The sequence below is a fragment of the Paraburkholderia xenovorans LB400 genome (assembly GCF_000013645.1).
GTDB classification, from domain to species: domain Bacteria; phylum Pseudomonadota; class Gammaproteobacteria; order Burkholderiales; family Burkholderiaceae; genus Paraburkholderia; species Paraburkholderia xenovorans.
Map to the genome: position 1 here is coordinate 3387637 of NC_007951.1, position 57671 is coordinate 3445307.

Here is a 57671-nt window from a genome sequence, read left to right on the forward strand (position 1 = left end):
GATGCTGGTGGGCTGCGACTGGCGCACGGCAATGTAGCCACCCGTTTTCGTATCGAAAGTAATGCCCTCAATACCGACGTTGGCAACCGTTGTGCCTAATTTGACGGACTGTACGTCTGCTCTGCGCAGTGTTCCGCCTGGAACGTAAGTGAACAGATCGACTTGACGAAGCCTCTCTTCCACCAGCACGAACTTGCCGCCGCCGACATAGGTGATGCCTTCCGTGTCCTCGAAGTCGCCGGCATTGAGCGTCATGGAATCGATAACGTGACCATCGCTCTTTGCAACCTGCACGACTGAGGTCGCGCCGTCTCCAACGACAAACAGCGAATCGGTATCCTTGTCATAGGTCACGCCGGACGCCTCTGCGTTCAGCAGATTGGTGCCGCTCGTAGCGAACTGCAGCGGGAACATGGCCGTCTGCGTGTAGCTATTCAGGTCATAGGTGCTTTGCGGATCGGCAAATGCAAGCGCAGGAATTTTGCTATCTACTGCAGGCACAGTGGTATTGCTGCCACTGTTATTGGCAGTGCTGCTGCCAATATCGCCCCCGCCACATGCAGTAAGACCGGCTGCGAGAATCGCAGAAATTAAGAGTTTTATTTTCACGGTACGGTAAGAAATTGAAAGGTTAGCAAGAATTCGCGACCATATCGGGCTTGTATTGCATCTTCATGACCGACGAAACCGTACGAAAGAAGTCTCGGCCAGAAATAGCCGATATCTTTGGTTTGGCGCTCGCCTCTGTCCGACCCGAGATGCTTTTTTGCGACCGATTTTTTTCAGGTTTCCCAACGACCGATTTCAAGCGCAAAGACTATAAAGACTGCTTGACGACGTCCAGGACGTGGCAAAGCCACAGCACGCGTTATAGGCTGTGAGTCCATCGACCCGTTGACGCGGGTCATGGCTCTTTCTGTCAGGTCGGCCAGCGCTTCGACGCCCGCGGCGCCTTCTTTGCCTGGTTGAATTCGAGCAGCAGCATGTCGCGAAACCCTTTTGCCGCAGTAGACAACGGGCGAGCGGTCGACGTAATCAGATACGCGCGATAGTCGATACGCGGCTTGAACGCGGCGATGTGATAGCCGAGATGCGCAAACTCGAACGCCGACTCGCGAATGACGAGCCCGACGCCCAGCCCATGCGCCACCATATGGCACACCGTCGATGCCCACGGTGTCTCCGCGCGTATGCGTCGCTCCACGCCGCTCGAATCGAACACCGCGTCGATAGACGTGCGCGCCTTCACCTTGGCGGCCATCGAAATGAAGTCTTCGCCGGACAGATCGGTCGGCTGCAACACGGGACGTCCGGTCAGGCGGTGCCCTTTGGGCAGAATGCAGACGATCTCCGAACTGGAGATCTCCTCGCTGCGCAAACCCTCGCGATCCGACGCGCGCAGCGCAATGCCGAGATCAATGGTTTGCCGCGACACGGCTTCGATCACGCTGTCGGTCGACATCGGCTCCAGCGAAGTCAGCAGTTCCTCACGCCCCGCGACATAGCGTGTGATGCGCTCGGTGATCCAGCCCTCGGCGAAGGCGGGAAATACGCCAACGCGCAAATAGCCGCGCCGCGTGGTGCCGATTTCTCTCGCCACTTCGTTCAGATAATCGAGGCCGCGATAGACCTGCGAGACTTCGGCAAAGAAAATTTCCGCTTCCGGCGTCGGCACCAGCTTGCCTCGGCGCCGCTCGAAAGCGACGAAACCGGCCTCCTGCTCGAAACGCTCGATCATGCGGCTCACGGCCGGCTGCGATACGTTCAGGCGCTGCCCGGCGGCGGTTATCGAGCCGTGCGTCATCACTGCAACGAACACTTCCATCTGCTTGGCATTGAGCCTGGCCACGAGCGCGTCCCCCAATTATTGGTCCAGTGCGGTAGCGTTGAAAGCCCACCGTGCAGCGATCTTAGGGCATTACATAGAATAGGATCAAACGAACAAAATTGTAGTGGATGTAATAGTTTTGCCTGCCTATAGTCGCTTCATCGACGCATTGCGTACCTTTCGAAACGACTGCTTCACGAGGACAGGCCAGTGGACATTGAAGCTCGAAAAGACATGCAGGACCCCGCAGCGTTTTTCACGGAGACGCCGCTCACCCGCCGGAATAATGGCGCAGCGTACAGGCGCGGTGTGCAGCAGCAGCCTGCGGGCTTGCGCATTCATGCCCGCCCAAAGAAATCCGACTGGTTCTGGTACGCCATGCTGCTTGTCGTCGTCGTACTGTTCGTCGAACTGGTGATCGACAACCCGCGCTGGCAATGGGACATCGTCGCCCATTACCTGTTCAACAAGCGGGTGATGAAAGGGTTAGGGAATACGCTGATCCTGACCGTGCTGTCGAGCGCGCTCGGCCTGTGTTTCGGGGTCTTGATCGCCGCTTGCCGGATGGCGGACAACGCAGTGCTGCGCGCCGCCGGCTACGTGTACATCTGGATCATCCGCGCGACGCCGCCGCTTGCAATGCTGCTGTTCCTGTTCTTTCTGTCGGCGCTGATTCCGCGGCTCTATCTGCCGCTGCCGTTACTTCACGCGAATCTGTTCGACATCGACACCAACCAGATCATCTCGCGCTTCAGCGTGGCCGTGATCGGTCTCGCGATGTACCTCGGCGGATATAGCGCGGAAATTTTTCGCGGCGGCGTCTCGGCTGTCGACCGCGGACAGCGCGAAGCCTGCAAGGCGATCGGCATGAGCGATTTCCGTACGATGTGGCATGTGGTCATGCCGCAAGCGGTGCGCATCATCATTCCGCCGCTCGCCAACGAACTGATCACGATGTTCAAGAACACGTCGCTCGTCACGGTGATCGGTTACGTCGAACTCCTGACGACCGTGCAACTGATCTACGCGACCAACTTCGAAACCATTCCGCTGCTGACCGTCGCCTGTATCTGGTATCTGGTGCTGACGAGCCTCGCAATGGCGGCGCAGAGTCTGCTTGAACGTCACTTCAGGAAAGGAGTGCGGACATGAACGCGATCCACGAGGACACATCGGCGATGAACGACACGACACGTTTTCTCGACATGCGCGCCGTCACGAAGCGGTTCGCCGACTTCACCGCGCTGGATGCCGTGGACTTCTCGCTGGCCAAAGGCGAAGTCGTCGCGATGATTGGGCCGTCGGGTTCGGGCAAGAGCACACTGCTTCGCTGCATCAATATGCTCGAATTGATTGACGCCGGCAGCATCACCTTCAAGGGCGAAGTGCTCGGCACGGAAATGCGCGGCGCGCGCTGCGTGCGCCTGCCGAAGAAAACACTCGACCAGCAACGCCGTTACTTCGGCATGGTCTTTCAGGGCTTCCATCTGTTTCCGCACTATTCGGCGCTCGACAACGTGCTGGCCGGCCCGTGCATCGTCGGGCGCAAGCGCAAGCGCGACGTGGTGGAGCGCGGCAAGTATCTGCTGTCGCGCGTTGGACTCGCGGACCGGATGCACCACTACCCGGCCGAGCTGTCCGGCGGACAGAAACAGCGCGTCGCGATTGCACGCGCGCTCGCAATGGAACCGGAAGTGATGCTGTTCGACGAGCCGACCAGTGCGCTCGATCCGGAACTCGTCAACGAAGTGCTCAACGTGATCAGGGAGCTGGCGCTCGCGGGCACCACGATGGTCGTCGTCACGCACGAGATGGAATTTGCGCGCAAGGTGGCGAGCCGCGTGGTGCTGATGGACGGCGGCCGCGTCGTCGATGAGGGCACACCGGCCCACATCTTCAATGGCGGCGGAACCGAACGCTGCAAACGCTTTCTTTCCAGCCTGCGCACCTAGCGCATGACGGTTAATCGGTGTTTTGGAAACTTCGATCGGGATTGTGAAAATGACTGCTACAGACGGAAAGATCAGAATTGGCCTGTCGATGCGCTATCTGGGTTATCACATGGCCGCATGGCGGCATCCGGATGTGCCGGCAGCAGGCGCCATCGATTTCAATTACTTTCTTCGTACTGCAAAGAAAGCCGAAGAGGCGAAACTCGACATGATTTTCTTTGCCGACGGAATCGGCATCCGCGCAAACGATACGCCTAAGGGATCGCTCGCCCGCGACGCAAAGAATGCCGAACTCGAACCGCTGACCTTGCTGGCGGCGCTCGGCGCGTGCACGTCGCATATCGGCCTTGTCGCGACGGCTTCGACGACGTACAACGAGCCTTTCCATATCGCACGCAAGTATGCGTCGATCGACCATATCAGCGGCGGCCGCGCGGGCTGGAACGTCGTCACGTCGTGGTCGCAGCAGGAAGCATGGAATTTCAGCCGCGACGAGCATCTCGGCTATGACGAGCGCTATGAGCGTGCGGACGAGTTCGTCGAAGTGGTCAGGAAGCTGTGGGATAGCTGGGAGGACGACGCGTTTATCCGCGACAAGGCGAGCGGTGTCTTCTATGACGAGGCCAAGCTGCACGTGCCGGATCACAAGGGCAAGCACTTCAAGGTGCGCGGCCCGCTGAACTCCGCGCGCACGCCGCAAGGCCGGCCGATCATCGTGCAGGCCGGTGCCGCCGAAGCGGGACGCGAGCTTGCCGCGCGCTATGCCGATGTCGTCTATAGCAACGCAAGCGGCATGGAAGGCGCCAAAGCCTACTACGACGATCTCAAAGGCCGCCTTGCGAAATACGGCCGCACGCCGGATCAACTTTTGATCATGCCCGGCGTCACGCTGTATGTCGGCAAGACGCGCGGCGAAGCGCAGGACAAGTTCGATCAGTTGCAAAATCTGATCGATCCGCTTAGCGGACTGGCCATTCTGTACGGCGTACTCGGCGATCTGTCCGAATACGATCTGGACGGCCCGGTGCCCGATGTCGGCAATCAGCGCGTGCGCAGTATCGCGGAAAATCTGCTGGCGCTGGCGCACAGGGAAAACCTGACGATCCGCCAGATGTACAAGCGCGTGGCCTCGGGCAATAACTGGCAGATCGTCGGCACCGCGGAAGACATCGTCGACGAAATGGAAAGGTGGTTCCGGGCCGGCGCCGCCGATGGCTTCAATATCTGCCCGGCGACGTTGCCGCAAGGTGTCGACGACCTGACGCAATACATTCTTCCCGAGCTGCGCAAGCGCGGACTGTTCCGCACCGAGTACGAGGCGAGCACGCTGAGAGGCAATCTCGGACTGCAGCCCCTGCACTTTGGCGACTAGATTGCGGCGACTAAAAAGTATCGTGCGCCGCTTGCCAACGAGCGGTGCCTTTCTGACGCGAGGCGTTTCACATGAGCACCGACACGACCGACGAAATTTTCCGCAACGCAATGGCGCGCTTCACCAACGGCGTCACGGTCATCACGACCGCTACAGGCGGCACGCCGTTCGGCCTGATCGCGACATCGGTGTGCAGCCTGTCCGCCGATCCGCCCACGGTGCTCGTCTGCGTGAACCGAAGCGCGAGTGCACACGACGTGATCCTGCGTGCGAAGGTATTTGCCGTCAATCTGCTGTCCGCCGATCAGAAGAACGTCGCGCAACGCTTTGCCAGCGAGAAAGGGCCCTCCCGTTTCGATCCCGCGCAATGGACAACCGGCAAGAGTGGCGCGCCGTTGCTGAGCGGCAGTGTCGTCTCTCTGGATTGCAAGGTCATCGCCACGCACAACGGGTATTCGCACACCATCTTCATCGGCGAGATCACCGATTCATCGACGCACGACGATCCGTCCGCGCACTGTCTGTTGTGGCATCAGCGTCATTTCGCGGCCGCGGCGATGGAAGCGCGATGAGCGTCACAGCAGAGCATATGCTTTAGTCCGCTCAACCCCATTCGGATCATCCTCACAATGACCAAGCCCATCCTTTCCACGCGGTTCACGCGGATCGCTGCGCGACTCACCGTTGCCGCCGTGCTCTGTTTGAGCGTTGCGCCGTGCGTCGTATCACCGGCTTTCGCCGAAGACGCGCCGAATACCGATACGATCGCCGCCGATCCCGCGCTTTCCGCGCTCGTGCCGGCGTTCTATCGTCAGAAGCAACCGGTCACGGTTGCGGTCAATCCGGAGATCGCACCCGTCAAGTTCATCGACGAAGACGGCGACGTGGCGGGTTTCGCGCCCGATCTGATTGCTGCGGCGGCCAAAGTGCTGGGGCTGAAAATCAAGTTCGTGCAGGCATCGTTCGATTCGTTGATTCCCGGTCTCGCCGCGAACCGCTTCGATGTGCTGCTGTCGCTTGGCGATTTTCCGTCGCGTCACGGCAAAGTGACGTTCATCGACTACCTGAACGTCGGCCAGACGATCGTCGCCTCGCCCAAGCGGCAATTGACGCTCAAATCGCTCGACGATCTATGTGGGATGCAGATCGCGCTGCCGCGCGGCACGGCGCCGCTACAACGGGCCAATGAGGTGAGCAGCAAATGCGTAGCGAACGGCAAGAAAGCGATCTCGATCGCCACCTATCCGGACACCAACATGACATTGATGTCGCTGACCAATGAAGCAAGCCAGGCCGTGTGGGTCGACTCGCCCGCTGCGAACTACAACATCAAGAAGTTTCCAGACAAATACCAGGCGGTGTACTACTACAACCTGTCGTCATACGGAATCGGCTTTGGCGTCGACGACAACGGCAAGCAGCTCGCTCACGCGTTCCAGCAAGCGCTGATCAAGTTGCAGAAGCAAGGGTTTTATCAGAGTGCGATGCAGAAGTGGGGTTTGCCCGCGAAGGATGGACGCCCGACCTTCCCCGTCAACGATCCGCAGATGTGAAGCCTCATAGGTCAGCACGCGTATCGGTTCGCCTGCACCCGCAGTTGCGCCAAGGACTTGATCCAACAATTCTGGCTGCCTCGCTTCCCTGCGCGAGAATGTGTTCGGTTCTCGCTAGACCCGCCTATTCCGTGGCGGGCAAACGTTCGGGCAAAATCTGCCCCAACGAAAAAGGCCTTATGGATATGCATCCATAAGGCCTTGATTTCTTTGGTCGGGGCGAGAGGATTTGAACCTCCGACCACCTGCACCCCATGCAGGTACGCTACCAGGCTGCGCTACGCCCCGAACAGCACAAAATTATAACAGACACTTCATTCGATTAGAACCGCTTCGTGCTAACAAAGGGCACTAATGGCTCAACAGATCGATCACGTTCAGCAATTCCTTGCGCAACTGCTCGACGTCCACTGCGGCAGCGGTCGTGGTCGCCGCCGGTATCGCGCCGCCTTCGCGCTCGTCGACCATATCCGCCGGTGCGGCATGCGCGCCGCCGCCATGTGAATCGAGCCGGTTGCGCGCACCGTTGATCGTGAAGCCCTGCTCGTACAACAACTCACGAATCCGCCGGATCAGCAGCACCTCGTGATGCTGGTAGTACCGGCGATTGCCGCGCCGCTTGACCGGCCTCAACTGCGTGAACTCCTGCTCCCAGTAGCGCAACACATGCGGCTTCACCCCGCATAGTTCGCTGACCTCACCAATCGTGAAGTAGCGCTTCGCCGGAATCGGAGGCAAGACGACTTTTTCGATCGCCGCTGTCATCGTCAGTTAGCCGTCGTGGTGGGTTGCGCAGGAACGCGCCGGTCGATCAGCGCGTGAAGCTCGCTTCAGCGCCGTTCTCGACCAGCGCCTTCAGCTTTTGACTTGCATGAAACGTCACAACGCGGCGGGCGGCGATCGGAATCGCCTCGCCGGTCTTCGGGTTTCTGCCGGGACGCTGGGGCTTGTCGCGCAACTGGAAGTTGCCGAACCCCGACAGCTTCACGCTGTCGCCACTCTCCAGCGCGTCGCGGATCACCTCGAAAAACGCTTCGACCATGTCTTTCGCTTCCCGCTTGTTGAGCCCGACATTGTCGAACAGCAACTCGGCAAGTTCCGCCTTGGTGAGTGTCGGCGTTTCAGCGGAAACGACGGCGGGTGATGTCGGAATATCGCGAATCATGGCGCTGCGTTGCGCCGTAAGAAGGGCTTCGAAATCACTCGAGTTCATTTCATTCATATCTATCAAATGGCGCGCCAAGCAGAAAACAAAAGATGCGGAAACAGCCGTGCAATTGTTAAATGCGGGTTATCCGCGCAGCCGTGCGCCATATACTCGAGCCAGACGTGCCACCAGAGTTTGAATAGCCAGTTCGACCGTTTCGTCCTGAAGGGTTCCACCAGTATCTTGCAAGGTTACACGGAACGCAAGGCTTTTCTCATGAGCAGCCAGACCGCCGGAAGTGTTTGATTTTGGACGGAATTCGTCGAAAAGCGCAACCTTCTGAACGGCCTTGCACGCGGGTTCGGACTGGGCTTTCTGAAGCTCGTCGAGCAGTGCCTGAACCTCGATTTTCTGGTCGACGACCACGGCAATATCACGACGCACCGGTGGGAATTTAGACACTTCCGCCGGAGTAGGCAATACGCGCTGCATTAATGCTTCCGCCTCGATTTCAAACAGAATCGGCGCATGCGGCAAATCATATTTTTGCATCCAGCGCGGATGCAATTCACCAATCCAGCCAACTGCGCGGCCATTCAGTTCAATACGCGCGCTGCGTCCCGGATGCAATGCCGGATGTTCCGCTTTGACGAAACGCGCGACCGCCGGCGCCAGCACGGCTTCCAGATCGCCCTTCACGTCGAAGTAGTCGACCGTGCGCGTTGCCGCGCCCCACTGCTCGTCGAGCGCGGGACCGTACGCGAGGCCGCCGATCATCTTCGGCTGCGCGAAGCCTTCGACCGTCAGCTCGCCAGCCTTGATCGACGGATCGTGCAGGAACACGCGGCCGGCCTCGAACACGCGCACGCGATCCGCCGCGCGGCGGTTCAGATTCGTGCGCAGCACGTGAATCAGGCTGCCGAAAAGCGTGGTGCGCATCACCGACAACTGGCTTGCAATCGGATTCAGCAGACGTACCGGTTTGTCGTTGCCGGCGAAGTCCTGCTCCCACTCGGCGTCGACGAAACTGAAGTTCACCGTTTCCGCGTAGTCGCGAGCGGCGAGCGCGTGACGGATCACGTGGATCGAACGCTGCGTTTCGTTGGTCGCGCGCATTTCGCTGGTCGCGACCGGCGGACGCGCCGGAATTTTCTCGAAGCCGTAAATACGCGCGACTTCTTCGATCAGGTCTTCTTCGATTTCGATATCGAAACGATACGACGGCGGCATGACCGAGAACGTATCGTCGCCGCGTTCGAACGACAGGCCGAGGCGCGTGAAAATCTGCGCGATCTCATCCGCGCCGATCTCGATGCCGATGATGCGATTCGCGCGCGAAACCCGCATGGTCACGGGTTCGCGCTTCGGCACGTTGACGATCTGATCGTCGACCGGGCCGGCTTCGCCGCCGCAGATGTCGAGGATCAGTTGCGTGATGCGTTCGATATGCTCGACCGTGGTCGCGTAGTCCACACCGCGTTCGAAGCGATGGCCGGCGTCGGTCGAGAAATTGTATTTGCGCGAGCGGCCGCGGATGCTATCGGGCCACCAGAAAGCGGCTTCCAGATAGATGTTGGCCGTGTCGAGCGTGACGGCCGTGCTGTCGCCGCCCATGATGCCCGCGAGACTTTCGATATGCTGCTCGTCGGCGATCACGCCGACCGTTTCATCGAGTTCGACGGTGTTGCCGTTCAGCAGCTTGAGCGTTTCGCCCTTGCGGCCCCAGCGCACGTCCATGCCGCCGTGGATCTTGTCGAGATCGAACACGTGCGACGGGCGGCCCAGCTCGAGCATCACATAGTTCGAGATATCGACGAGCGCGGAAATGCTGCGCTGGCCCGAACGTTCGAGACGCTCCACCATCCATTGCGGCGATTTTGCGCGCGCATTCACGCCGCGAATCACGCGACCCGAGAAGCGGCCGCATAGATCCGGCGCCGAGATCCTGACGGGCAGCGTCTCGTTGAGTTTGACTTCAACCGGCTTGATTTCGAGCGGACGCAGCGGCGCGCCGGTAATCGCCGAAGTCTCGCGCGCCACGCCGAACACCGACAGGCAGTCCGCCTTGTTCGGCGTCAGTTTGATCTCGAACACGGTGTCGTCGAGATTGAGCGTTTCGCGGATATCCTGGCCGATCGGCGTATCTTCCGGCAGGATCATCAGGCCGCTATGATCTTCCGAGAGCTTGAGTTCGCGTGCCGAGCACAGCATGCCCTGGCTTTCCACGCCGCGCAGCTTCGAGAGCCTGATCGCGAACGGAGCGCCGCCTTCTTCGGCCGGCGGCAGTTGCGCGCCGACCAGCGCGACCGGCACCTTGATGCCGGGCGCCACATTCGGCGCGCCGCACACGATGTTCAGTGTCGCGCCCGTGCCGGCGTCGACCTGACACACGTTGAGCTTGTCCGCGTCCGGGTGCTTGACGACTTCCAGCACCTGGCCGACGACGATCTTCGAGGTCGGCGGCGCGGCCGGCCGCAGGTCTTCGACTTCGAGACCCGCCATCGTCAACGCGTGCGACAGTTCGTCGGTCGTCAGTTGCGGATCGACAAAGGTTCTCAGCCAAGATTCCGGGAATTGCATGGTTCTGTGTACGTTCTGATCAGGTTAGGTCCATGTCCGGCAGTGCTTCGACTCGGCGCGATGTTCATGCGGTGCGAATCATCGGACACTACCGGGGACGCTGTGGCGGCATGCACTGCGTGCGTTGCCGCGCTCTATGCTCGTCGCGTTCGTACGCGCCGGTTCACGCGAATTGACGCAGGAAACGCAGGTCGTTTTCGAAGAACAGACGCAGGTCCTGCACGCCGTAACGCAACATGGTGAGCCGCTCGAGGCCACTGCCGAAAGCAAAGCCGATGTAACGCTCCGGGTCGAGGCCCATATTGCGGATCACCGTGGGGTGAACCTGGCCCGAGCCCGAAATTTCGAGCCACTTGCCGGCGTTCTTGCCCGTTTCGAACAACATGTCGATCTCCGCCGACGGTTCGGTGAACGGAAAGTACGACGGACGGAAGCGCACCTGAATATCGTCGCGCTCGAAGAATTTCTCGAGGAAGTCGGTGTAGACGCCCTTCAGGTCCGCGAAGCTGATGTTCTCGTCGATCCACAGGCCTTCGACCTGGTTGAACATGGGCGAGTGAGTTGCGTCGCTGTCCACACGGTACGTGCGGCCCGGCACGATCACCTTGATGGGCGGCGTGTTGGTGCGCGCGTAGCGAACCTGCATCGGGCTGGTGTGCGTGCGCAGCAGCAGCTGGCGGCCGTCGGCATCTTTGCCGTCGACGTAAAAAGTGTCCTGCATGGACCGCGCCGGATGATTCTCCGGGCTGTTCAACGAGGTGAAGTTGTACCAGTCGGTTTCGATTTCGGGGCCGTCGGCCACGTCGAATCCGATCGTACGGAAAATCTGTTCGACGCGCTCCCACGTGCGCATTACCGGGTGCAGGCTGCCTGCGCCGGTGCCGCGGCCGGGCAGCGTGACGTCGATGGCTTCAGCGGCGAGGCGCTGGTTCAGCAACGCCTCGGCCAACGCCTGACGGCGGGCCGTCAACGCGGCTTCCACTTGTTGCTTGACGAGGTTGATCCGAGCGCCTTCGGTCTTGCGCGTTTCGGGATCGAGTTTGCCAAGGCCCTTCAACAGCTCGGTCAGCGCACCCGATTTGCCGAGAAAGCGAGCTTTCTCGTTCTCGAGGGTGGTGACGTCGGTGGCTTCTGCGAAGGCTTTTTGCGCGTCGGCGACAATCTGGTCCAGATCCATTGATCCCATCATTTCAACGTCAGTGTTCAATCGATGCAAAACTGGTTCTACCAACAAAAACGGGGCTCGGTGAGGAGCCCCGTTTTTGCTGCAGCGTCACCGGGACTACCGGATGTTCGCTGCAACGAACCACGCAGTATTAATTGCCAGAAGCGCAATCAGGCTGCAACGGCGGCTTTCACCTGCTGAACGATCGCAGCAAAAGCAGCCTTGTCAAACACAGCCATGTCGGCCAGCACCTTGCGGTCGAGTTCGATCGAAGCCTTCTTCAGGCCGTTGATGAACACGCTGTACGTCATGTCGTGCTGACGCACCGCCGCGTTGATACGCGTGATCCACAATGCACGGAACACACGCTTCTTGTTGCGGCGATCGCGGTAGGCGTATTGGCCAGCGCGCATGACCGCCTGCTTGGCGATGCGATAGACGTTATTGCGACGGCCGCGGTAACCCTTGGCCAGCTTGATGATCTTCTTGTGACGGGCCCGTGCGGTAACCCCACGTTTTACTCGAGGCATGTTTCGCTCCTATGAGTTTCGGTTAAGGGTTAAGCGAACGGCAGCATTGCGCGTACGGAGTTCAGATCGGAATCATGAACTGCCGTCGAACCGCGCAGATGGCGTTTGTTCTTGGTGGTTTTCTTGGTAAGAATGTGGCGCTTGAAGGCTTGACCGCGCTTGACGGTACCACCCGGACGCACCACGAAGCGCTTTGCAGCACTCTTCTTGGTCTTCATCTTCGGCATGACAACTCCATTATTTGATGGATATGGGTGTGCGGTCGGCCAGTTGGCCATTACCCGCCCTTCGAAACCCACTCCACTTGGTATGCAGACCGCCTGAACCGCCGACGGCCGCTTTTCAGGAAGCGGCGTGCATTTTTTGCGTACGCGCCGCCCCGAAACCTGCCGATACCACACCGGACACCCGGTGCCGCACCGTTTCAATCTTTTCACGACGGGAGCGCACGCCACACGGCGCGCCGCTGCTCCGGCCGGTTACTTCTTTTTCTTCGGAGCGAGCACCATGATCATCTGGCGCCCTTCCATTTTCGGCATCTGCTCGACCTGACCGACTTCGTCGAGGTCCGTGCGCAGGCGCTCGAGCATGCGCATACCGATTTCCTGGTGGGCCATTTCGCGGCCACGGAAACGCAACGTGATTTTCGTCTTGTCGCCGTCTTCGAGGAAGCGGATGAGGTTGCGCAGTTTGACGTTGTAGTCGCCGTCGTCCGTGCCCGGGCGGAATTTGACTTCCTTGACCTGGACAATCTTCTGCTTCAGCTTGGCCTCGTGTTGCTTCTTCGCTTCCGAGTACTTGAACTTGCCGTAGTCCATCAAGCGGCAAACCGGCGGAACCGCTTGCGGCGCGATTTCGACCAGATCCACGTCTTGCTGTTCCGACATGCGGAACGCATCAGCGAGTTTCACGATGCCGAGCGGTTCGTTCTCGACTCCGACCAGACGCACCTCGGGTGCCGTAATTTCACCGTTGATGCGGTGCGCAGACTTATCAGTAGCGATGTTACGTTTCCTCTAAAAATTAAAAAAACGAGCCGGGCTGCCAAGTGGCTCAGTTGAACGACTGCACATCCTGGCGCAGACGCTCAATGAAAGTGTCGAGGGGCATCACACCCAGATCGACACCACCACGGGCACGCACGGCTACCGTTTGGGCTTCACGCTCTTTGTCGCCGACCACAAGCAGGTACGGCACCTTCTCCAGCGTGTGCTCCCGTATTTTATAGCTAATCTTCTCGTTGCGCAAATCAGCCGCTACTCTAACCCCTTGTTTTTGCAACGATTGGGCTAAAGACTGCGCATATTCGGTCTGACTTTCCGCGATATTCATCACAACGACCTGCATTGGCGCGAGCCACGCAGGCATTGCACCAGCGTGGTGCTCGATCAGAATGCCAAGGAAACGCTCCATTGATCCGACGATTGCCCGGTGCAGCATGATCGGCCGGCGGCGGCTATTGTCTTCGGCGACGTATTCCGCGCCGAGGCGCTCCGGCAACACCATATCGAGCTGCAACGTGCCGCATTGCCACGAGCGGCCAAGCGCATCCTTGATGTGGTATTCGACCTTCGGGCCGTAGAACGCGCCCTCGCCCGGCAGTTCTTCCCACGTCACACCGCAGGCCGTCAGCGCCTCGCGCAACCCCTGCTCCGCGCGATCCCACGTCTCGTCCGTGCCGGCGCGCGCGTCCGGGCGCAGCGACAGCTTGATCTCGACATGGTCGAAGCCGAAATCCTTGTAGACGCTCATCGCCAGCGTGTTGAACGCGATCGATTCGCTGATGAACTGGTCTTCGGTACAGAAAATGTGCGCGTCGTCCTGCACGAACCCGCGCACGCGCATCAGTCCATGCAGCGCGCCCGACGATTCGTTGCGATGGCACGAGCCGAATTCGGCGTAACGCAGCGGCAGATCGCGATACGAGCGCAGACCGTGGTTGAACACCTGCACGTGACCCGGGCAGTTCATCGGCTTGATCGCGTAGTCGCGCTTTTCCGATTCCGTCGTGAACATGTTTTCACGATAGTTCTGCCAGTGGCCCGACGCTTCCCAGAGCGAGCGGTCCATGATCATCGGCGTCTTGATTTCGAGGTACCCCGCGTCGTTCACGCGACGGCGCATGTACTGCTCGACCTGCTGCCACAACGTCCAGCCACGCGGATGCCAGAACACCATGCCCGGCGACTCGTCCTGCATGTGGAACAGATCGAGTTGCTTGCCGAGCTTGCGGTGGTCGCGCTTTTCCGCCTCTTCGAGCATGTGCAGGTACGCTTCCTGGTCTTCCTTCTTCGTCCAGGCCGTACCGTAGATGCGCTGCAATTGTTCGTTCTTCGAATCGCCGCGCCAGTAGGCACCCGCGACCTTCATCAGCTTGAAGACTTTCAGCTTGCCGGTAGACGGCACGTGCGGGCCGCGGCACAGATCCGTGAAGCCGCCATGCGAGTACAGCTTGATCTCGTCGGTGGCGGGAATCGATTCGATGATCTCGGCCTTGTACTTTTCGCCGATGCTCTTGAAGTAGTCCACCGCTTCGTCGCGCGACACCACGCGGCGCGAAACCGGCTCGTCTTTCTTCGCGAGTTCCTGCATGCGCTTTTCGATCTTCTCGAGATCTTCCGGCGTGAACGGACGGTTATATGCGAAGTCGTAGTAAAAGCCGTTGTCGATGACCGGGCCGATCGTGACCTGCGCTTCCGGGTACAGATCCTTCACCGCGTACGCGAGCAAGTGCGCCGTGGAGTGCCGGATGATATCGAGACCGTCTGCGTCTTTCTCCGTGACGATGGCAAGCGCCACGTCGTGATCGATCAGCGCGGACGTATCGACCAACTCACCGTCGATCTTGCCGCCGAGCGCGGCCTTCGCGAGGCCGGGGCCAATCGAGGCGGCCACTTCGGCGACGGTCACCGGATGCTCGTACTGTCGAACAGAACCGTCAGGCAGACGTATCGAAACCATTGCGTTCTCCGTGGTGCCGACCGGCGGCGGCACATACATCCATCAAACAAGCTAAAAAAAATGCGGCCCCGCTTTCGAGGGGCCGCATTCACATTTCCTGCAAACTACATTGGCGAAAGTGGTCCTCGACTAGCGTCGCTCCGAAGTGGTTTCGGTCAACGTTCGCGGTGTCATAACCGTATTCGCCTTTTGCGCCAGAGGCGCCTACTGCAGTTTGCGAAACCCCGGCGAAACCGGAATTTCTCTTTCGTTGGTAGGCTCGATTGGACTCGAACCAACGACCCCCACCATGTCAAGGTGGTGCTCTAACCAGCTGAGCTACGAGCCTGAAGAAACGAGATTATATGGAGCCCCACACCGCTTGGCAAGTACTTTTATGCACCGACTTTAAATATCTACTCGCGGACCCAAACGTGTCCGCGGCGTGCGCCCACCGACCCGCGCACGCATCAACTCTTGCGCGACGCACGCATCACGCCTGTCACTTCACCGAGCAGCGTACACGCGCGCTGAATCTGCGCGGCGTTCGACACCTCGACGGTAAATTGCATGAACGCAGCGTTGCGGCGCGTCTGCGTCTTCACGCCGATCACGTTCATCTTTTCGCGCGCGAACACTTCGGAAATATCGCGCAGCAAACCCTGCCGGTCCGTTGCTTCGATCGAGAGATCGACCGGATAGACCGACTGGCCGCGGCCGCTCATCACCTCCGCCGACCATGCCGTTTGCAACACGCGCTCGGGCGCCCGTTCGGCCATGCGCAGGAACGTCGCGCAATCGCTGCGGTGAATCGACATGCCTTTGCCGCGCGTGACAAAACCGCAGATATCGTCGGGCGGCGCGGGCCGGCAGCAGCGCGCGAGTTGCGTGAGCAACGCGTCGACACCGACCACCAGCACGCCGGTGGACGCGCCGCGCGCCACGCTCGCGCCACTACTGCGCTTTTCGAATTGCTCAGGCGCATCGACCACCGGCTCCGGCGGCGGCGCGTCGTGCAGCGCCTGCTCGACGAGCCGCAAACTGAATTCTTCCTTGCCCACCACGGAGAACAGATCGTCCGTGGTCTTGAAGCCGAGCTTGGCCGCGAGCTGGTCCAGATTGACCGACGTCTTGCCCTCGCGCTGCAAGGTCTTTTCGACCATCGCGCGGCCGCTCGCGATGTGTTCCTGCACTTCGACCGCGTTGAACCACGCGCGCACTTTTTGCCGCGCGCGCGGACTTTGCAGATAGCCGAGTTGCGGGTTCAGCCAGTCGCGCGACGGACCGCCCTCCTTGACCGCGACGATCTCAACAGTCTGACCGTTCTGCAGCGGCGTGTTGAGCGGCACCATCGCGCCATCCACACGAGCGCCGCGGCAGCGATGCCCCAACTCGCTATGCAGGTGATACGCGAAATCGACGGGCGTTGCGCCGTGCGGCAGCGGAATCACCCGCGCCTGCGGCGTCAGCACGTAGATATGGTCGTCGTCGAGCGTAGCCTGGCGCAGTTGCTCCCACGGCTGCGCCGCGCGCTTCTCGCCGTGCTCGCCCTCGGAGACTTCGTCTTTCCACGCGAGCAATTGACGCAGCCACGCGATCTTCTCGTCGTACTTCCCGTTCGCGGCGAACTGACCGGCGTACCCGCGCGTGCCCGCTTCCTTGTAGCGCCAATGTGCCGCCACGCCGTATTCGGCGAACTGATGCATTTCCTGCGTACGGATCTGCACTTCGAACGCGCGGCCGTCGTCGCCGATCACGACTGTGTGCAGCGATTTATAGCCGTTCGGTTTCGGCCGCGAGATATAGTCGTCGAACTCTTTCGGCACCGGTTGCCACAGGTTGTGCACGATGCCGAGCACGGTGTAGCAATCCTTGATGTCCGGCACGATCACACGAAAAGCGCGCACGTCGTACAGCTCGGCGAAGTCCAGCTCCTTGCCGCGCATCTTGCGCCAGATGCTGTAGATATGTTTCGGCCTGCCGCTCACCTCTGCGCGAATATGCGCCGCAGCCAGTTCCTTTTGCAGGCGTTCGATAGCCTGCGCGACATAGCTCTCGCGCTCGACGCGTTTCTCGTCGAGCAGTTTGGCGATGCGCTTGTAAGTGACCGGCTCTTCGAAGCGCAACGCGAGATCTTCGAGCTCCCACTTCAATTGCCAGATACCCAGACGGTTGGCGAGAGGCGCATAGATATCGAGCGTCTCGCGCGCCACGTCCGGCGAGGGCGTGATTTTCGCCGCCGCGTAATAGCGCAGCGATTGCAGGCGCGACGCGAGCCGGATCAGCACGACGCGAATATCCTGCGCAAACGCGAGCAGCATCTTGCGCAGCGCCTCGACCTGCGCGCGGCGCGCAGCCTGGGCGTCGCGCCCGGCCTCGGGCATGGCATTCTGCGCGGCACGCAAGCTCACGGTGCCAAGACGCAGCAACTTGCGCACGTCGCCGACCAGTTGCGCGACTTCTTCGCCGAAGTTGTCGGCGATCACGCGCTCCGGGTCCTGCAGATGCGGCGTCAGTGCAAACAATGCCGCCGCCAGCACCGCCGGCGGATCGACGTTGAGCGTGCGCATGATCGACGCCGTACCCGCCGCATGATCCGCCAGCATTTCGCCCGATGAGAGCCGCACCTCGCCCGCATGTTCACGCACGAACGCCATTGCTTCTTCGAAAGAAGGCAGGGGCTTCGGCGTGCTCGTAACGATTTCGGTATTCATGGTGCGGTGGCCCACCGGGCCGGACGAATCAACGGAATTTCAACAACCCATGTGGCTGGCTTAGCTGCGCTGCGCCGCGACCACGACGACTTCGACGAGGCACTTCGGATTGGCGAGCTTCGCTTCGACCGTAGCGCGCGGCGGCGTGGCGCCTTGTGCAACCCACTCGTCCCACACGGCGTTCATGCCGGCAAAATGCGCCATGTCCGAGATGAAGATCTGCACCGACAGCAAATGCGACTTGTCGCTGTTCACTTCGCCCAGCAGACGGTCGATGTGGGCCAGCACTTCGCGCGTCTGCCCCGTGATGTCCTGATCCGCGTCTTCAGCGATCTGGCCCGCGAGATACACCGTGCCGTTGTGAACGGCGATTTCCGAGAGGCGCTTGCCGACGTGGTGACGAATGACTGCCATGAAGGATCCTGAAGTTGGTTGAAAGTTGATCGTAGATGCGTTCCGCATCGCGCTCCGTCAAGGGCGCAGGGCGGAACTGCATATTATGACGCGTCGGCGGCCGGGCCGATAAAGAACTGCCTTGCAATGTCGATCTGGTCGGCCGACAGAAACGCCGGCGCATGCCCGACGCCGGCGATCTCCGTGCTCGATACGGCGCGTCCGGTCTCGACCATCTTCGCGACGGTTTCACGCGAGAGCAGATCGGATTGCTCGCCGCGCACCACCAGCACCGACCCCTGAAAAGAGGCCAGCGAATGCCACAGCGCGGCCTCGCCGAGTTTGACCGCTTCCTCGGTGGTCGTGGTAAAGGGCTGGGCGATACGCGGGTCGTAGCGGAACACCCATGCGCCGTCCTGCTCGCGCAGAAGCGGTGTGTTGATCTCACGCCATTCGTCCGGCGTGAGCGGGCCGAAAGTCTGCGCGAGCAAGGCTGCGTAGTCGATACCTTGCTGCAGCGTCTCGAAACGCACGGGCTTGCCGAGATAATCGCCGATGCGCTGCACCGCGACCGGCTCCAGATGCGGACCCACGTCGTTCAACAACATCTTGCGAATCGGCGTTTCCGGCAAGCCGGCGAGCGCGAGTCCGATCAGGCCGCCCATCGAGGTGCCGAACCAGTCGACCGTTTCGACATTCAGGCGGGCGATCAACGTGACCATATCGGCAACGTATTGCGGCACCGTGTAGAAGTTGGGGTTGGCGAGCCACGATGACAAGCCCCGCCCCGCGACATCCGGACAAACTACGCGGTACGTGCCGGCGAATTCCGCCGCGAGGCGGTCGAAATCGCGCCCTGAACGGGTCAAGCCGTGCACGCACAGCAGCACGCGCGGATTGGCCGGGTCGCCCCACTCGGTGTAGGCGATGCGGTGCAAGCCACCGGCGCTCGCGCACTGTACATGGCGTTGGCGCGGCGCGGGCCGCCCGGCGGTGGAAGCGGACGTGGTTGCGGTCATCTGGATTCCTTGCGAGAGCGCTGAGGGTTCGGCCTGGGCACAGCAGGATGGATAAGCGTCCAATCTTCGAACGATTGTAAACCGCTTTGCCGCGCGACAAGAGTCGGCCGAACCGCATAGGACAGCCCAGGACGGCCTAAGACAGCCCCGAAAACGACTATCCGCGACACAAACGGAAACGGGCGAGACTCACGCCTCGCCCGCCCGGAATCCACCTTGTCGCCGCCTGCGACCAACCGCCGCCAGAACAGCTCACGCAAACAGCCTACACCACCGTTTCAGACCGCTTCAGGCGGCCGCACGGCACGCCGTTCAGCTCACCGCGCTCACGTCGAGCGGCGCGCCCGTCTTGGCCTTGATTTCCTCGACGCTTACGCCCGGCGCCAGTTCGGTCACCTTCAGACCGTCTTCCGTGATTTCGATCACGCCGAGGTCGGTGATGATCTGATCGACCACGCCCACGCCCGTGAGCGGCAACGTGCATTCTTCGAGAATCTTGTGCTGGTCGCCCTTCGCGACGTGCTCCATCAGCACGACCACGCGCTTGACGCCCGCGACCAGATCCATCGCGCCGCCCATGCCTTTGATCATCTTGCCCGGGATCATCCAGTTGGCCAGATCGCCCTTCTTGCTGATCTGCATCGCGCCCAGAATCGCCAGGTTGATATGGCCGCCGCGAATCATCGCGAACGAATCCGCCGACGAGAAAATCGACGAGCCCGGCAACGTGGTCACCGTCTGCTTGCCGGCGTTGATGAGGTCGGCATCCACTTCCTCTTCGGTCGGCGACGGGCCGATGCCGAGCAGGCCGTTTTCCGACTGCAGCCACACTTCGACGCCCGCCGGCACATGATTGGCTACCAGCGTAGGCAGGCCGATGCCGAGGTTCACATAAAAGCCGTCCTGCAATTCCTTCGCCGCGCGCGCGGCCATTTCGTCACGAGTCCATGCCATGATCAGTCTCCTTTCGCGCGGACGACGCGTTGTTCGATGCGTTTTTCCGGATGCGCATTGAGCACGATGCGCTGCACGAAGATGCCTGGCGTATGGATCGCGTCCGGATCGAGTTCGCCCACTTCGACGATTTCTTCGACTTCCGCGACGGTGATCTTGCCGGCCATCGCGCACATGGGGTTGAAGTTGCGCGCGGTGCGGCGGTAGATCAGGTTGCCCGACTTGTCGGCCTTCCACGCCTTGACCAGCGCGACGTCGGCCGTCAGCGAGTGTTCGAGCACGTAATGGTTTTCGCCGAACTGGCGGGTTTCCTTGCCTTCGGCGATCAGCGTGCCGTAGCCGGTATTGGTGAAGAAAGCCGGAATGCCCGAGCCGCCCGCGCGCAGCTTCTCGGCGAGCGTGCCTTGCGGCGTGAATTCGAGCTCGAGTTCGCCGGCCAGATACTGGCGCTCGAACTCCTTGTTCTCGCCGACATACGACGAGATCATCTTCTTGACCTGACGCGTTTCGAGCAGCAGACCGAGGCCGAAACCGTCGACGCCCGCGTTGTTGCTGATGCAGGTGATGCCCTGCACGTTCGAATCGCGCAATGCGCCGATCAGCGCCTCGGGAATGCCGCACAGCCCGAAGCCGCCGACGGCAAACGTCTGCCCGTCCTTGACGATGTCTTTCAGCGCCTCGGCGGCGCCTGGATAGACCTTGTTCATCAGTATGTCCCTTCCTTTATGGAAATCCGAAACCCGAACGCGGGCCGCCGGATCGTTGCGGCTCGTATGGCGTTTTGCGGGCTCGAGCCCGACACGTCATTCTAGTCATCCCCGGCGGGCTGTGCGCCCAGGTCTCCCTGCGCGCCGTGCGGACGCCCGCCGCGGACGGCTTCACCGCGTTATCGTGTGGTCGAAAGAGTACGCTGTGCGCGCCATACGGCACAATACGCAAAAATACATAAGTACTTGCCGCCAGCCCATGCCCGCACTGGATTACCAAACCGCGTTCCACCTCGCTCCGATCGGACTCGTGCTGTCGCGCGAACGGATTATCGAAGACTGCAATGACGAGCTCGCGTCCATTTTCGGCTGCACGCGCGAGTCGCTGCTCGGCCAGTCGTTCCAGGTGCTGTATCCGTCCACGGACGAATTCGAGCGGATCGGCGCGCGGATTCCGCCGATCATGACCGCGCAAGGCAGTTACGCGGACGACCGCATCATGAAGCGGGCCAACGGAGAACTGTTCTGGTGCCATGTGACAGGCCGCGCGCAGGAACGCGCCGACGCGCACGCCGCGGGCGTCTGGACTTTCGAGGATCTGAGCGCGACGCGGCGCGTGGCGATCGAACTGACGCCGCGCGAACGCGAAATCGCCGCGCAACTGGTCACGGGAAAAACCAGCAAACAGATCGGCCGCGTGCTGGATATCAGCCCGCGCACGGTGGATGTCTACCGCGCGCGGCTGATGCGCAAATACGATACGGGCAACGCGACGGAGCTGTTGCAGCGCCTGCTCGGGCATTGAAGAAAGACGCGTGCAGATGAGCGCCGCGGCCCGCCGCCCTGTTGCCGCCGCTCAGGCCGCCTTGACCAGCGCCGCGCGCTCGATGGTTGCGCGCAGCAGGTCGGGCACCGGCACCGACTTGCCGGCCGCGTAATCGATCCACACGCAGCGCGCGGCGCCGCGCGCATACACGGTATCCGGATCGTCGGCGCGCACGAGCTCGAAGCCCGTGTCGAAGCTGCTGCGGCCGGGCGTGGCCACCGTCATCCGGCCGATCACGTCGCCGGGATAATGCAGCTGCTTGAGAAACTCCATCGATGCATTGACGATCACCGGCCCCTGCCCGTCGGCATTGCCGCCGGCCAGACCCAACTGCTCGAACCAGGAAATCCGCACCTGTTCCATGTAGCGGAAATAGACCGTGTTGTTCACATGGCCGAACGCGTCCATGTCGCCCCAGCGGATCGGCATCGACATCTCAAAAACAGCGTGAAAATCGCTCATCGCACTTCTTTTATTCGGATTAAACCAGGTTGGAGCCGGCACGCGAGCCGGCGCAGGGATAGACCGCAACATAGCGCGCGCCTTCAGGCGGCGCAAAGGCCAGAACGCGTAAAACAGTTTCTTCGAATGGGCGCCAATCCGGCCTGCGCGCTCTGAAATGCTCGGCCCGGCAGCGCCGTGACGTGTGCTCAGGAGAGCCCGAATCCGTCGTCCGCCGCAATCACCGAGCCGTTGATGAACTGCGATTCGTCGGCTGCCAGCAGCAGCAGCAGCCCGTCCAGGTCGTCCGGTTTGCCGACGCGGTGGCGCGGCAACATGGACACGAGCTTCTGCCCTTGCTCCGTCGACCAGTGATGATGGTTGATCTCGGTGTCGATATAGCCCGGGCAGATCGCGTTGACGTTGATGCCGTGCTTGCCCCACTCCAGCGCCATCGCCTTCGTCATATGCACGACGGCCGCCTTGCTGATCGAGTAAAGGCCGATCTGCGGCAGCACCCGCAAGCCCGCCATCGACGCGATATTGATGATCCGGTACGACGGATTCTGCGCGTTGTTGCCGCGCATGATCATGCGCTTGGCGACTTCCTGGGCGACGAAGAACGCGCCGCGCGTGTTGGTATCGAACACGTATTCGAAGTCAGCGGGCGTGACCTCGGAGAGTTTCTGGGTGGTCGACACGCCCGAGTTGTTCACCAGAATGTCGATCGTGCCGGCCTCGGTTTCCGCATGGGCGACGGCCGACTTGATGCTCTGATAATCTGTGACGTCGAGCGATACGACGTGCGCCGCACCGCCGGACGCCTCGATCTCGGCGCGCAATTCCTTCAGACGCTCGGTCCGCCGGCTCGCCAGCACGACCTTGGCGCCCGCCTGCGACAGCACTTGCGCAAAGCGCTTTCCCAACCCGCTCGAAGCGCCCGTAATCAGCGCAACCTTGCCTTCCAGATTAATCGAACGGCCCATTGTCGTTCCTTGTTCGGTTGTTATTGCAGATGCGGTTGACAGGTGCGGTAAGACCGCCAATGCAGGTCGATACCGTATCACGTAAATAGAACGATCGTGCTAATGTCTGCTCATCCGGTTGCAGTGCGGGAGTGCATCGCCCACAATACGAACCCGAAAAAAGCATTCTAACGGTAAGAGGAGCATCAATGACCCCCGCAAGTCTCATTGAGCAGTACGGTCCGCGCGAGTCGATGGAATACGACGTCGTGATCGTCGGCGGCGGGCCGGCCGGCCTGTCCGCGGCGATCCGCCTGAAGCAGCTGGCAGCGGAACAAGGCGCTGAAATTGGCGTGTGCGTACTGGAAAAAGGCTCGGAGATCGGGGCGCATATCCTCTCGGGCGCGGTGATGGATCCGCGCGCGATGACCGAGCTGATCCCGGACTGGAAGGAAAAAGGCGCACCGCTGACGGTGGATGTGACCGAAGACCGTTTCCTGTTCCTGACCGAAACCGGTTCGAAGAGCGTGCCGGTCTGGGCATTGCCGGATAACTTCAAAAACCACGGCAACTATGTGATCAGTCTCGCCAACGTAACGCGCTGGCTGGGTCAGCAGGCCGAAGCGCTGGGCGTCGAGATTTTTCCGGGTTTTCCCGCGGCCGAAATCCTCTACAACGACGATGGCTCGGTCAAAGGCGTCGCGACCGGCAACCTCGGCATCGGCAAGGACGGCCAGCCAACCGAAAACTTCCAGCTCGGCATGGAACTGCACGCGAAGTACACGCTTTTCTGTGAAGGCGCGCGTGGACACCTGGGCCGTCAGCTGAACGATAAATTCAGGCTGCGCGAAGGCGTCGATCCGCAGGTCTACGGCATCGGCATCAAGGAACTGTGGGAAATCGATCCGTCGAAGCACAAGCCGGGTCTGGTGATGCACACGGCCGGCTGGCCGCTGGAGAGCGACACCTACGGCGGCTCGTTCCTCTATCACATGGACAACAACCAGGTGGTGGTGGGCTTCGTGGTAGGCCTCGGTTATACCAATCCGTACCTGTCGCCGTTCGAGGAATTCCAGCGCTACAAGACGCATCCGGAAATCCGCAAGGTGCTCGAAGGCGGCAAGCGTGTGTCGTATGGCGCGCGCGCGATCACCGCCGGTGGCCTGATGTCGCTGCCGAAGCTGGTGTTCCCGGGCGGTGCGCTGGTCGGCGACGATGCGGGCTTCCTGAACGCATCGCGGATCAAGGGCTCGCACGCGGCGATCAAGACCGGCATGCTGGCCGCTGAAGCGGCGTTCGAAGCGGTGCAGGCTGGACGCACCAGCGATGAACTCACCGCCTATCCGGAGAGCTTCAGGACCTCGTGGCTGCACACGGAACTGCATCGCGCCCGCAACTTCAAGCAGTGGATGAGCAAGGGCCTCTACCTCGGCACGCTGATGGTCGGCATCGAACAGAAGCTGCTGGGCGGCAATGTGCCGTGGACGCTGCATCATCAGCACTGGGATCACGAGATGCTCAAACCGGCTTCGCAATGCAAGCCGATCACGTATCCGAAGCCTGATGGCAAGCTGACGTTCGACCGTCTCTCATCGGTGTTCATCTCGAACACGAACCACGAAGAGAACCAGCCCGCACACCTGACGCTGAAAGATCCGTCCGTGCCGGTGAACGTGAACTGGCAGACCTATGCCGGTCCGGAGTCGCGTTATTGCCCGGCGCAAGTGTACGAGTTCGTGAAGAACGACGACAACACCGAACGCCTCGTGATCAACGCGCAGAACTGCGTGCACTGCAAGACGTGCGATATCAAGGACCCGACGCAGAACATCGTGTGGGTGACGCCCGAGGGTGGCGGCGGTCCGAACTACCCGAACATGTAACTTCCGCACGCGCAGCGTGCCTTCACAGCGCCGGCATTCAGAGGCCGGCGCTGTGAAGGCACGCTGCTTCAACTCCGCCCCACCGCTTCAATCCGCTCCCGCACTTTCGCCACGACCGGCGTCCAGTCGCCGACGCGCGGCTGTCGAACCAGCCCGATCGAATCGTACCAGGCCGTCACCGGCGATCCGTCGCCCCAGAACCACGCGGAAACGTGATCGATCATCAGGCAGGTCGGGACGCCGAGCGCCCCCGCCAGATGCGCGGGCCCGCTATCGATCGTGACCACGAGATCCAGGTTCGCCAGCAACGCCGCGACATCGTCGAAGCCGGACTGAAAATGATGCGTGAGATCGACGATGTCGAAACCCTTGGCGCGCCACTGCGCGACCGTCTCTCCGCGTCCCGGCGACAAAGCAAAATAGCTCACGCCAGCTACATCCAGCAGCGGTTCGATTTGCCCGACAGGCACCGACCGCCGCATGTCGCGGATGTGGTCCGGATTGCCGTTCCACACCAGCCCGACCTTTCGATTACCGCATTTGCCGTGTTTGCCGGCCGTGTGCACTTCGACTCGCTCGCGCCATGTCTGCCTGAGCGCTGGATCAGCGCTCAAGTACGGAGCGCCCCACCCCGTTGCGTCGAAAATGCCGAGCCGCAGCGGCAGGCTCATCAGCCCGCAGTGAAAATCAGGGCGTGTCTCCAGACTCGTTTCGAGCGGCAGATCGGCGGGCAGCATCCGTTCGAACAGATGGCGCAGCGGCCCGTCGTGACCGAAAATCACCCGGCCGCCCTCGCGCCGCGCCCGCTCCGCCAACCTGGGCAGAAAGCGTACCGCCCAGAGACAATCGCCATTGCCTTGCTCGCCATAGACCACCAGCGTCCTGCCGGCAAGCGATTCGCCCTGCCAGGGCGCACTGATCGCAGCGAGCGCCTGCTGCGCGTTGTTCAGTTCGCCGCCGGCAAACGCGACGCGCGATTCGTAATGCGCCCAACCCTCGGCGAAACGTCCGCTGCGGATTTCGAGTTCCGACAGGTCGAACAACGCATGGGCATTCTCCGGCGAGAGCGCCAGGACTTGCCGGAGCAATGCCTCGGCTTCGGCGAATCGCGCCTGTTCCTTGATGCACAACGCCAGCTTGTGCAGCGCCACCGGATTGTCGGGCACGACGCGCACGGCTTCGCGCAACAGCGCCTCGGCGGTGCCGAAGTCGTCGCGCTGCTGCACGGCCGCGGCGCGCCAGATCAGCGCGTTGGCGTCCTCGGCATGGTGCGAGAGCAGCAGCCCGGTGGCGGAGTCGACCAGCGCCCAATCGCGCAACACGAAGGCGGTCTGCGCGATCGTATGCAACAGCGTGGGCGCGCAGAATGGATCGAGTTGGTATGCACGCACCAGCGCAACCAGTGCTTCACGTTGGCTCGCCTTGTCGCGGCCCACATGTTGCAACAGCGTCTGGCCGAACGCGAGGCAATCGGCAGCGGTGGCATGCGGTGCGGCGGCACGCGCGCGCAGATCCGCGAGGCGGCTTGCTGCCGCCTCGGCACCGAGATCAGTCATGAGAGACGACACTGCCCGCGTAGAACGAATACAGATGCACTTAACGCGAGGCCCCGTTAAGGCGCGCTCGCCGCGATCTTCGGCGTGCTGACGGACACGTCGCCGCATTGCGCGCGATGGCGCAGCGCGTGGTCGATGAGCACCAGCGCGAGCATCGATTCGGCGATCGGCGTGGCGCGAATGCCGACGCACGGGTCATGCCGCCCAAACGTTTCGACGACGGCCGGTTGCCCCGCCTTGTCGATGGAGCGGCGCGGCGTGCGAATGCTCGAAGTCGGCTTGATCGCGATCGACACCGTGATGTCCTGTCCGGTCGAAATACCGCCGAGCACACCGCCCGCGTGATTGCCGACGAAGCCCTCCGGCGTCAATTCGTCGCCGTGCACCGAACCGCGTTGCGCGACGCTCGCAAAGCCCGCGCCGATTTCGACGCCCTTCACCGCGTTGATGCCCATCATGGCATGCGCAATGTCCGCGTCGAGCCGGTCGAACAGCGGCTCGCCGAGGCCGACCGGCACGCCGGAGGCCACCACGTTGATGCGCGCGCCGATCGAGTCGCCTTCCTTGCGCAGCGCGTCCATATACGCTTCCAGTTGCGGCACGATCTGCTGGTTGGGCACGAAGAACGGGTTTTCGCGCACGTGCGCCCAGTCGACGAACGGCACGTCGATTTCACCGAGCGCGGCCATATAGCCGCGAATCTCCGTGCCGAACTTCTCGCGCAGCCACTTCTTCGCAACCGCGCCCGCGGCCACCGTCGGCGCCGTGAGACGGGCCGACGAACGGCCGCCGCCGCGATAGTCGCGAATGCCGTATTTCTGCCAGTAGGTGTAGTCGGCGTGGCCCGGACGGAACGTGTCGGCAATGTTGCCGTAATCCTTGCTGCGCTGGTCCGTGTTGCGGATCAGGAGCGCGATGGGCGCGCCGGTGGTCTGGCCTTCGAACACGCCCGAGAGGATCTCGACCTTGTCTTCTTCCTGACGCTGCGTGACGTGGCGCGACGTGCCGGGCTTGCGGCGGTCGAGCTCCAGCTGGATGTCGGCTTCGTTGAGCGCCAGGCCCGGCGGGCAGCCGTCGATCACGCAGCCGATAGCGGGACCGTGCGATTCGCCGAAGGTCGTGACAGTGAAAAGCGTACCGAGCGTGTTGCCGGACATGGGCGTCGTCCAAAGAAATGCGGGGAAAGCGCTATTATGCCAGCCCCGTGGCGACCGGACCGCGTCGTACGGCGGTTCTGGCCGATCGGCCAGGGGCGCACGCGCGGCCGGTTTCCGCCGCTGAACCCCATTTGCCGATATACACGCCGTTGCAGGCCGGAACGTCCGGCAACGCTACTTTCGCGCCCCGCGCAATTCGGTGACAAGCTGCTGCAATTTCTCCGGCGTCGCCTGCGCCGGCTCGATCGGCTCACCCACCGCCAGCGTCAGGCGGCTCATGACACCCTTCTGGATAGGCCGCGGCCAGCGCGCGTCGCCCGCGCGCGAAAATACGCTGCCCCACAACCCGCGCAGCGCCATAGGAATGACCGGCGCCGGCGTACGCCTGATGATCTCCGTCACACCATGACGGAACGGATTCATCTCGCCGGTTCTGGTGAGTTTGCCTTCCGGAAAGATGCACACCAGATCGCCCTCGGCAAGCGCCTGCGCGCAGCGTTCGTAGGCGCGCGTCAGCAACTGCGCGTCCTGATGCGCCGGCGCGATCGGAATTGCTTTCGCGTGACGGAACACCCAGCCGGCGAACGGCGTCCTGAAGATCTGATGGTCCATCACGAAACGGATCGGGCGCGGACTCTCGGCCATGATGACGATCGCGTCCACGAGGCTCACGTGGTTGCACACGAGCACGGCCGCGCCCTCTTCCGGAATCCGCTCGGCATGCACGAGGCGAATCCGGTAAAACGTGTGCACCAGCACCCATGCGATAAAGCGCAGCAGAAATTCCGGCACGAGCGAATAAATGTAGGTCGCCACCACGATATTCAGCAGCGCGGTGACGAGAAAAATCGCCGGAATGCCGAAGCCTGCGGCGGTCAGGGCCACGGCCATCAGTGACGAAACGATCATGAACAGCGAGTTCAGAATGTTGTTCGCCGCGATGATCCGCGCCCGGTGGCTCGGCTGGCTGCGGCTCTGGATCAGCGCATACAACGGTACGCTATAGAAGCCGCCGAACATGGCGAGCAGGAACAGATCGGCCAGCACGCGCCAGTGGGCGGGCCGCACGATGAATTCGCCCACGCTCAGCAGATGCCCCGCGGGCGGCAGCGCGTGGCTCGCGAAAAACAGATCGATCGCGAACACGCTCATGCCGATCGAGCCGAGCGGCACGAGGCCGATTTCGATGCGCCGCTTCGAGAGCTTTTCGCACATCAGCGAACCGAGGCCGATGCCGACCGAAAAGGTGCCGAGCAGCACGGTCACGACATCCGGATCGGCGGACAGCACGTCTTTCGCAAAGCTGAAAAACGACGACAGGAAGATTGCGCCGACGAACCACAGCCACGATATTCCCAGCAGACTCAGGAACACCGTCCGGTTTTCGCGCGCCAGCTTCAGGTTGCGCCACGTCTCGCTGACCGGATTCCAGTTGATGCGCAAATCCGCCTGCGGCGCCGGCGTCACCGGCACGAAGCCCGACACCGCGCGCCCCAGGAGCGCAATCGCAACGCAGGCACAGGCCAGCACAATCGCGCCGTGTTCGACGAAACCCGCGCTCACGCCGCCGACGATCGTGCCGACCAGGATCGCCACGAAGGTGCCCATTTCGACCATGCCGTTGCCGCCGACGAGTTCCGGCGTCGACAGGTGCTGCGGCAGGTACGAGTATTTGACCGGCCCGAACACGGTTGAATGGACGCCCATCAGAAACGTGCACAGGTACAGAAGCGGCGCGCTATGCAGCCAGAAACCCGCGCCGCCGATCAGCATCACGACGATTTCGAAGCTCTTGACCAGACGCGTGAGCATCGCCTTGTCGTACTTGTCGGCAATCTGCCCGGAGGTGGCCGAAAAAAGCACGAACGGCAGAATGAAGATGGCCGAAATCAGGAACGCAGCCGTTTTCGGATCGACGCCGGAAAAACGCGCCGCCTGATAGGTGACGAGCGACGTAAAGCCGATCTTGAAGACGTTGTCGTTCATCGCGCCGAGGAACTGCGTCCAGAAAAACGGCGCGAAACGGCGCTGGCCGAGCAAGCGGAACTGGGATTCGTGCGCGGCGCGTTGGCGGGCGGCGCGGCGGGCAGCGGGTAACGGACGATCGCTCATGAAGTTCCGGAAGCAAGCCAAAGAGCAACTATGAAGAAAGCACCCTGCGCGCAGCGGCGCGTGGGCGGCTCACCGGGCGGCATACCTGGCACCGGCGGCCTGCAAGCCGATCACGCGAGCCCTGGCGTCCGGTCGGCCGGAAGGGCGCACCGAGGTGCAAAGCTGAACGGAAGCCGAACCCGGCGCCGGACACAAAAAAAGCGCACGCTTTCGCGCGCGCCTTGACCGCTCCTTGACCACATTTTCGCGCTCACGGCAACGGCTGGAGCGTCGCAGTGAGTCGCCGCGCATTAGCGCGCCGGCTGCTGTTCCTGCTGTTCTTCCGGCCAGTCGCGGATATAGGCCTTGAGCATGCGGTTTTCGAAGCCCTGCTCTTCAACCACCGCCTTGGCGACGTCGTAGAACGAGATCACGCCCATCAGCGTGCGGCTTTCCAGCACCGGCAGATAACGCACGTGGTGTTCGAGCATCATGCGGCGAACCTCGTTCACGTCCGTTTCGGGTGTGCAGGTAAGCGGATGATCGTCCATGACCTTGCGGATGGTGGACGTGCCGACGCTGCCGCCGTTCTTGCTCAGCGTCAAAATAATCTCGCGAAAAGTCAGCATGCCGACCAGGTCGCCGTATTCCATCACCACCAGCGAGCCGATATCGTGCTCCGCCATCGTATTGACTGCGTCGTGCAGCGTGGTATCCGGCGTAACCGTGAAAAGGGTGTTGCCTTTGACTTTGAGGATGTCGCTGACTCGCATGATCTGTCTCCCGTAATGCCCGCTAAGCTCGTAATACATCAATGACTTTCGATCCTAGCGGAAAGACCCATAAAAGGAAAGCGGGCCGCCCGCCAAGGCGTGCCGGGCGCTCGCAGGCCCGAACCCGGGACCCCGCGCCCGTGCGCATCGGGAAAACCGCGCTTGAAGCGCCGCACGCCGGTGATAGGATGGCCGCCACTTTCACCTTTCGCGAGGCCGTCCGTGGCCCCGCCGCCCAGCATGTCCGCGAACCGTTTCGACACGCTTGCGCTGCACGCCGGCGCTGCTCCCGACCCGACCACCGGCGCGCGCGCCACGCCGATTTACCAGACTACCTCGTTTTCGTTCCGCGATTCCGACCACGCCGCGGCGCTCTTCAATATGGAGCGCGCCGGTCATGTTTATTCGCGCATTTCGAACCCGACCGTGGCCGTGTTCGAGGAACGCGTGGCCGCGCTGGAAAACGGCGCGGGCGCGATCGGCACGGCAAGCGGCCAGGCGGCCCTGCATCTGGCCATTGCCACGCTGATGGGCGCGGGTTCGCATATCGTCGCCTCCAGCGCGCTGTACGGCGGCTCGCACAATCTGCTGCACTACACGTTGCGGCGCTTCGGCATCGAGACGACTTTCGTCAAACCCGGCGACCTGGACGCGTGGCGCGCCGCGCTGCGCCCAAACACGCGGCTGCTGTTCGGCGAGACGCTCGGCAATCCGGGGCTCGACGTGCTCGATATCGCCGCCGTCGCGCAGATCGCGCATGAGCACCGCGTGCCGCTGCTGGTCGACTCGACCTTCACCACACCTTACCTGCTCAAACCGTTCGAACATGGCGCGGACTTCGTCTATCACTCGGCCACCAAATTCCTCGGCGGCCACGGCACGACGATCGGCGGCGTGCTGGTGGACGGCGGCACGTTCGACTTCGACGCCTCGGGGCGCTTCCCCGAATTCACCGAACCTTACGACGGCTTTCACGGCATGGTGTTCGCCGAGGAGAGCACCGTCGCGCCGTTTCTGCTGCGAGCACGCCGCGAGGGGCTGCGCGACTTCGGCGCATGCCTGCATCCGCAAGCCGCATGGCAACTGCTGCAAGGCATCGAGACGCTGCCGTTGCGAATGGAACGGCACGTTGCCAACACGCGCCGGGTGGTCGAGTTCCTCGCCGGTCACGCCGCGGTCGGGGCCGTCGCCTATCCGGAACTGCCCACGCACCCCGACCACGCGCTCGCGAAGCGGCTGCTGCCGCGCGGCGCCGGTGCCGTGTTCAGCTTCGATCTGCGCGGCGACCGCGCCGCCGGACGCAGCTTTATCGAAGCGCTCTCGCTGTTCTCGCATCTCGCGAACGTGGGCGACGCGCGCTCGCTCGTGATCCATCCCGCCTCGACCACCCACTTTCGCATGGACGCCGCTGCCCTTGCCGCGGCCGGTATCGCCGAAGGCACGATCCGCCTCTCGATCGGCCTCGAAGATCCCGACGATCTGATCGACGATCTCAAGCGCGCGCTAAAGGCCGCACAGAAAGCGGGCAGTTCGAGCGCAGCGCACGGCGGCGCATCCGGCAGTGCCGCCCAACCCCGCCCGGAGTCCGCATGATCCTCGCCGTTCAAGGCAAGCCCGCCTATGCGTACACCGGCGGCAAAGCGTTCGACGCGAGCCTGCCGAGCGCCGTGTTCATCCACGGCGCCGAGCATGACCACAGCGTGTGGGCGCTGCAAACCCGTTACTTCGCGCATCACGGCTTCGGCGTGCTGGCCGTGGATCTGCCGGGCCACTGCCGCAGCAGCGGCGCGGCGCTCACCACAGTGCCGGCGCTCGCCGACTGGCTGGCCGCGCTGCTCGACGCCGCAGGCGTACAACGCGCGTTCATAGCCGGCCACAGCATGGGCTCGCTGATAGCGCTCGACTTCGCCGGCCGCTATCCGGAGCGGGCAACGCACCTCGCCCTGCTCGCCACGGCAATGCCGATGACCGTCTCCGACGCGCTGCTCGACGCCGCCCTCAACCGCGAACCCGAAGCGATCGGCATGGTCAACCAGTGGTCGCATTCCACCATCGCCGCCAAGCCTTCCTGTCCCGGCCCCGGCTTCTGGCTGCACGGCATGAACCAGCGGCTGATGGAACGTGTGTCGGCACGCGGCGAGCCGCACCTGTTCCACACCGATTTCACCGCCTGCAATACCTACGCGGACGGCCCGGCCCGCGCCGCGCAGGTGCGCTGCGCCGCGCGCCTGATCGTAGGCCGGCGCGACGCGATGACGCCGCCACGCGCAGCCAGGGCGCTCGCCGCCGCGCTCGCGCAGGCAGGCGTACCGGTCGACACGGTCACGCTCGAAGCCGGCCACGCGTTGATGACCGAGCAACCCGACGCCACGCTCGACGCCCTCTTCAGCTTCGCCTCCCGAGCACCTCACGAAGCTCGATGAAGGGTGCGAGCCATCACGTTAGCGGCGTCGGGCGCGCCGCGCCATCGGCCGAATGGCCAGGTTGCGCGCGTGGCCCGATAGCCGCACAATGGGTCAAGCCTGTCCTGTTTCGAGCGCACGCGTCCAGCATGCCGGCGCACGCCGAAGCATCGGGAAGCGTAGCAATCCGGAGGCCGTGATGGCTCAAACCACACACACCGATCACTTTGCGAGTTTCGCGGAGTTCTATCCGTACTATCTGAGCGAGCATCGCAACACCGTCTCGCGGCGGCTGCATTTCGTGGGGTCGCTCGGCGTGATCGGCTGTCTCGCGATGGCGCTCGCCACCGGCGACTGGCTATGGCTGCCCGCTGCCGTGATCTGCGGATACGGCTTTGCCTGGGTCGGGCATTTCTTCTTCGAGAAGAACCGGCCGGCTACCTTCCGGCATCCGCTTTACAGCCTGATGGGCGACTGGGTGATGTTCAAGGACATCTGCGTCGGCAAGATTTCGTTGTAGCGAGGCATTGGCTTCATCGCCGTATCCGGCCCGAACGTCCGCCGGCGTGACGTGACATCGAGGCGCATGTCAGGAAGCCTCATGCGGCGGCATCGAGAGAGACTGCATGGATCGGCTTGACGCCGACTTCAAGCCGACTTCAAGCTGCCTGATGCGGCATGGAAGACGTGCCCGATTCGTTCTCCGCGGCCTGTGCGGCACGGGCGGCTGCGCGCGCTGTCAGCAACGCGGCGAGCGTCACCTTCAGTTTGTCGTTCTCCAGCGCGGCCAGCAGCATTTCACCATCCACGCGAGTGGACGCCAGTTCGAGTTGATACCCGAGTTCCGCGCGGTCGATCACGAACAGGCCGAACAGACGTTCGACCGTAATCTGCGCCGGGTTTGCCAGCAGCAGGAAATGCGGACGTGCCCCGTCCTCCTGCAAGCGCGCGATCCACTCGATCTCCTCGAGCTTTTCCAGCAGGTTGATCGTGGTGCCCATATCGCGGCGAAGCATGCGCGAGAGTTCCGGCACGGTGTAGCCGCGCTTGCCCGCGTCGCGCGCTTCCGAGAGCCGCGCGAGCAGTTCGAGCGAGTCGAACAGATTACTGCCCTCGAAGGTGGGCCGGTGAAACTGGCCGATGCGAATGGCCGGCAACGCCGACGCGATCATCGCGCCCGCGAGCGTGATGAACCAGCACAGGTACATCCATAGCAGAAACAGCGGCACGGCCGCGAATGCGCCGTACACCGCGGTGTAGGTTGGAATGCGCCGCACGTAATAGCCGAAGCCGCGCTTCGCGAGCTCGAAAGCGATCGCGGCGGTCACACCGCCGATCACCGCGTCGCGCCATTCCACGCGGCAATTCGGCAGATAGACGTAGAGAATCGTGAAGGCGGCCGCGGTGAGCGGCAGCGCGGCGCCGGCGAGCGCCCACTCGATCACCGGCGTCATGCGCTGCGCCGCCGTGAACGTCATGGATTGCGTGAACAGGTACGATGAAATCGACAGGCTCACGCCGATCAGAATCGGGCCGAGCGTGATGATCGCCCAATACACCAGAATGCGCTGCGCGATCGGCCGCGCCTTGCGCACGCGCCAGATCACGTTGAAGGCGGATTCGACCGTCATCATCGTCATCACGGCGGTGACGAACAAAAAAATCATACCGATGGTCGTCAGGCCCTTCGCCTTCGAAGCAAACTGGTTCAGATAATTGAAGATCTGACTGTTGAGTTGCGCGGGCATCAGATGGTCGGCAAGAAAAATCTGCAGCGACATCTGGAACGATGCAAAGATCGGAAACGCGGTGAACAGCGCGAACGCCACCGTGGCGAGCGGCACGAGCGAAAGCATGGTGGTGAACGTGAGGCTGCCGGCCACCTGCGGAATACGGTCTTCGCTGCTGCGCTGCGCGGCAAACTGCGCGAGCCTTTTGAGCGTGTCGAGATCGAAACGCACCCTGGACAACAAACTCACCTCCCTGGCTTCCTGTAGCGGTGTTTCAGGACCGCTCACGAGCCCTGGCCGAACGGCTATGGGTGGCCTATCGAGCGAACCCAGCCCCTATAATACCCGTTCACCGATGAGGCCTATGAAAGACATTCTCGTGCTCTATTACAGCCGTCACGGCGCCACGCGCGAGCTTGCGCTGGCGATCGCGCACGGCGTCGACAGCATCCCCGGCATGCAGGCGCGTGTGCGCACGGTGCCGCCGGTGTCCACCGTCTGCGAAGCGACCCAGCCCGATATTCCCGCCGAAGGGCCGCCCTACGTCGAACTGCGCGATCTCGAAGAATGCGCCGGTCTCGCGCTCGGTTCGCCCACCCGTTTCGGCAACATGGCCGCGTCGCTCAAATACTTTCTGGACGGCACCACGCCGCAGTGGCTGTCCGGCGCTCTTGCCGGCAAGCCCGCTTGCGTGTTCACGTCCACCGGCAGCCTGCACGGCGGCCAGGAATCCACGCTGCTCTCCATGATGCTGCCGCTTCTGCATCACGGCATGCTGATTGTCGGCATTCCATACACCGAGAGCGCGCTGAGCACCACGCAAACCGGCGGCACGCCTTACGGCGCGTCGCATTTCGCACGCGCGGGCAGCGCTGAACATGGCATCTCGGCGGACGAGAAGACGCTCGCCATCGCGCTCGGCGCACGTGTCGCACGCACGGCGGCATCCATGAGCGAACGGCCGTGAACGAGCGGGACGCCCGACACCCGGCCGCCGACATCTCGCCGCATGCGCCGCTACCCCCGAATGCTACGCCCGTGCCGCGAAATCGCGCCGCCGCGCTCGGCGCGAGCACGGCACTGGCTGTGCTGATCGCCCTGTGCGTCGCGTGGGAGTGGTGGCTCGCGCCGCTGCGTTCCGGCGGCTCGGCGCTCGTGCTCAAGGCCTTGCCGCTGCTGCTCGCGCTGCCGGGCGTGTGGCGGCAGCGGCTTTATACGCTGCAATGGGCGTCGATGCTGATCCTGCTGTATTTTGCCGAAGGCATTGTGCGCGGCTGGAGCGACCGCGGGCTGAGCGCCGGTCTCGGCTGGCTGGAAGCCACGCTCTCGGTGATCTTTTTCGTCTGCGCGCTGGCTTACGTCGCGCCGTTCAAACGCGCGGCGAAACGGGCCGCAAGACAAGCTGCAAACCAGGTCAATACAACCCCCTGACCGAGCCAGCACAACCGTGCGCACAACGCCCCGAGATTTTTTGCCCGAACAGGCTGACCGACCCACATGACCCAAACCGCTTTTCTCGCCGCTTGCCGCGAGACCATCGGCGCCACGCAGGTGCTGACCGATCCGCACGACACCGCCCCTTACCTGACCGACTGGCGCCGCCGCTACACCGGCGCGGCGTGCGCGGTGCTCTGCCCGGCCACGCCTGACGAAGTCGCGGCGCTCGTGAAACTCGCCGTCGAGCATCGTATCGCGCTGGTCCCGCAAGGCGGCAACACGGGTCTCGCCGGCGGCGCGACGCCGGACGCAAGCGGCGCGCAGGCAGTCATCAGCTTGCGGCGTCTGAACCGGGTCCGTGACATTGATCCGCACAACAATACGATTACCGTGGAAGCCGGCGTCATCCTCGCCGAAGTGCAGAAGCACGCCGAAGAGGCGGGCCGACTGTTCCCGCTGAGCCTCGCTGCCGAAGGCAGTTGCACGATCGGCGGCAATCTCGCCACCAACGCGGGTGGCACCGGCGTGCTGCGCTATGGCAACACGCGCGAGCTGTGCCTCGGCCTCGAAGTGGTCACGCCGCAAGGCGAACTGTGGGACGGCCTGCGCGGACTGCGCAAGGACAACACCGGTTACGATCTGCGCGACCTCTTTATCGGCGCGGAAGGCACGCTCGGCATCATCACCGCCGCCGTGCTCAAGTTGCATCCGCAACCGGCCGCGCGCGTCACGGCGCTCGCCGCACTCGCATCGCCGCACGCCGCGCTCGATTTTCTGTCGCTCACGCAGCGCGTCGCCGGGCCGCTGCTGACCGGTTTCGAATTGATGTCGGATTTTTGCCTGCGTCTGGTCGGCCGGCACTTCGAGCAGATGCGCTATCCGTTCGCCGAGCCGCACGCGCAGGTCGTGCTGCTCGAACTGTCGGACAGCGAGAGCGAGGAGCACGCGCGCGAACTGTTCGAACGTCTGATGGAAACGGCGCTCGAGGGCGGCCTGGTGCAGGACGCCGTGGTCGCGGAAAATCTCGGCCAGTCGCGGGCGTTCTGGAATCTGCGCGAACACATTCCGCTCGCCCAGGCCGAAGAAGGGCTGAACATCAAGCACGATATCGCGGTGCCGATCTCGCGCATCGGCCACTTCATCGAGGAAACCGACGCGGCAATCGCGCAGGCCGTGCCCGGCGCGCGCATGGTGACGTTCGGCCATCTCGGCGACGGCAATCTGCACTACAACGTGCAGGCGCCCGAGGGCGTCGGCGCCAAGGCGTTCCTCCAGCAGTACCAGGCCGCGATCAATCAGATCGTCTACGACAGCGTGCACCGGCATCGCGGCAGCATCAGCGCGGAACACGGGCTCGGCCAGTTGAAAATCGACGAGGCGATGCACTACAAGCAGGACGTCGAGGTGCAGTTGATGCGCGCCGTCAAACGCGCGCTCGATCCGCTGAACCTGATGAATCCGGGCAAGGTGCTACGCTAGGCGTCTGAAGCTTCGCGCTCCCTTGCGGAGCCCTTTGCAGGAGTCGTGGTCGTGAAGATTCGAGTGCTGTCCGATCTGCATCTGGAGAATGACGAGCCCGAACTGATTCCGCATGCGCAGGCGGATCTGATCGTGCTGGCGGGCGACATCCACAATCACGCGGCCGGACCGCGCTGGGCCGCCCAGACTCTCGACGGCGCCGTGCCGGTGATCTACGTGCCCGGCAATCACGAGTACTACGACGGCGAGTTCAACGCGCTCGAAGCCGCGCTTCACGACGCGGCCGCGCAGGTCGACAACGTGCATGTGCTGAACAACGCCGCGCTGGTCGACCCGCAAGGCCGCTGGCGGGTGCTCGGCACGACCTTGTGGACCGACTTCGCGCTATACGGAAACGACGCGGATACGCTCGCCGGGTCGATCGAGGCTTCGCGCCGGGCCATGCTCGATTTTCGCGGCCTGATCCAGATGAACTGGCCGCACGACACCCACGACGCAACGCGCGACTTCACTCCCGACGACTCGCTCGCGCTGCACCGGCAAGCGCGCGCGTGGCTGGCAAGCGAACTCGTCAAACCGTTCGGCGGCAAGACGATCGTCGTCACGCATCACGCGCCGCACCGGTTGAGTCTGGCCGAGCGTTACGCGCAGGACCGCGTGTCGGCGGGCTTTGTCAATCATTTGCCGGACCTCGTGGGGCCGCCGGTTGCGTTGTGGATTCATGGGCATACGCATACGCCGTTCGACTACAGCGTGAACGGCACGCGCGTGGTCTGCAATCCGCGCGGCTATCTCGACCGGCGCACGGGGCTGCTGGAGAATCCGTCGTTTGCGTGGGATAAGGTTGTCGAGATCTAGCGGCAAAGTAGAGTAGCTTGAGCCGGCTGGATGGCTCGGGCCGCTTGATCCATTTGAGCCGCTTGAACCGCGTTGATCGCCCAGGTCACCCGACTCCGGGCCGATCTGGGTAGCGAGCCCGCACGACAAACGCTACGCTGGCGGAGTCGTCGAACCGCGGCCATCTCTCCGCGGCTGTCGAACTCACGCCGGTCGTCTCCGGAGGTTGGCTCATGTGTGGTCGAATCAGCCAGTACCGCGATCCCCATCTCTACGCCGAGCTCCTCGGCCTTGCCGATCCGCTGTTGCTCTTCGATGCCGCCGACCGGCGTCCCGGCTACAACCTCGCTCCCGGCACGCACCCGCTCGCGGTCTACCCGGATCAGACGATGCGCGCGATCCACTGGGGGTATTGTCCCGACTGGGCACGCGAACAGCATCTGCCGCAAACCATCAACGCGCGTGCCGACGCCGCGCCGAACGGGCGCTACTTCAAGGAACTGTGGAAAACCGGACGGGTATTGGTGCCGGCGGACGGCTGGTTCGAGTGGCGTGTGGAAACCGCGCCCGTGACCAGCATCGCGCAAAGCAAAGACAGAGCGGATGAGCCGCCGATCCGCCAACCCTACTTCGTGCACCTGAAAAGCGGCGCCCCCATGTACCTGGCGGCGCTTTCGAGCGTGCACGGCACCGAAGCGCAAACGGAAGGCATGGGCATGGTGATCGTGACGGCCGCGGCGGACACGGGTCTCGTCGACGTGCACGACCGCCGCCCGCTCGCGTTCGCGCCGGACGCCGCGCGCCGCTGGCTGGACCCGGCATTGCCGCTCGACGAACTCGGACAGTTGACGCGCAGTGCGGGCTTGGCCGCCGCGCGCTTTCGCTGGCACAGAGTGAGCCGCGAAGTGGATCGCACGCTCAAAGACGAGCCGGGTTTGATCGCCGCAGTGAACTGAGGACAAGCGCGAAGCACGAGCCACCAGCCTGGATAAACCGGCACGCACCCGAAGATGCAACAGGCCGCGCAGCAGGCGGCACCACGGGCCGCGCGCTAAACAGCCGCCACGACGAAACTCAACGATCGCGCCGTTGCGCCGGCAGTTCCGGACGCTCGACCTTGACCGGCACCAGTTGCGGCTGCTGCTCGCGCAGGCGGCGCAGCAGATCGCGCGATGCCGCAATTCCGATCAATCCAATCATGACGGCCACGCCGATCATCAGATGCGTATCCATGAATCCCTCGTGCTTCTGTTATTGCAATAGTGCCGGACGGCAGCGAACTGGGCGGCTGCGGTGCAGGACCGCAGCGCATGAATGACACGTTAGCAAATCGTCCGCGCGGCAGAAGTAAGGAAATGTTGCGACGCGGCACTCGTGTAACACGCGTTCACGCCGCCGCGCGGCACTTCAGGCGCGCGCGAACTCGCGCAACTCCGCCTGATCCGCGGCCAGCGTGGCGGGCAATACGTCGCGCAGGAACTCGATCCACGTGCGAATCTTCGCGTCCAGATACTGCCGCGACGGGTACAACGCGTACAGATTCATCTCCTGCGACGTGTATTCCGGCAGCAGCCACACCAGTTCTCCGCTGCGCAAGCCGCTGATCGCCGAGTAGATCGGAATCAGCCCGACGCCCATGCCGCTCGATACGGCCACCGCCATCGCTTCGGCCACGTTCACCTGGAAAGTGGTCGGTCCGAGGGCGATCGTTTCCTCGCCGTTCGGGCCGTCGAAGGTCCATTTGTCGGTCGGGAAAACCGGCGTGACCATTTGCAGACAGGTGTGACGCGCAAGGTCCGCGGGCGTTTGCGGCACGCCGTGCAGCTCCAGATAGGCCGGCGACGCGCATGCAATGCTGAACGCGCTGCCGAGGCGCTGCGACACCAGCCCCGAATCCGGCAAACCGGTTGCGAGCGTGAGCGACACGTCGAAGCCTTCGTCGAGCAGATCGGGCATGCGCTGCGCGAGCGTCAGTTCGATATGGACGTCCGGGTAGCGCTGCTGATAGCGGCCAGCAGCGGGCACCACATAGTGCTGGCCGAAGCTCGTCATGGCGTGGACCTTGAGCTTGCCGGACGGACGGGCATGGGCGTCGCCCGCCTCGGCTTCCGCCTGGTCCACGTACGCGAGAATCTGCTCGCAGCGCTGCAGATAGCGCTCGCCGGCCTCGGTCAGCGCAATGCGGCGCGTGGTGCGGTTCAGCAGTCGGGTGCGCAGATGCGCTTCCAGATCGGACACCGCGCGCGACGCATAGGCCGTGGTCGTGTTCAGATGCTGCGCGGCACCCGTAAAGCTGCCCGCTTCGACGACACGGACAAATACGCGCATGTTTTGAAGCGTATCCATAACTTTCCCTTGTGATCGGAAGCGATTGTTACACGATTCGCAAAGGCGATTGTCACACATTGCGTAAAAATGCCTTGCACCTTTACCGGTTATTCCGCAATTGATCAAAAAATATAATGACGCACATGCTTCTATAGTCATTTCTGGAGGAAATCGTGCAGTCTCCGGTACCTAAAGGGATCGCCGCAGCCGCGGTTCTTACGATCCTATTAACAATCGCCGGCTGTGCCAGTACCGGAGGCGTCGCGCCGCAAGCGAGCGGAGTCCAGCCCGCTTCGCTCGACGCCGGCAACGCGATCCGCGCCGCCAATGCGGACGCCCAATGGCCGTCCGTCGACTGGTGGCGCGCCTACAACGATCCGCAATTGAACGAGTGGATCGACGCGGCACAGGCCGGCAATCCGAGCCTCGCGGCCGCCCAGGCACGCGTGCGCGAAGCCATGTCGATGGCGGGCGTCGCGCGTTCGGCGTTGTCGCCGCAAGTCAACGGCAACCTGTCGGTCCAGCGCCAGAAGTGGTCCGACAATGTCTACTACGGCCCCGGCCCGCTCGCGGGCGAGCAATCGTGGAACAACACCGGCACGCTCGGCCTGTCGTATCACCTCGATATCTGGGGCAAGGACAGGAACGCCGCCGAGCGCGCGCTCGATGCCGCCCACGCGAGCGCGGCGGACGCCCGCGCCGCCCAGCTCGAACTGGAAGGCAACGTGGTGCGCACATACATCGAGATGTCGATGAACTACGCGCTGCTCGACATCGCCAAGTCCACCTTGCAGCAGCAGCAACAGATCGTGGATCTGGCCAGCCGACGCCTGAAAGGCGGCATCGGCACGCAACTGGAAGTGAGCCAGGCCGAAACGCCGCTGCCGGAATACGAACGCCAGATCGACGAGATCGAAGAAAAGATCGCGCTTGGCCGCAATCAGCTGGCCGCGCTGGCCGGCAAAGGTCCGGGCGCGGGCGATTCGATCCAGCGCCCGACGCTTTCGCTGAACACGCCGGCCGGGCTGCCGAGCGCATTGCCCGCGGACCTGATCGGCCATCGGCCGGACGTGGTGGCGGCGCGCTGGTCGGTCGCGGCGCAGGCGCGCGGTATCGACGTCGCCAAGGCGGACTTCTATCCGGACATCAACCTGCTGGCGTCGATCGGCGGATATGCGGCAATGGGGCCGCTGTTCCAGTTCCTGAAGAATCCGTCGCACAGCTGGAGCGGCGGGCCGGCGCTGTCGCTGCCGATCCTCGACGGCGGCCGCCTGCGTTCGCAGCTCGGCGCGGCTTCGGCGGGCTATGACGAAGCCGTCGACCGTTACAACCAGTCGATCGTCGGCGCGCTCAAGGACATTTCCGATCAGGTGATCCGGATCCGCTCGCTTGCGACCCAGGCCGAGGACGCCGACCGTTCGGTCGCGACGGCCCGCAAGAACTACGATCTGTCGCGCGAAGGTTACCGGCGCGGGCTGACCGACTATCTGAACGTGCTGATCGCGCAAAACCAGTTGCTGCACGCGCAGGAAGGCGTGGCGAAGATTCAGGCCGAACGGCTCGGCGCGCATGCGTCGCTGGTCACGGCACTGGGCGGCGGACTCGACGACCCGGCCAACGGTCCGCTGGCGAACGAGACGCTGCCGGCGCACGGCAAGGGTAAGACGGTGGCGCCCGGTTCGACCGCCAGCGCCGAGCCGGCCAGGTCAGGAAGCTGACCATGTCCGCTTCCCCTTTTTCCGCGCCGCGTTCGGCGTCGTTCGCTGCGCTATACGCGGCCGCCGCCGACTGGGCGCGTCACGACGGCCTGACGTGGGTCTATCTGTTCAAAGCGCTCGCCGCCTGCTTCCTCGCGCTCGGCGTCGCGATGAAGCTCGACCTGCCGCAGCCGCGCACGGCGATGACTACCGTGTTCATCGTCATGCAGCCGCAAAGCGGCATGGTGTTCGCGAAGAGCTTCTACCGGATCTGCGGCACCCTCGTCGGTCTCGTCGTGATGCTCGCGTTGATCGGCCTGTTCGCGCAGCAGCCGGAACTGTTCATCGTCGCGACCGGCGTGTGGGTCGGCATCTGCACGGCGGGCGCCGCGCGCAACCGCAACTTCAGATCGTACGGTTTCGTGCTGGCCGGCTACACCGCCGCGCTGATCGGCATCCCCGCCTCGCAGCATCCGGATGGCGCGTTTCTGAGCGCCCTCACGCGGGTGGCCGAAGTGGTGGTCGGCATCGTCTGCGCGGGTGCGGTGAGCGGCCTCGTGTTTCCGCGCTTCGCCGGCATGCAGATGCGCGGCACCGTGCGGGCGCGTTTCTCGGCGTTCGTCGAGTACGTGTCGGCGTCGCTCGCCGGCCACAACGACCGCGCGCAGATCGAAGCGACCAATGCGCGCTTTGTCGCCGATATCGTCGGCTTCGAAGCGGCGCGCAGTGTCGCCGTGTTCGAGGGGCCCGATTCGCGCATGCGCGGCGGCCGTCTCGCGCGTCTGAACAGCGAGTTCATGACCGCCTCGACGCGCTTTCACGCGCTGCACCAGTTGATGAACCGTTTGCGCAACTCGAACACGAGCGGCGCGGCCATTGCAATCGAAGCGCTCGAACCGTACTTCAGGGAAATCGCCCCGCTGCTCGCGAAATCCGGCGAGCCCGTGCTGACCGCCGCCGACGCTGCGCACGCCGCCGCGCAACTCGAGGTCTTCAAAGCCGAGCTGCCCAAACGCGTGCGTGCGACGCGGGCCGAACTGGAAGTGCATCCCGACGCGCCGCTGCTCGACTTCGACACCGGCGCCGAACTGCTGTACCGCTTTATCGACGATCTGCATGCCTACGCGGCCACGTATGCGTCGCTCGCTGTCGATACGCATGAGCGCGAGCGCTGGATCGAGCGTTACGAACCGAAGACGAACGCAATTGCCGCCAGCGTCGCGGGTGTGCGCGCCGCCATTGTGATGATCGCGCTCGGCGCGTTCTGGATCGCGACCGCGTGGCCGAGCGGTTCGACCTTGACGCTGACGGCCGCGGCCGTGTGCGCGCTGGCGTCGTCGTCGCCGAATCCGAAACGCACGGCGTTCCAGATGGCCGCCGGCACGCTGGTCGCCACGGTGATGGGGATGATCGCGGTATTCGGCGTGTTCCCGCACGTGGACGGTTTCCCGCTGCTGTGCGCCACCCTCACGCCGTTCCTGCTGCTCGGCGTGTTCATGACGACACGGCCCGCGCTGGCCGGTTACGGTGTCGGCTACTGCATCTTCTTCTGTTTTCTGGCCGGCCCGGACAACGTGATTCACTACGACCCGAGCGGCTACATGAACGATGCGGTGGCGCTCGTGCTGTCCATGCTGGTGGCGTCGATCGCATTCGCGGTGTTGCTGCCGCCTTCGACGCCCTGGCTGCGCAATCGCCTGCTGGTGGATTTGCGTCGCCAGGTGGTGCTGGCGAGCCGCGCGGGCATGCACCGGGTGCGCTCGCGCTTCGAGAGCGGCGCGCGCGATCTGATGTTCCAGATCAACGCGCTCGCGCAGCACGAGCCCGAACTCAAACGCGACACGTTGCGCTGGCTCTTCTCGGTGCTCGAAGTGGGCAACGCGGTGATCGACTTGCGCCGCGAAGTGGCGGCGCTGCCCGCCGACGCCCGTTATGCGCGGTCAATGCCGTGGCGCGTCTCGCTGCGCGCCATGCGCGACGCGCTGGCCGCGCTCTTCGAGCGGCCGCGTGAAGACCGCTTCGACCGCGCGCTCGCCGCGACCACCGACGCGATCGCCGCCGTTCAGCAGATGCTGGCCGCTTTTACGCCGCCGCGTGAAGAACGGCACCAGTTACAACGCATTCTGAGTCAACTGCATTTCATTCGTACCGCGCTGCTCGATCCGCAATCACCGCTTGAATCGCTGATGAGCGGACCTGCCAACGCGTCAGAAGGAGTTCGCCATGCCACGTGATATCGCCGTTCTGGATGCGTACATCCCGGCCATCGTGCTGCTGTTCATCGCGGGCGCAGCGCTTACCTGGGTGCTGGACCGCGTGATTGCCCATACGGGCCTGTATCGCGTGGTGTGGCATCCGTCCCTGTTCCGGGCCAGCTTGCTCGTGTGTGTGTGCGGCGTGCTCGGTCTCGCCGTTTATCGTTGATAAGAGTCGAAACATGACCATCCGAAATATTGTGGGCTTCGTCGCGACAGCCGTTATTTTTATCGTCGCGATTTTGATTGGACGTGTGCTGTGGGTCCATTACATGGACGAACCGTGGACGCGCGACGGTCGCGTGCGCGCCGAGATCATAAATATCGCACCGGATGTCTCGGGAGCGATCGTCGATCTGCCCGTGAAGGACAATCAGCTGGTGAAGAAAGGCGATCTGCTGATGCAGATCGACCCGTCGCACTATCAGCTTGCGGTCGAGCAGGCCCAGGCCGCGGTCGCCGCGCGAAAGGCCGAACTACAGATGAGGCGCGATGACGCGCAACGGCGTGCGGATATGGATGCGCTGGTGGTGTCGAAAGAGAACCGTGAGAATGCGACTCACACGGCTTCGGCCGCCGAGGCTTCCTATCAGCAGGCGTTGGCTGCGCTCGATGCAGCCAGGCTGAATCTCGAACGCACGCGGGTGGTGTCGCCGGTCGACGGGTATGTCACGAACCTGAGCGTGTTCCGCGGCGACTATGCGACGGTTGGTTCGGCCAAGCTGGCGATTGTCGATAGCCACTCGTTCTGGGTGTATGGGTATTTCGAAGAAACCAAGCTGCCGCACGTGCATGTCGGCGATAAGGCAGCAGTCCGGTTGATGAGCGGCGGCACACTGCAAGGGCATGTCGAGAGTATTTCCCGAGGGATTTATGATCGGGATAATCCTGAAAGCCGTGAACTGCTTGCCGACGTGAATCCGACTTTTAACTGGGTGCGGTTGGCGCAGCGCGTGCCTGTGCGGGTGAAGATCGATTCGGTACCCGACAATGTCGTGCTGGCGGCGGGGATTACTTGTACGGTTGTGATTACGCCTGCGAGTGCCAAGGCTGGGTGATTTTTTTGCTTGCGTGCTTTTGGGAGTGTTGCGGGGATGTCAGCTTTTTGGGCGGTCACGGTGGTGGGTTAGCGGTGGCCCTGTTTGGACAGGTTGTGGCCGCCCTGGTGATAATCGAGCGTGTCGTCGACTTTGGTGATTTTCCAGCCGCGAGCCTCCTTTCGCAGGAAAACCAGGACGCACAACTACGTCTCCTCGTTGCGGCACTTCCGTCATTGTTTGATCAAACCCGGCAGCTTCAAGAATCGGGCCGTAATCCTTGGCATAGTGCGTGGACGGCAGCGTTATTCCGCCCCATCCGACCGCCTTCCTTACATACTTGGCGCAATTACCGGTGCTGTGTGCCTGGGCGTGGCTGGTCGCGTACATCGCGGCGCTTGATTTACTGAACGGCAAGATGGGACTCCGGTGAAGAACGTTTTTGTGCTGAACAGGCCATCAGCGGAGTCACGCGAAGATTGTCGGATAAGTCCTGGTTTTGGACCACGGGCCGTGGTTTATGCCAACGGAATAATCACGCTCCGTAAACCGTCGCCACGCAGAGGGAAATCTTTTCAGGGATGCGAATTAACCGCCGGGAGGCGCGACGATTCTCCTGCATGCCCAATGCATGCTCAATGACTGGAAGGCAGCAATCAATCAACTCGCGATCCTCTACGAGGATCGCTTCACCCGAACTCACAACCTGAACTTCCCCACCATTACCTTCAACCCGCGCGCCTGATCGTCCAGCGACCTGGCCGCAGCCGTTGCCTGTTCCACCAACGCCGCGTTCTGCTGCGTTCCGGAATCCATCTGCGTCACCGCGAGGTTGATCTCCTCGATCCCGGCGCTCTGCTCGGACGAAGCCGCCGAAATCTCGCCCATGATGTCGGTAACACGCTTCACGGCCTTGACGACTTCATCCATAGTCTGCCCGGCGTCCTGAGCCAGAGTCGACCCGTTGCTCACCCGCTCGACCGACGTGCTGATCAAGCCTTTGATCTCCTTGGCCGCCGCCGCGCTACGCTGCGCCAGATTCCGCACTTCCGCGGCGACCACGGAAAATCCGCGCCCTTCCTCGCCGGCACGGGCCGCCTCGACCGCCGCGTTCAACGCAAGAATATTGGTCTGAAACGCAATCCCCTCGATCACGCCGATGATGTCGCCGATACTGCGCGCGCTGTCGTTGATCTCGTTCATCGTCGCGACCACCCGGCTCACCACTTCGCCGCCCTTCTCCGCGATCTCCGAAGCGTTATTGGCCAGGGTGCTCGCCTGCTTCGCATTGTCGGCGTTCTGACGGACGGTCGAAGTCAGCTGCTCCATGCTGCTCGCGGTGCGTTCGAGCGCCATTGCCTGCTGCTCGGTACGCTGCGACAGATCCAGGTTGCCCATCGAAATCTCGCCTGATGCGGTCGCAATCGCGTCCGCGCTCGACGCAATGTCGGCGACGGTCGTCGCGAGGCCGCTTTGCATGTCTTGCAGCGCGAACAGCATGCTCGACCTGTCCTTGCGGCCCAACGCGATCTCGACGGACAGATCGCCCGCCGCGATCCGGCTGGCGATTTCCTTCGCGTACGCCGGCTCGCCGCCGAGCTGGCCGGCAAGGCGCCGCACCACCCACTCGCTGATGCCGAACGCAAGCACGATCAGGCCGAGCGTGGCCAGCGCGATCATCACGAACGACGAGTGGTAAATGAACCCCGACGTCTCGATGGTCGCCTTCGCCGCCGTCGCACGCTGCGCGACGAGTTCGTCGACGAGTTTTTCGAGCTTGCCGGTTTCGACCAGCAGCGACACGTCCTGCGTGCCGACCTGCCAGTTCATCTGCGACAGGTCGAGCGGCTGCGCCTTCACGAGCGTCACGAAGTCGCGCAGATGACCGCTCCACGCCGTCACGGCGGCGGCGAATTTCTTCTGCTGGTCGAGCGCCTTCGCGTCGGAGGTGTCGACGTACCGTTGCAGCGTGCCGAGTTGCGTGGCAATACCGTTCAGGCCCGTCTCGATGTCGGCGCCGAGATCGTCGCGCTCTTTCGCGGTGGTCGCGGTGAGCAGCATTTTTTGCGCGCGGCTCGCGCGCAGCATGTAGCCGCGCGCCTCTTCGGCCGCACGGCTGGCAACGTGCCCCTGATCGTAAATGGATTGGGCCGACGCATTCAGCCGGCTGATCTGGGTCAGCGCAAACACGCCGATCAATAGCGTGCCGATCAGCAGCACGGCGAACGCGAGGCGCAGCATCGCCTTCACCGACAAGCCCTTGAGCCTGACCGCCCGGGAGCGGCCGCGCTCGCCCTGCTGCTGCGTTTTGCCGGCCGCTTCTGCTTCCGGTACGAACCCCGCGCCCGTCTGGCTACCCAGCGAAACTGCTTTCATATTTCCCCATCCCCACATGTAGAACTGCCGGAAAGGTCGGTTCCGGCATTGCTGCTCATCTCTCCGGGTCTACGGCACGAACGTCCGCGATCTTTAGCGTCGCTCGCGAAATGCCGATCGGATGTCGCCCGGTCCTCGACGCGCCGCCTCGTAAGCTTCGCGCCCGCGACGGGTTTTATACACGGCCAAAAATCCCCGGGGCGGCCATTTATCAGACGGGATGTCGCCAGGACGTGGTCGCGGCATTACACCTCCTGGTCGCACCGCCGAGGTGCGCGCGGCTCCCGGTTTCGGCGCACGAATTCTGTCCCTCCTGAGCATCGCGTGTCCGATTCGCGACAAAACTTGTCCTTACAATTCGCTCAGGCCACATTAAACTTCGACGAATAACTGACGAACGCCAGATGTCGCGTCGAAATGCCGCAACGCTCAAAACGTGTGCTTTGGCAGCACAGGCGGCTTCAGATCACTCTTTCTCCTCTCTCATCTACCGTATGGAAACGAGCCTCGATAAAAGCGCCCTCGCCGGCGCGCCGGCCGGAACCGCTGCCACTGCTGCCACTGCCGCGCAGCCGGCGGCCAAAGTCCAGCGCACGGTCTACTCCGTGCTCGGCGCGATCAGCTTTTCGCATTTGCTCAACGACATGATCCAGTCGTTGATCCTCGCGATCTACCCGATGCTGAAAAACAACTTCTCGTTGTCGTTCGGAGAGATCGGGCTGATTACGCTGACCTATCAGATCACCGCGTCGCTGTTGCAACCGCTCGTCGGCATTTATACGGACAAGCATCCGAAACCGTATTCGCTGCCCGTCGGCATGGGCTTCACGCTCGCCGGCCTGCTGCTGATGTCGGTCGCGCCCAATTTCGGCGTGCTGCTGGTGGCGGCGGCGCTGGTGGGCTGCGGCTCGTCGGTGTTCCACCCGGAATCGTCGCGGGTGGCGCGCATGGCCTCGGGCGGCCGTCATGGACTCGCGCAGTCGCTGTTCCAGGTGGGCGGCAACGCGGGTTCGTCGCTCGGACCGCTGCTCGCCGCGTTGATCGTGATTCCGCACGGCCAGCGCAGCATTGCGTGGTTCTCGGTGGCGGCGCTCGTCGCGATGGTCGTGCTGACGCAGATCGGCCGCTGGTACAAGCGGCATCCGTCGGTGAAGAAGGCGCGCAGCGCGGCCGGCCATGCCACGCTCTCGCGCAACAAGGTCATGTTCGCGATGGGCGTGCTGATCCTGCTGGTGTTCTCGAAGTACTTCTATCTCGCCAGCATCAACAGCTACTTCACCTTCTATCTGATCGACAAATTCCATCTGCCGGTGCAGGCCGCGCAGGTCCATCTGTTCGTGTTCCTCGCGGCGGTGGCGGCGGGCACGGTGATCGGCGGACCGATCGGCGACCGGATCGGCCGCAAGTATGTGATCTGGGTGTCGATTCTTGGCGTGGCGCCCTTCACGCTGCTGCTGCCCTACGCCAATCTGTTCTGGACCGGCGTGCTGACGGTGATCATCGGCGTGGTGCTGGCGTCGGCCTTTTCGGCGATCCTCGTGTATGCGCAGGAGCTGATCCCCGGCAAGGTGGGCATGGTCGCGGGCCTGTTCTTCGGCTTCGCGTTCGGCATGGGCGGGATCGGCGCGGCCGTGCTGGGACAACTGGCCGATGCCACGAGCATCACGTATGTCTACAAGGTCTGTTCGTTCCTGCCGCTGATCGGCGTGCTGACGGTGTTCCTGCCGGACGTGGAAGGCAAGCGCGCAAAGGCTTGATGTCGGTCCGACCTCGGGTCTGATGAAAAAAGGCGCTTCGGCGCTTTTTTTTGTCTTTGTCCTGGGGCGAACTCAGGGACTGCGCCGTGTCGGCGACGCGGCCCATTGCCACGCCCGACAGTACGTCGCGCCGCTCATGGTGAACCCGCGTTGTCCGCCGAGCCGCGCGTGCTCTATGCTTGTGCGGATACCCGCCTTGTTCTCGCGCCGCGCCGCACGGCCGCACGACCCGACAACCGTTCTCCACCGCAGCAGAGGATCGCCGCAGATGACCCGCTACCGCGACTTCCACCGCCGTTCGATCGAGCACCCCGAGGCATTCTGGCGCGACGAGGCACGGCGCATCCATTGGCAGACGCCGTTCGACACCGTGCTCGACCGTTCGAATCCGCCGTTCGCGCGCTGGTTCGTCGGCGGCCGCACGAATCTGTGCCATAACGCGGTGGACCGCCATCTGGCCGAGCGCGCGCAGCAGAACGCGCTGGTGTACGTATCGACGGAAACCGGCATCGAACGCCGCTACACGTACGCCGAGCTGCACGCGGAGATCAACCGGATGGCCGCGGTCATGCGCTCGCTCGGCGTGAAGCGTGGCGACGTCGTCCTGCTCTATCTGCCGATGATCCCCGAGGCCCTGTTCGCGATGCTCGCCTGCGCACGGCTCGGCGCGATTCATTCGGTGGTGTTCGGCGGCTTCGCGGCGCCCAACCTCGCGGCCCGCATCGACGACGCGAAGCCCGTGCTGATCGTCACCGCCGACGCCGGCGCGCGCGGCGGCAAGGTGATCGACTACACGCCGCTGGTGGACGAAGCGCTCGCCCGCGCGACCCACAAGACGCCGCGCGTCCTGCTGATCGACCGGCAGCTCGCGCCCGAGCGCCTCAACGCGAGCTATCTGGTCGCCTACGAACCGCTGCGCGAACAGTTCTTCGACGCCCATGTGCCGTGCGAGTGGCTCGAATCCAACGAGCCTTCCTATGTGCTGTACACGTCGGGCACGACCGGCAAGCCGAAGGGCGTGCAGCGCGACGTCGGCGGCTACGCGGTCGCGCTGGCGGCCTCGATGGAACATATCTTCCAGGGCAAGCCGGGCGACGTCATGTTCACCGCCTCGGACGTGGGCTGGGTGGTCGGCCATAGCTACATCGTCTACGCGCCGCTGCTCGCCGGCCTCACCACGGTGATGTACGAAGGCACGCCGATCCGCCCCGATGGCGGCATCTGGTGGCGCCTCGTCGAGCATCACGGGATCAATCTGATGTTCACCGCGCCGACCGCGTTGCGCGTGCTGAAAAAGCAGGACCCGGCGTTCCTGAAGCAAGCCGATCTGTCGAGCCTGCGCACGCTGTTCCTCGCCGGCGAGCCGCTCGACGAACCGACCGCCGCATGGATCACCGACGCGCTCGGCAAGCCGGTGATCGACAACTACTGGCAGACCGAAACCGGCTGGCCGATGCTCGCCATTCCGCGCGGCGTCGAGGCGCTGCCCACCAGGCTGGGCTCGCCGGGCGTGCCGTCGGCCGGCTTCAATCTGACCTTGCGCAACGAATTGACCGGCGAGCCTTGCCCGCCCGGCGAAAAAGGCGTGCTCACACTGGGCTATCCGCTGCCGCCGGGCTGCATGTCGACGGTATGGGGCGACGACCGGCGCTTCGTCAGCACGTACTGGTCGAGCATTCCGAACCAGCAGGTCTATTCGACCTTCGACTGGGGCGTGCAGGACGAAGACGGCTACGTGACGATCCTCGGCCGTACCGACGACGTGATCAACGTCGCCGGCCACCGGCTCGGCACGCGCGAGATCGAGGAGGCGTTGTCGAGCCACGCGGCCGTCGCGGAAGTCGCGGTGGTCGGCGTGACGGATGCGTTAAAGGGTCAGGCGGCGATGGCCTTCGTGGTGCTGCGCGATGCGCAGGCGCATGCGCATGCGGACGCCACCCGGCGCGGCAAACTGGAGGCGGAACTCATGGCGACGGTGGACCGGCAGCTCGGCGCGATTGCGCGGCCGGCGCGCGTCGTCGTGGTGTCGATGCTGCCGAAGACGCGCTCCGGCAAGCTGCTGCGCCGCGCGATCGCGGCGCTCGCGGAAGGCCGCGATCCGGGCGATCTGCCGACCATCGAAGATCCGGCGGCATTGCAGCAGGTGAGCGACGCGCTGGGCGACGCCGGAGACAGGTAGCGGCACAGGCGAGGCGGGGCGACGCGCGTGCCGCTGTTGTTTGCAGGCACCAACAAGCAGCGCGCGCGGGCGACGCGGGTCGAAGCACGCGCCTTTGTTGCAGACACCGACCGCCGGCAATAACGCACCGGCAATACGCGTTCGACGCCGGCCGTCAAACCCGCGAGCCGCGCGCCTGCAGAAACCGCGTCAGGATCGCGTTCGAATACGTGCCGGCGATCTCCGTGAGAAACGACACGAAAGATGCCGGCGCGTGATCGTCCGCCGTATCCGAGATAGTCCGCACGACCGCGCACGGCACGCCGTATTCGTGACACACCTGCGCGATCGCCGCGCCTTCCATTTCCACGGCGAGCGCGTTCGGCAACGCATCGCGCAAAGCGCGCACACCCTCGGCGCTGGCCACGAACTGATCGCCGCTGATAATCAACCCGCGATGCACGCGCGGCTCGCGCGTGCCAAAGCGCGCCGCCGAGGCCGCGCCTTCTTCGGCGACGAAACGCTCGCAGGCCGCCGCCAACTGCCCGGCCAAGGCCGCATCGGCGCTGAAATGCGAGACGCCCAGCAACGGCACTTCGAAACGCGGAAACAGCGGCGACGCGTCGAGATCGTGCTGCAGCAGCGCGTCGGCGACGACGATATCGCCCACCCGCACCTCGGCGCCGACGCCACCGGCCACACCCGTAAACACGATCGCTTCCACGTCGAAAGCATGGATCAGCGCGCTGACCGTGGCCGCCGCCGCGACCTTGCCGACGCGCGCCAGCGTGACGACGCACGGCGCCCCGTGAACGGTGCCCAGGTGATAGTCGCGTTGACCGTGGGTGATCGTGCGCACGCCGGCCTCGGCGCGCATCGCTTCGAGCAGATCGCCGAGTTCTTGCGGCAAAGCCGCGAGAATCCCGAGCGGCCGATGCGAAACCGGCGCGCCGCCGCGGTCCGCATCGACAGCGGACATGGGCGCGGACATCATGCCTGCGTCAGCCGCCCCCGCTCCGGCCACTCGTGTGCCGGCCGCGCCTGCGTCAGCCGCCGCTGCGTCAGCCGCCCCTCCCCCGGGCGCGCCAATCTGCATGGCTACCCCCGCCGCGCTCATTCCACCGCCTGCAGTTTGGCGACCGCGAGCGCCAGCCACTTCTCGCCGTGCCGCTTGAATTTGACCTGCGCCTTTGCGTCGGTGCCGCCGCCTTCGAGCGCGGTGATCGTGCCTTCGCCGAATTTGGTGTGGAACACCTGCTGGCCCACGCGGAAACCCGTTTCCGCTGCACGCTGTTCGTTCGCGAACGCTGGCAGCGGCGCGGGCGTCGACGACGCGGCGCCCGTGTAACCCGGCCGCGCGAACCAGTCGCGCCCATAACCCGCGTTGTCCGAACGGCCACCCCAGCGCGCGCCCGGCTCGATCTTCGGCGTGAGCCACTTGAGCGTTTCCTGCGGCAGTTCGTCGAAGAAACGCGAGCGGATGTTGTAACGCGTCTGGCCGTGCAGCATGCGGCTCTGGGCGAACGACAGATACAGCCGCTCCTTGGCCCGCGTGATCGCCACGTACATCAGGCGGCGCTCTTCTTCCAGACCGTCCGATTCCATCGCGCTGTTCTCGTGCGGGAACAGCCCTTCTTCGAGACCGGTGATGAACACCGCCGTGAACTCAAGGCCCTTGGCCGCGTGCACCGTCATCAGTTGCACGGCTTCCTGGCCCGCTTGCGCCTGGTTGTCGCCCGCCTCCAGCGACGCGTGCGACAGGAAGCCGGCGAGCGGTGTCATCGTGTCCGGGTTTTGCGCCGGATCGGCGATGCCGGGCGCGTCGAACACGATGGTATTCGGATCGTCGGTGGCGACCGCCAGTTCGGGCGCGGCGGTCGCACCCGGACGCAGCGGAATGGAGCGCGCCGGCGTGTCCATGCCGTAGCCCTCTTCGCTGACGAACGCCGCGGCCGCGTTGACCAGTTCCTGCAAGTTCTCCAGGCGGTCCTGGCCTTCGCGTTCGTTCTGATAGAACTCCGACAGACCACTTGCGCGCACCACGTATTCGACGGTTTCCGGCAGGCTCATCTGCTGCGTTTCGGCGCGCATCTTGCCGATCAGGTTCGCGAAGCCCGCGAGGCTCGACCCCGCCTTGCCCGCCACGTACGGAATCGCCGCGGCCATCGAGCAGTTGTACTGACGCGCCGCGTCCGCGAGTTGCTCGATCGAGCGAGCGCCGATGCCGCGCGTCGGGAAATTGACGACGCGCGCGAACGCGGTGTCGTCGTTCGGATTGTCGATCAGGCGCAGATAGGCGAGCGCGTGCTTGACTTCCTGACGCTCGAAAAAGCGCAAGCCGCCGTACACGCGGTACGCGATACCCGCATTGACCAGCGTGTGTTCGATCGTGCGCGACTGCGCGTTGCTGCGATAAAGAATCGCGATTTCGCTGCGCGACGTGCCGGTGCTGATCAGCGCCTTGATTTCCTCGACGATCCAGCCGGCTTCCTGCGAGTCGGTGGCGGATTCATACACGCGCACCGGTTCGCCGTGACCCGCGTCGGTACGCAGATTCTTGCCCAGACGCCGCGAGTTGTTGGCGATCAGCTGATTGGCGGCGTCGAGAATATGGCCGTGCGAGCGGTAGTTCTGTTCGAGCTTGATCAGGTGGCGAACGTTGAACTCGTGTTCGAAGTCGCGCATGTTGCCGACGTTCGCGCCGCGAAACGCGTAGATCGACTGGTCGTCGTCGCCGACCGCGAAGATCGAGTTGGCCTCGCCCGCCAGCAGCTTGAGCCACGCATATTGCAGCTTGTTGGTGTCCTGGAACTCGTCGACCAGAATGTGCCTGAAGCGCGCCTGGTAGTGCGCGCGCAGCGGCGGATTGTGCGCGAGCAGCTCGTAGCAGCGCAGCAGCAGTTCCGGAAAGTCGACCACGCCTTCGCGCTGGCATTGCTGGTCGTAGGCTTCGTAGAGTTCGACGAATTTGCGGTTGAAGTTGTCCGTGGCGTCGACGTCTTTCGGCCGCAGGCCTTGTTCTTTCGCGTTGTTGATGAAGTACTGGAGATTTTTCGCCGGGTACTTTTCGTCGTCGATATTGAGGCCCTTCATCAGACGCTTGATCGCGGAAAGCTGGTCCGCGGTGTCGAGAATCTGGAAGGTGGCCGGCAGGCCCGCGTCGCGGTGATGCGCGCGCAGCATGCGGTTGCACAGACCGTGGAAGGTGCCGATCCACATGCCGCGCGTGTCGATCGGCAGGAGCGCCGAGAGGCGCGACATCATTTCGCGGGCGGCCTTGTTGGTGAAAGTCACCGCCAGAATCGTGGCGGGCGAGGCCAGCCCATGCTGGATCAGCCAGGCAATACGCGTGATCAGAACGCGGGTCTTGCCGCTGCCCGCGCCGGCGAGAATGAGCGCCGGCTCGTTGGGGAGCGTGACGGCGGCGTGTTGTTCGGGGTTGAGATTGGCTAGCAGGTCGGGCATTTGTCTGGAGGGGCGGCAGGTCGTCCGACATTATATGCCCCTGGGAGGAATGGCTTTTTTGTCGTCGCGGCGCTGTTGAACGTGCGGGTTCGGGTGTGCCGCTTCGGTGCTTGAACTGGTGGCTGGCTGGCATGCGCCCGGACGGACGGCGGTGCGCTCGCTTCTGAGGAATGCCCGCGCCCGGCACGTCGCCTCTGTCGCAGGCCCGCCATGCTCGTAGCCTCCGCGGCCAGCCACTGTCTGCGCGGCACGGCGGGTATGCCAGACCCTGAACAACGGATTTTTGACACGCCCCGCCTTCGCCGCAATGGGGATGCGCTAGACATATGACAAGCATGGCAAGCGCTTCCCCATTTGATGCCGGGATACTCAGGGATTCGAATTCAGTACTTTTTGAACCTCCTCCACTGGCGCGTCAATCAATCCGGCAATGAATGACGCGCTCAAGCCGCTCGTCTGCGCCAGCTTTCGAATTTCAGCCTGATCCGCGTCGCTGAACGCAGTCGTTCCCCGCTGAGGCAGTCCCGCAAAGGGGGCGTCGATCACTTCGTCCTGCGGCGCCACGAGGGGCAGGTCTCTCTCGTACAAACGCTCGATGGCTGCGTAAGGCTGGTTGAGTTGCGCAGCAGCGTCCTTGAGATTATGGCCTTCGTTCATTGCACGAACCGCCTCAATTTCCTGCTGTCGCCCAAGCGGAGGAATCCACTCGTAATGGTCGATACGGCCCGGCGATATGGCAGAGGACGTACCCGGTTGCGGAGACCATGAGGGCGATATAAAACCGCCCGCATATTGCTGCTCGACGAGCGCTATCGTACTTTCGGGCAAGTCAGTCGCCCGGGCGAGGTCGCCAGTCGTCAAGCTGTAATCCGCGTTGCTGAGTGCCCGTGCAATATCGTCAAGTTGCTGCGGCGCCACGGAATTCATGGTTTGCGTCTGGAATTCCTTGGCAAGGCTACGGGCCTTCCACGGAGAGATACCAAGTTTCGTGGCAACCTCCTCTTTGTCATAGCCTTTTTTGAACATGTCCATCGCCGCATTCCAGTCTTTCGAGGTGAAAGAAAGGTCGTGTGTGCTCTCGGGTATGCCTTGGGTCAGACGCCTGACATAATCCGGATGCATGTCCAGGGACTCTGCAACCTCTTCCGGCGATTTTCCTTGTGCGAGAAGCTCGCTCGCCAACGAATCCCTTGCCACCCGGTGCTCATTGGCAACCCCACGTACTGTTTCAAGTGGAAGATCCAGATCCCTGGCAACTTCCCTGGAGGTTTTGCCTCCGTCCAGTTGCTCAATGACAGCCACCCGCTTTTCCGCTGTCGTATTCCACCACAACCTTTTGTAAGTATTGGCGTTGTAATTCGCAAGAATGTCTTCGACCCTGGTCCTCGAAACCTTGACCGCATTGGCAATATGGGAGGCGGATTTCCCCTGGTCTCTCAGTGCGAATATCTGATCTATCTGCTCTGGCGTACCGCCCTTCGGGATCGAACGAACCATGCCTGTGCGCCTGGCAATCCGTTGCACATACGAGAGAGACATTCCGGTTTCCGCGGCTATTTCCCGGGGGGGCCTTCCTTCCTCAAGCCTCTCTACGACCTTCCCGCGGTCTGTCAGTGAGACTTTCATATTGCGCAGAGAGGTAGCGGCGGTAGGCGGAATCTTCTGTTTCGCCGCAATGCTGTTGACTGTGGAATACGACATTCCCATCTGACGCGCTATTTGTCGTTGTGACAAGTCGCCTTTCTCTAACAGATGAATGACTTTGAGTCGAATTTCCGGCTTGAGTGCCAGGGGAGAAGGCGCATCGGCAGGTAAGCTGATGCCGCCAGCCTGGGCAATCCTGCCTACGGTCGCTCTCGAGATTCCCAATTGTCTGGCTATCTCAGCCCGTGACAACTGTCCGTCTGTCAGCAGCTTGAGGGTATCCCGTCGCATTTCATCCGTGACTCCTGGTCTACCGGGCCGCAGCCCGGCGAGGTTCTCTTGACTCGCAACTGTTGCTACCTTCGTTTCAGATATTCCCAGCCTCCTTGCTATCTCGCGGCGCGACAATTCCCCTTCCCTCAACAGTCTGACGACTTCCTGCCGGACTTCGTCGCGAATTCTTGGCGCGCCGCCCCTTAGCCCCACCTCGCTATCAAGCTCCCACTTCTGCGATGCCTCATTC

Annotated in this window: 49 protein-coding genes and 2 tRNA genes (2 of these 51 only partly in view); 21 read left to right on the forward strand and 30 right to left on the reverse strand. The window is 63.1% G+C overall.

The genetic code is table 11. The features are described from left to right. A protein-coding gene (locus tag BXE_RS15045; protein ID WP_011489138.1) for an SdiA-regulated domain-containing protein crosses the window boundary here: on the reverse strand, positions 1–609 show its 5' end (the start). The gene continues 1647 nt to the left of window position 1, outside the view; the window shows 609 of its 2256 coding nt (coding positions 1–609); its start codon is at positions 607–609; its stop codon lies beyond the left edge, outside the window. Positions 610–919: 310 nt separating this feature from the next. Then, positions 920–1849 (reverse strand): LysR substrate-binding domain-containing protein, encoded by a 930-nt coding sequence (locus BXE_RS15050; RefSeq protein WP_011489139.1) that lies wholly within the window; start codon positions 1847–1849, stop codon positions 920–922. A 213-nt stretch (positions 1850–2062) separates the two neighbouring features. Between BXE_RS15050 and BXE_RS15055 the strand changes: the two genes are divergently transcribed. The 5 genes from BXE_RS15055 to BXE_RS15075 all read left to right on the forward strand — a co-directional run bounded on the left by BXE_RS15055 (position 2063) and on the right by BXE_RS15075 (position 6705). Continuing rightward, on the forward strand, positions 2063–2980 hold the full coding sequence (locus BXE_RS15055; protein WP_233518773.1) for an amino acid ABC transporter permease: 918 nt from the start codon (positions 2063–2065) through the stop codon (positions 2978–2980). Beyond that, positions 2977–3780 (forward strand): amino acid ABC transporter ATP-binding protein, encoded by an 804-nt coding sequence (locus BXE_RS15060; RefSeq protein WP_011489141.1) that lies wholly within the window; start codon positions 2977–2979, stop codon positions 3778–3780. The genes BXE_RS15055 and BXE_RS15060 overlap by 4 nt, the downstream gene beginning before the upstream one ends. Positions 3781–3829: 49 nt before the next feature. Continuing rightward, positions 3830–5152 carry an LLM class flavin-dependent oxidoreductase gene (locus BXE_RS15065; RefSeq protein WP_011489142.1) on the forward strand — a complete coding sequence of 441 codons (1323 nt, stop codon included), beginning with the start codon at positions 3830–3832 and terminating at the stop codon, positions 5150–5152. A 71-nt stretch (positions 5153–5223) separates the two neighbouring features. After that, positions 5224–5724 carry a flavin reductase family protein gene (locus BXE_RS15070; protein WP_011489143.1) on the forward strand — a complete coding sequence of 167 codons (501 nt, stop codon included), beginning with the start codon at positions 5224–5226 and terminating at the stop codon, positions 5722–5724. Positions 5725–5781: 57 nt separating this feature from the next. Then, entirely contained in the window at positions 5782–6705 is a 924-nt protein-coding gene (locus tag BXE_RS15075; protein WP_011489144.1) for an ABC transporter substrate-binding protein, read from the forward strand. Positions 6706–6916: 211 nt separating this feature from the next. Here BXE_RS15075 and BXE_RS15080 read toward each other — a convergent pair. The 15 genes from BXE_RS15080 to BXE_RS15150 form a co-directional block, all read right to left on the reverse strand. Further along, positions 6917–6993 (reverse strand) — tRNA-Pro (locus BXE_RS15080). A 63-nt stretch (positions 6994–7056) separates the two neighbouring features. Then, on the reverse strand, positions 7057–7470 hold the full coding sequence (locus BXE_RS15085; protein WP_011489145.1) for a MerR family transcriptional regulator: 414 nt from the start codon (positions 7468–7470) through the stop codon (positions 7057–7059). A 46-nt stretch (positions 7471–7516) separates the two neighbouring features. Continuing rightward, entirely contained in the window at positions 7517–7927 is a 411-nt protein-coding gene (locus BXE_RS15090; RefSeq protein ID WP_007181119.1) for an integration host factor subunit alpha, read from the reverse strand. 69 nt (positions 7928–7996) lie between these two features. Then, the gene (gene pheT, locus BXE_RS15095; protein WP_011489146.1) at positions 7997–10432 is read right to left on the reverse strand and encodes a phenylalanine--tRNA ligase subunit beta; all 2436 of its coding nucleotides are present in this window, start codon (positions 10430–10432) and stop codon (positions 7997–7999) included. Between the two features lie 163 nt (positions 10433–10595). Continuing rightward, on the reverse strand, positions 10596–11609 hold the full coding sequence (gene pheS, locus BXE_RS15100; protein ID WP_038457625.1) for a phenylalanine--tRNA ligase subunit alpha: 1014 nt from the start codon (positions 11607–11609) through the stop codon (positions 10596–10598). Between the two features lie 158 nt (positions 11610–11767). Beyond that, positions 11768–12127, reverse strand: a complete 360-nt coding sequence (gene rplT, locus BXE_RS15105; protein WP_006052502.1) for a 50S ribosomal protein L20 — start codon at positions 12125–12127, stop codon at positions 11768–11770. Positions 12128–12156: 29 nt separating this feature from the next. Next, positions 12157–12354 (reverse strand): 50S ribosomal protein L35, encoded by a 198-nt coding sequence (gene rpmI, locus BXE_RS15110; protein ID WP_006052501.1) that lies wholly within the window; start codon positions 12352–12354, stop codon positions 12157–12159. Positions 12355–12606: 252 nt separating this feature from the next. Continuing rightward, positions 12607–13131, reverse strand: a complete 525-nt coding sequence (gene infC, locus BXE_RS15115; RefSeq protein WP_081435533.1) for a translation initiation factor IF-3 — start codon at positions 13129–13131, stop codon at positions 12607–12609. Positions 13132–13180: 49 nt separating this feature from the next. After that, positions 13181–15088: a threonine--tRNA ligase gene (gene thrS, locus BXE_RS15120; protein WP_011489149.1), complete on the reverse strand. Its 1908-nt coding sequence runs from the start codon at positions 15086–15088 to the stop codon at positions 13181–13183. 251 nt (positions 15089–15339) lie between these two features. Next, positions 15340–15416: transfer RNA gene (locus tag BXE_RS15125), tRNA-Val, on the reverse strand. A 121-nt stretch (positions 15417–15537) separates the two neighbouring features. Continuing rightward, the gene (locus BXE_RS15130) at positions 15538–17781 is read right to left on the reverse strand and encodes a RelA/SpoT family protein (RefSeq protein ID WP_011489150.1); all 2244 of its coding nucleotides are present in this window, start codon (positions 17779–17781) and stop codon (positions 15538–15540) included. A gap of 60 nt (positions 17782–17841) precedes the next feature. After that, entirely contained in the window at positions 17842–18195 is a 354-nt protein-coding gene (locus BXE_RS15135; protein WP_038457620.1) for a RidA family protein, read from the reverse strand. 83 nt (positions 18196–18278) lie between these two features. After that, positions 18279–19193: an alpha/beta fold hydrolase gene (locus BXE_RS15140; protein ID WP_011489152.1), complete on the reverse strand. Its 915-nt coding sequence runs from the start codon at positions 19191–19193 to the stop codon at positions 18279–18281. 312 nt (positions 19194–19505) lie between these two features. Further along, on the reverse strand, positions 19506–20147 hold the full coding sequence (locus BXE_RS15145; RefSeq protein ID WP_007181111.1) for a CoA transferase subunit B: 642 nt from the start codon (positions 20145–20147) through the stop codon (positions 19506–19508). A gap of 2 nt (positions 20148–20149) precedes the next feature. Continuing rightward, complete coding sequence (locus BXE_RS15150; protein WP_007181110.1) at positions 20150–20854, reverse strand: CoA transferase subunit A; 705 nt, start codon at positions 20852–20854, stop codon at positions 20150–20152. A 259-nt stretch (positions 20855–21113) separates the two neighbouring features. On the opposite strand from BXE_RS15150, the gene BXE_RS15155 reads away from it, so the two are divergent. Continuing rightward, a complete protein-coding gene (locus BXE_RS15155) occupies positions 21114–21659 on the forward strand; it encodes a LuxR C-terminal-related transcriptional regulator (protein ID WP_011489153.1) in 546 nt (181 codons plus the stop codon). Positions 21660–21710: 51 nt separating this feature from the next. Here BXE_RS15155 and BXE_RS15160 read toward each other — a convergent pair whose 3' ends face one another. Together BXE_RS15160 and BXE_RS15165 are read right to left on the reverse strand one after the other, a co-directional pair. Further along, positions 21711–22142 carry an acyl-CoA thioesterase gene (locus BXE_RS15160; RefSeq protein WP_038457615.1) on the reverse strand — a complete coding sequence of 144 codons (432 nt, stop codon included), beginning with the start codon at positions 22140–22142 and terminating at the stop codon, positions 21711–21713. A 188-nt stretch (positions 22143–22330) separates the two neighbouring features. Next, the gene (locus BXE_RS15165; RefSeq protein WP_011489155.1) at positions 22331–23107 is read right to left on the reverse strand and encodes an SDR family oxidoreductase; all 777 of its coding nucleotides are present in this window, start codon (positions 23105–23107) and stop codon (positions 22331–22333) included. A 188-nt stretch (positions 23108–23295) separates the two neighbouring features. Between BXE_RS15165 and BXE_RS15170 the strand changes: the two genes are divergently transcribed. Then, the gene (locus BXE_RS15170; protein ID WP_011489156.1) at positions 23296–24969 is read left to right on the forward strand and encodes an electron transfer flavoprotein-ubiquinone oxidoreductase; all 1674 of its coding nucleotides are present in this window, start codon (positions 23296–23298) and stop codon (positions 24967–24969) included. A 68-nt stretch (positions 24970–25037) separates the two neighbouring features. Here BXE_RS15170 and BXE_RS15175 read toward each other — a convergent pair whose 3' ends face one another. The 4 genes from BXE_RS15175 to BXE_RS15190 form a co-directional block, all read right to left on the reverse strand. After that, positions 25038–26525, reverse strand: coding sequence for a tetratricopeptide repeat protein (locus BXE_RS15175; protein WP_038457613.1), 1488 nt, complete (start codon positions 26523–26525; stop codon positions 25038–25040). Positions 26526–26581: 56 nt separating this feature from the next. Continuing rightward, positions 26582–27682: a chorismate synthase gene (gene aroC, locus BXE_RS15180; RefSeq protein ID WP_011489158.1), complete on the reverse strand. Its 1101-nt coding sequence runs from the start codon at positions 27680–27682 to the stop codon at positions 26582–26584. Between the two features lie 174 nt (positions 27683–27856). Next, the gene (locus tag BXE_RS15185; RefSeq protein ID WP_011489159.1) at positions 27857–29794 is read right to left on the reverse strand and encodes an MFS transporter; all 1938 of its coding nucleotides are present in this window, start codon (positions 29792–29794) and stop codon (positions 27857–27859) included. Between the two features lie 290 nt (positions 29795–30084). Next, positions 30085–30546, reverse strand: a complete 462-nt coding sequence (locus tag BXE_RS15190) for a CBS domain-containing protein (RefSeq protein ID WP_007181102.1) — start codon at positions 30544–30546, stop codon at positions 30085–30087. A 240-nt stretch (positions 30547–30786) separates the two neighbouring features. On the opposite strand from BXE_RS15190, the gene BXE_RS15195 reads away from it, so the two are divergent. From BXE_RS15195 to BXE_RS15205, 3 genes are all read left to right on the forward strand, one after another. Continuing rightward, positions 30787–32139, forward strand: coding sequence for an O-acetylhomoserine aminocarboxypropyltransferase (locus BXE_RS15195; protein ID WP_011489160.1), 1353 nt, complete (start codon positions 30787–30789; stop codon positions 32137–32139). Next, positions 32136–32969, forward strand: coding sequence for an alpha/beta fold hydrolase (locus BXE_RS15200; protein WP_011489161.1), 834 nt, complete (start codon positions 32136–32138; stop codon positions 32967–32969). The genes BXE_RS15195 and BXE_RS15200 overlap by 4 nt, the downstream gene beginning before the upstream one ends. A 178-nt stretch (positions 32970–33147) precedes the next feature. Further along, a complete protein-coding gene (locus tag BXE_RS15205) occupies positions 33148–33468 on the forward strand; it encodes an Mpo1-like protein (RefSeq protein ID WP_007181099.1) in 321 nt (106 codons plus the stop codon). Positions 33469–33607: 139 nt separating this feature from the next. Here BXE_RS15205 and BXE_RS15210 read toward each other — a convergent pair whose 3' ends face one another. After that, entirely contained in the window at positions 33608–34921 is a 1314-nt protein-coding gene (locus tag BXE_RS15210; RefSeq protein WP_171914266.1) for a YihY family inner membrane protein, read from the reverse strand. Positions 34922–35042: 121 nt separating this feature from the next. On the opposite strand from BXE_RS15210, the gene wrbA reads away from it, so the two are divergent. From wrbA to BXE_RS15235, 5 genes are all read left to right on the forward strand, one after another. Next, positions 35043–35645 (forward strand): NAD(P)H:quinone oxidoreductase, encoded by a 603-nt coding sequence (wrbA, locus tag BXE_RS15215; RefSeq protein ID WP_011489163.1) that lies wholly within the window; start codon positions 35043–35045, stop codon positions 35643–35645. Continuing rightward, positions 35642–36109, forward strand: a complete 468-nt coding sequence (locus BXE_RS15220; RefSeq protein ID WP_011489164.1) for a DUF2069 domain-containing protein — start codon at positions 35642–35644, stop codon at positions 36107–36109. Before wrbA ends, BXE_RS15220 begins: the two co-directional genes overlap by 4 nt. A gap of 66 nt (positions 36110–36175) precedes the next feature. After that, a complete protein-coding gene (locus tag BXE_RS15225) occupies positions 36176–37594 on the forward strand; it encodes an FAD-binding oxidoreductase (protein ID WP_011489165.1) in 1419 nt (472 codons plus the stop codon). A 51-nt stretch (positions 37595–37645) separates the two neighbouring features. After that, positions 37646–38452, forward strand: a complete 807-nt coding sequence (locus tag BXE_RS15230; RefSeq protein WP_011489166.1) for a metallophosphoesterase — start codon at positions 37646–37648, stop codon at positions 38450–38452. A gap of 212 nt (positions 38453–38664) precedes the next feature. Continuing rightward, on the forward strand, positions 38665–39387 hold the full coding sequence (locus BXE_RS15235; protein WP_011489167.1) for an SOS response-associated peptidase: 723 nt from the start codon (positions 38665–38667) through the stop codon (positions 39385–39387). A gap of 118 nt (positions 39388–39505) precedes the next feature. Here the strand turns inward: BXE_RS15235 and BXE_RS46545 are convergent, their stop codons facing one another. After that, positions 39506–39664, reverse strand: a complete 159-nt coding sequence (locus BXE_RS46545; RefSeq protein ID WP_011489168.1) for a hypothetical protein — start codon at positions 39662–39664, stop codon at positions 39506–39508. Positions 39665–39838: 174 nt separating this feature from the next. Further along, positions 39839–40777, reverse strand: a complete 939-nt coding sequence (locus BXE_RS15240) for a LysR family transcriptional regulator (protein WP_011489169.1) — start codon at positions 40775–40777, stop codon at positions 39839–39841. Positions 40778–40932: 155 nt separating this feature from the next. Here BXE_RS15240 and BXE_RS15245 point away from each other — a divergent pair, with 155 nt between their 5' ends. From BXE_RS15245 to BXE_RS15260, 4 genes are read left to right on the forward strand one after another with little or no spacing between them, the layout of a single operon-like run. Beyond that, positions 40933–42477 (forward strand): efflux transporter outer membrane subunit, encoded by a 1545-nt coding sequence (locus BXE_RS15245; RefSeq protein WP_011489170.1) that lies wholly within the window; start codon positions 40933–40935, stop codon positions 42475–42477. 2 nt (positions 42478–42479) lie between these two features. Further along, entirely contained in the window at positions 42480–44690 is a 2211-nt protein-coding gene (locus tag BXE_RS15250; protein ID WP_011489171.1) for an FUSC family protein, read from the forward strand. After that, the gene (locus BXE_RS15255) at positions 44680–44880 is read left to right on the forward strand and encodes a DUF1656 domain-containing protein (RefSeq protein WP_011489172.1); all 201 of its coding nucleotides are present in this window, start codon (positions 44680–44682) and stop codon (positions 44878–44880) included. The genes BXE_RS15250 and BXE_RS15255 overlap by 11 nt, the downstream gene beginning before the upstream one ends. A 13-nt stretch (positions 44881–44893) precedes the next feature. Further along, positions 44894–45769, forward strand: coding sequence for an efflux RND transporter periplasmic adaptor subunit (locus tag BXE_RS15260; RefSeq protein WP_011489173.1), 876 nt, complete (start codon positions 44894–44896; stop codon positions 45767–45769). Positions 45770–46447: 678 nt separating this feature from the next. Here BXE_RS15260 and BXE_RS15265 read toward each other — a convergent pair. Next, complete coding sequence (locus BXE_RS15265) at positions 46448–48124, reverse strand: methyl-accepting chemotaxis protein (protein ID WP_011489175.1); 1677 nt, start codon at positions 48122–48124, stop codon at positions 46448–46450. A gap of 494 nt (positions 48125–48618) precedes the next feature. Here BXE_RS15265 and BXE_RS15270 point away from each other — a divergent pair, with 494 nt between their 5' ends. Beyond that, the gene (locus BXE_RS15270; RefSeq protein ID WP_011489176.1) at positions 48619–49881 is read left to right on the forward strand and encodes an MFS transporter; all 1263 of its coding nucleotides are present in this window, start codon (positions 48619–48621) and stop codon (positions 49879–49881) included. A gap of 268 nt (positions 49882–50149) precedes the next feature. Continuing rightward, positions 50150–52060, forward strand: a complete 1911-nt coding sequence (locus BXE_RS15275) for a propionate--CoA ligase (protein WP_011489177.1) — start codon at positions 50150–50152, stop codon at positions 52058–52060. A gap of 154 nt (positions 52061–52214) precedes the next feature. Here BXE_RS15275 and BXE_RS15280 read toward each other — a convergent pair whose 3' ends face one another. The 3 genes from BXE_RS15280 to BXE_RS15290 form a co-directional block, all read right to left on the reverse strand. Continuing rightward, positions 52215–53018 carry a 5'-methylthioadenosine/adenosylhomocysteine nucleosidase gene (locus BXE_RS15280; RefSeq protein ID WP_237712040.1) on the reverse strand — a complete coding sequence of 268 codons (804 nt, stop codon included), beginning with the start codon at positions 53016–53018 and terminating at the stop codon, positions 52215–52217. A 134-nt stretch (positions 53019–53152) separates the two neighbouring features. Continuing rightward, positions 53153–55504 carry a UvrD-helicase domain-containing protein gene (locus tag BXE_RS15285; protein ID WP_011489179.1) on the reverse strand — a complete coding sequence of 784 codons (2352 nt, stop codon included), beginning with the start codon at positions 55502–55504 and terminating at the stop codon, positions 53153–53155. A gap of 369 nt (positions 55505–55873) precedes the next feature. Beyond that, a protein-coding gene (locus BXE_RS15290) for a helix-turn-helix domain-containing protein (protein WP_011489180.1) crosses the window boundary here: on the reverse strand, positions 55874–57671 show its 3' end. 2057 nt of this gene lie beyond the right edge of the window; only the last 1798 of its 3855 coding nucleotides appear in the window; the start codon falls outside the window, past its right edge; it ends in the stop codon at positions 55874–55876.

Excerpts from the sequence above, each read along its gene's own strand:
- BXE_RS15055 (WP_233518773.1), top strand. The coding sequence starts at position 2,063 with ATGCAGGACCCCGCAGCGTTTTTCACGGAGACGCCGCTCACCCGCCGG.
- BXE_RS15060 (WP_011489141.1), top strand. The coding sequence starts at position 2,977 with ATGAACGCGATCCACGAGGACACATCGGCGATGAACGACACGACACGT.
- BXE_RS15065 (WP_011489142.1), top strand. The coding sequence starts at position 3,830 with ATGACTGCTACAGACGGAAAGATCAGAATTGGCCTGTCGATGCGCTAT.
- BXE_RS15070 (WP_011489143.1), top strand. The coding sequence starts at position 5,224 with ATGAGCACCGACACGACCGACGAAATTTTCCGCAACGCAATGGCGCGC.
- BXE_RS15075 (WP_011489144.1), top strand. The coding sequence starts at position 5,782 with ATGACCAAGCCCATCCTTTCCACGCGGTTCACGCGGATCGCTGCGCGA.
- BXE_RS15085 (WP_011489145.1), bottom strand. The coding sequence starts at position 7,470 with ATGACAGCGGCGATCGAAAAAGTCGTCTTGCCTCCGATTCCGGCGAAG.
- BXE_RS15090 (WP_007181119.1), bottom strand. The coding sequence starts at position 7,927 with ATGAATGAAATGAACTCGAGTGATTTCGAAGCCCTTCTTACGGCGCAA.
- pheT (WP_011489146.1), bottom strand. The coding sequence starts at position 10,432 with ATGCAATTCCCGGAATCTTGGCTGAGAACCTTTGTCGATCCGCAACTG.
- pheS (WP_038457625.1), bottom strand. The coding sequence starts at position 11,609 with ATGGATCTGGACCAGATTGTCGCCGACGCGCAAAAAGCCTTCGCAGAA.
- rplT (WP_006052502.1), bottom strand. The coding sequence starts at position 12,127 with ATGCCTCGAGTAAAACGTGGGGTTACCGCACGGGCCCGTCACAAGAAG.
- rpmI (WP_006052501.1), bottom strand. The coding sequence starts at position 12,354 with ATGCCGAAGATGAAGACCAAGAAGAGTGCTGCAAAGCGCTTCGTGGTG.
- thrS (WP_011489149.1), bottom strand. The coding sequence starts at position 15,088 with ATGGTTTCGATACGTCTGCCTGACGGTTCTGTTCGACAGTACGAGCAT.
- BXE_RS15130 (WP_011489150.1), bottom strand. The coding sequence starts at position 17,781 with ATGAATACCGAAATCGTTACGAGCACGCCGAAGCCCCTGCCTTCTTTC.
- BXE_RS15135 (WP_038457620.1), bottom strand. The coding sequence starts at position 18,195 with ATGGCAGTCATTCGTCACCACGTCGGCAAGCGCCTCTCGGAAATCGCC.
- BXE_RS15140 (WP_011489152.1), bottom strand. The coding sequence starts at position 19,193 with ATGACCGCAACCACGTCCGCTTCCACCGCCGGGCGGCCCGCGCCGCGC.
- BXE_RS15145 (WP_007181111.1), bottom strand. The coding sequence starts at position 20,147 with ATGGCATGGACTCGTGACGAAATGGCCGCGCGCGCGGCGAAGGAATTG.
- BXE_RS15150 (WP_007181110.1), bottom strand. The coding sequence starts at position 20,854 with ATGAACAAGGTCTATCCAGGCGCCGCCGAGGCGCTGAAAGACATCGTC.
- BXE_RS15155 (WP_011489153.1), top strand. The coding sequence starts at position 21,114 with ATGCCCGCACTGGATTACCAAACCGCGTTCCACCTCGCTCCGATCGGA.
- BXE_RS15160 (WP_038457615.1), bottom strand. The coding sequence starts at position 22,142 with ATGAGCGATTTTCACGCTGTTTTTGAGATGTCGATGCCGATCCGCTGG.
- BXE_RS15165 (WP_011489155.1), bottom strand. The coding sequence starts at position 23,107 with ATGGGCCGTTCGATTAATCTGGAAGGCAAGGTTGCGCTGATTACGGGC.
- BXE_RS15170 (WP_011489156.1), top strand. The coding sequence starts at position 23,296 with ATGACCCCCGCAAGTCTCATTGAGCAGTACGGTCCGCGCGAGTCGATG.
- BXE_RS15175 (WP_038457613.1), bottom strand. The coding sequence starts at position 26,525 with ATGACTGATCTCGGTGCCGAGGCGGCAGCAAGCCGCCTCGCGGATCTG.
- aroC (WP_011489158.1), bottom strand. The coding sequence starts at position 27,682 with ATGTCCGGCAACACGCTCGGTACGCTTTTCACTGTCACGACCTTCGGC.
- BXE_RS15185 (WP_011489159.1), bottom strand. The coding sequence starts at position 29,794 with ATGAGCGATCGTCCGTTACCCGCTGCCCGCCGCGCCGCCCGCCAACGC.
- BXE_RS15190 (WP_007181102.1), bottom strand. The coding sequence starts at position 30,546 with ATGCGAGTCAGCGACATCCTCAAAGTCAAAGGCAACACCCTTTTCACG.
- BXE_RS15195 (WP_011489160.1), top strand. The coding sequence starts at position 30,787 with ATGTCCGCGAACCGTTTCGACACGCTTGCGCTGCACGCCGGCGCTGCT.
- BXE_RS15200 (WP_011489161.1), top strand. The coding sequence starts at position 32,136 with ATGATCCTCGCCGTTCAAGGCAAGCCCGCCTATGCGTACACCGGCGGC.
- BXE_RS15205 (WP_007181099.1), top strand. The coding sequence starts at position 33,148 with ATGGCTCAAACCACACACACCGATCACTTTGCGAGTTTCGCGGAGTTC.
- wrbA (WP_011489163.1), top strand. The coding sequence starts at position 35,043 with ATGAAAGACATTCTCGTGCTCTATTACAGCCGTCACGGCGCCACGCGC.
- BXE_RS15225 (WP_011489165.1), top strand. The coding sequence starts at position 36,176 with ATGACCCAAACCGCTTTTCTCGCCGCTTGCCGCGAGACCATCGGCGCC.
- BXE_RS15235 (WP_011489167.1), top strand. The coding sequence starts at position 38,665 with ATGTGTGGTCGAATCAGCCAGTACCGCGATCCCCATCTCTACGCCGAG.
- BXE_RS46545 (WP_011489168.1), bottom strand. The coding sequence starts at position 39,664 with ATGGATACGCATCTGATGATCGGCGTGGCCGTCATGATTGGATTGATC.
- BXE_RS15240 (WP_011489169.1), bottom strand. The coding sequence starts at position 40,777 with ATGGATACGCTTCAAAACATGCGCGTATTTGTCCGTGTCGTCGAAGCG.
- BXE_RS15250 (WP_011489171.1), top strand. The coding sequence starts at position 42,480 with ATGTCCGCTTCCCCTTTTTCCGCGCCGCGTTCGGCGTCGTTCGCTGCG.
- BXE_RS15255 (WP_011489172.1), top strand. The coding sequence starts at position 44,680 with ATGCCACGTGATATCGCCGTTCTGGATGCGTACATCCCGGCCATCGTG.
- BXE_RS15260 (WP_011489173.1), top strand. The coding sequence starts at position 44,894 with ATGACCATCCGAAATATTGTGGGCTTCGTCGCGACAGCCGTTATTTTT.
- BXE_RS15265 (WP_011489175.1), bottom strand. The coding sequence starts at position 48,124 with ATGAAAGCAGTTTCGCTGGGTAGCCAGACGGGCGCGGGGTTCGTACCG.
- BXE_RS15270 (WP_011489176.1), top strand. The coding sequence starts at position 48,619 with ATGGAAACGAGCCTCGATAAAAGCGCCCTCGCCGGCGCGCCGGCCGGA.
- BXE_RS15275 (WP_011489177.1), top strand. The coding sequence starts at position 50,150 with ATGACCCGCTACCGCGACTTCCACCGCCGTTCGATCGAGCACCCCGAG.
- BXE_RS15280 (WP_237712040.1), bottom strand. The coding sequence starts at position 53,018 with ATGTCCGCTGTCGATGCGGACCGCGGCGGCGCGCCGGTTTCGCATCGG.
- BXE_RS15285 (WP_011489179.1), bottom strand. The coding sequence starts at position 55,504 with ATGCCCGACCTGCTAGCCAATCTCAACCCCGAACAACACGCCGCCGTC.